Source organism: Vibrio sp. YT-15, assembly GCF_033337445.1.
Lineage (GTDB): Bacteria > Pseudomonadota > Gammaproteobacteria > Enterobacterales > Vibrionaceae > Vibrio > Vibrio alginolyticus.
On the sequence record NZ_JAWOQR010000007.1, the window covers coordinates 115,343 to 173,013 of the forward strand.

A 57,671-nucleotide genomic window follows, 5' to 3' on the forward strand; every position below is an offset into this window, starting at 1 on the left:
GGTGAGTTTTGGCAGTACGCGCTTGTGGTAGAGCGTAAAAACAGGTTGCTGATGGTCACCATCATGCGCGACCAAAATATCGCTGTCTTCTTTGACGAACTGGCAGAAACGCTCGACAAGGTCGGTGCTAATTTGTGGACTATCGCAAGGTACAAATCCGACCCAGTCAGTTTCAGCATGCATCAAACCCGCGTGAATACCGCCCATAGGCCCAGGGAAATCTTTAAATTGATCACTAAATACGAAACCAAATTTGCTGTACGCATCTTGGTTTCGGTTGGCATTAATTAAAATGCGTGGAGTTTGTGGAGATAAACGTTCAATAACGTGTTCGATGAGTGGCTTCTGATTTAACTCAATCAGACCTTTATCTTTTCCACCCATACGGCTGGCTTGGCCACCAGCCAAAATGACCCAACTAGTTTGTGTTGGTTGAAGCATATGCATTCTCTTGGGATGTTTCTTTTGGTATGACATACAACAGAGGAGACTCTATCAAAGTCTTGTCTTTAATCCACCACTGTTTTTTACATAAGTCGGTCAGTGCGTTGGCCTGATGACTTGTCACCACGATACTGGAACCACGATCCAAAAGATCTTTCGCCATCACCACCAATCGTTCAATGGATTCTTGGTCTAAAGACGCACTTGGCTCATCCATCAATAAAATCGACGGCTTTAAGATCCAAGCCCTTGCCATGGCAACGCGCTGTTTTTCACCGCCGGACAACACGGAAATATGTTCGTCCGCTAAGGTTTCTAAACCTACCATGCGCAGCGCGTGAATAACTTGAGCTCGCTTATCTTTTTGCGTGTCTTGTTGATATTTCACTCCATAGACTACGTTTTCATATACAGTGCCGTCAAAAAGGTAAGGGGATTGATGGAGATAAATCACATCGACACGACCATTGCGACGCGTCAGTCTTTTCAGCCACGTATCTTTTGGCGCAACAACATCACCAGTAGAGGGTTTGAGCAAGCCAGCAAGGATTTTGAGTAGGGTAGTTTTGCCCACACCATTGTCACCCTTGAGATAAATGGCATCATTTGGGCCGATGGCTAACTCAGGGATGTGGAAAAGCACACGCTCTTTAAAGCGCATGGATAACTGTTCGGCGGTGATTTTTATAGTCATAATTCGCCTCGACATGGGGTTAATGGTGAGTCGTTTGTTTGCTTCATGTTCTATGTTCTATGTTCTGAGGTAGCCTTTGCCTCTCATACTTGATAAGAAGAAGTTTAGAGCCAACGCTAAAGATAGTAATACAATTCCTAATGCAACTCCTTGCGCAAAAGCACCTTTACTGCTTTCCATTGCGATAGCCGTGGGAATATTTCGCGTCACGCCCATAATGTTCCCACCAACCATCATTGAGCAGCCCACCTCGGTCACGATACGTGAAAACCCTGCAATGATAGCCGCAAGTAGAGGAAAGCGGGTTTCCCAAATCATCGTAGCTGCCAAGCGCGGAATGGAGACGCCCAGCGTGATGGCAGTTTCCACTGCACGACGGTCGCTAGATTGTAATGCACCATGCATCATCGATACCAAAACAGGGAAGCAGATCACCATTTGGCCGAAGATCATTGCCTTCTGAGTGAACAGCATTTGCCAGTCTCCCCAAGGGCCAGCACGCGACAGCAACATGTACAGCAACAGGCCAATCACCACGGTAGGGACCGCTTGCAGCGTATTTACGATCGACAACAAAAACCATTTACCGCGAAAGTCGGTATACGCCAGTACAAAGGACATCAAAATAGCCGGCAATACCACTAGGGATATTGCCGTGATAGAAACACTAAAGGAGACCGCAACGATCTCCCATAGGTCTGCATCAAAATTCACCAGTAAGCGAAGCGCTTCCAGTGTTGTATCAGCAAGATTCATATTGCGTTATTTGCTCTCAGCATTCGCAACAAACAGTTGTTTACCGTTTAGGCGGAAACCATTGATAAGTTCCTGTCCGCGAGGGTTTACCAACCAATCGCTGAATGCCTTCGCACCTTGGTAGTTAATCGTTGGGTAACGCTCAGGGTTAACAAGAATAACTTGGTACGGGTTAAACAGTTTTTCATCGCCTTGGAACAGAATTTCTAGATCCAATTTGTTTTGGTAAGCCAGCCATGTGCCGCGATCCGTCATGGTGTAGCCTTGCATTTCAGACGCCATGTTTAGAGTTGGGCCCATACCTTGACCTACGCTACGGTAGCCAACAAAGTTCGGTTCGATTTTAGTTTGAGCCCAGAAGCCCATTTCTTTTTTGTGCGTACCAGAATCATCGCCGCGAGAGATGAACGTTGCGTTTTTGTTTGCGATCTCTTTGAATACATCTAACACGCCTTCGTCATTTTTGATTGTTGCTGGGTCAGCTTTCGGGCCTACAATCACAAAGTCGTTGTACATTAGCTTGCGAGGTAAAACGCCGTAGCCTTTCTCAACAAATGCGCCTTCAGCTTTTGGTGCATGTGTCATCACCAAATCTACGTCACCGTTTTCGCCCATTTTTAAGGCTTTACCCGTACCTGCAGCAATAACATCGACTTTGTAGCCCGTGTCTTTTTCAAATTGTGGAAGTAGGTAATCAAGTAAACCTGAATGGTAAGTACTGGTTGTGGTTGCAAGGCGAACGTGTTCTCCGTCTTGAGCAGAAAACGCAGAGTAACTTACAAGCGTGATTGACGTTGCAGCCAGAGTTAGCGCAATTTTTTTCATTTTTATGTGTTCCTTTCCAATGATTCTTTGGAATCTCTCCAGGTTTTAGAGAGAAGCCTTTTTGGACGAGAGCGATTAGCGTAATACGCAAGTTGTCTCAGGGTGTTGGAATAAGCAAACATCAACATCCTGAGATCACTTAAATGCGCTCCGTATCCACCTTATAGCAAACAAGATGCCAACCTTTTACAAGCTTAAAGTGCTTGGTTTATGCACTAAATCATGGGGTTATTTGCATAAAAGTTTGCGTTGGTACAAAATGTCGCACTTTTTGTAGGGTATCTCTGTTTAAACTTGGTACACTCTGTCCCATCGAAATCCATCTGGGGTAAATATGTCTACTCAATCCCATCTTAGTACAAACCAACAATATAGCGCCTTTTCCGTACTGGTCGTCGATGATGAATTAGGCATGCAAGCCATCTTGAAAAAGGCATTGGGTAAGCTTTTTTCACATGTCGATACTGCTGGTAGCATCGAAGAAGCAGAACAACTGCGTAATTCTCGACATTATGATCTGATCTTACTGGATATTAATCTGCCAGGACGTTCTGGAATTGAGTGGGAAGAAGCGTTTGAAGATGATGACAAACGTGCCGATGTGATTTTTATGACGGGTTATGCGGATTTAGAAATTGCCATTCGAGCGCTACAGCTCGGTGCTTCCGACTTTATCCTCAAACCATTCAACCTTGAGCAGATGTTAAAAGCGGTCAGTCGCTGTATGGATCGCCGTTTGAACGAACGCATGCAGTACGCCATGACACGCGATTACCAGCGTCACAATACCTCAGAGATCATCGGTGGCTCAGAAAAAACGCGTCTGCTTAAGCAACTTATTAACCAATTTGCACCATCACGCGCTTCTGTTTTGGTGGAAGGTGAGTCGGGTACAGGTAAAGAGCTAGTTGCACGAGGTATCCACCAGGCGAGTGGGCGAACGGGCCCGTTTGTGCCAATCAACTGCGGCGCGATTGCACCTGAGCTTTTAGAGAGTGAGTTGTTTGGTCATACATCGGGCGCGTTTACCGGTGCAAAAAAATCGCGTGAAGGTTTGTTCCGTGTTGCTAACGGTGGCACCTTATTTCTTGACGAAATCGGGGAGATGCCACTTGCAATGCAGGCATCATTATTACGTGTGTTAGAGCAGCGTACGATTCGCCCTGTCGGTTCAGAAAGAGAGATCAGTATTGATGTCCGTATCGTAGCGGCAACCAACCGAAACCTGCAAGAAGAGGTCAATCAAGGTAATTTCCGCAGTGACCTCTATTACCGTTTAAACGTTCTGAAAATTGAAGTGTGTCCGCTGCGAGAGCGCAAAACCGACTTATTTGAGTTGGTGCCATTTTTCAGCAACATGCTGACGCGCGAGCTAGGTATGCCCGCGCCCAAATGGGCGCACGAGGACATGGAAGCCATGAGTGAGTACGATTGGCCGGGAAACATTCGTGAGCTGAAAAACTTGATTGAGCGTTGTATCTTGCTTGGCAAACCACCTGCACACTATTGGCGAGAGCTGAATGGCGGGCATTCACTGCCTAATGTATCGATTACTGTTTCTCACTCAGCTGAGTTACCAACCTTTAAAGAAGGCAAAGAATTTACTGGCGAGGGCTATCCAAACAGCTGGACGTTAAAAGAAGTCGAGAAAGCACATATTAAACAAGTCGTTAACTTGCACGAAGGCAACAAATCAGCCGCTGCTCGCGACTTGGGCGTAGCTCGCAAGACCTTAGAACGTAAATACAAAGAATGGGATTCTGAGGATGAGGAATATGCCGACTAACGGCCCACAGCACAAAGGATTGTCAAAATGGACGCACCGTTTTAAAACCATGGTGCGTTATCGTTTGTTATTCTTAACCTCTGCGCCGATTTTCCTCACGTTGTTAGCTCTGATCGGCATTACCATTTATTGGTCTATTCATTACACGTGGCAAAATGCGCTGCTTGATGTCTCGGAGCGTCTTGGTGTTGCAAATAACAGCGTAACGTTGTTACAGCAAAAGCAAGCCAATTACGTGCGGGCGTTTGCCGATTCGTACGATTTCCGTATTCGCATTAATCAAGGAACGCCACAAGGTGACCTGCAAAAGTGGGTCACAGAGCAGAAGAAAAGATATGCTTTAGATTTTCTCTCTTTCCAACGCGTTAATTCCATGGAAAACAAATTCCGCTTTATGGATCTCACCAAGCGCGAATCGTTTTTTGATGTACTCAATAAAGAAGAACTCGAACGCCTCGATCCTGAACTCGCCAAACGAGCAGAAGTGCCTATTCTTGCTGATGGTGACAGGGAGGCGCGTGGGTTAGTCAGTCGAACCGTGATTCCGGTATACAGCCAAGCGAACGATTTGATCGGCTTTCTTGATGGTGGTTTGCTCCTTAACAACAGTACAGTGTTGGTGGATCAAATCCGCGATCTCATTTACTTAAGTGATAATGACCGCCTTCGCCCTGTGGGTACGTTGACTGTGTTTCTCGATGATTTGCGTGTGAGCACCAACGTTCCTTTAGACAGCGATCATAGGCTAGGGCGCGCCATAGGCACTCGCGTGAGCGCAGAAGTGTATAACCAAGTACTTTCGAAGGGTGAACAGTGGGTTGATCGCGCTTATGTGTATGACGCTTGGTATATTACGGCGTATCAACCAATCAAAGACCAATACGACAATGTTATTGGTATGCTTTATACGGGTTACCTCATGTGGCCATTCGTTAAAGCCTACATGACGAACATTGCCGAAATCAGCTTGATTACGGTTATGTTATTGCTGGTTTCCGGCGTGATGGTATATCGCGGTTCTTATGATCTGTTTCGACCGATCGAACGCATTCATAAAGTGGTGAAGCAGGTCCAACAAGGTAAAGAAAAACGGATTGGCCCGTTAGGATTAGATGCCGATCATGAACTTGCGCAGTTAGCCAGACAGTTTGATGATATGTTAGACGCGCTAGAAGAGCGCAAAATTGAACTGAAAAACTCCGCAGCTCAACTTGAATGCAAAGTTCAAGAGCGTACGGCAAGCCTGAGAGAAAAAACCCAAGATCTTGAACTGCATATTCAATTGCTCAACCAAACCCGCGACAAACTCGTTGTTCATGAAAAACTTGCAGCACTGGGAGAACTCACCGCGGGGATTGCTCACGAAATTAATAACCCAACCGCCGTGATTCTTGGCAACGTAGAATTGATCCATTTTGAATTGGGTGACGATGCAAGTCGAGTACAAGAAGAGATTGATGCGATTCACGCGCAAATTGATCGTATCCGCAATATCACACGCAGTTTATTGCAATACAGTCGCCAAGGCGGTGTTCAAGATGAAATCACTTGGCAACATGTCAATCCTATCATTGATGAAAGCATCACCTTGGTTAAAACTGGCACCAAGAAACGCGACGTTGAGTTTGTGACTGACCTACAAGCGCATACGTCCGTTGAGATAAACCGTCACCACTTGCTACAAATCTTAGTTAATTTGCAAATGAACGCCATTCACGCAATGAGCGGTAAAGGAACTTTAACAGTAGTCAGTGAAGACTGGATTGAAGAGGGCGAAGTGAAAGGAGCTGCGATTCATGTTATCGATGAGGGCTGCGGTATTAAACCAGAAAACTTGAGTCGAATCTTCTCGCCATTTTACACAACGAAACGAGAAGGCACAGGGTTAGGGCTATCGGTCTCCCAAAGTATTCTCAGCCAAACGGGTGGTGAGTTAAAAGCAGAGTCTGAATGGGGAAAAGGCAGTAAATTCAGTATTTATTTACCTAAAAAAGCCGAACTGATCCTAGAGGTGACGAATATCGCTTAGTCACTTGTTGTAAGCATTACGGAAGAAAGAGCCAGTTATAATACTGGCTCTTTTTTGTATTCAATGACGCATTTGTGCTTGAGCTTTTTGCTTTGAAGAAGCACTGCGATGGTTTCACTAGCGATGAATTAATAAAAACAACACTTGCAGTATGTAGCATGAACAAGTACCGTTGCCCGGTTTTTCTAAATACACCCCAATTGCTAAGGTAAAGGTTTTGATCTCCACAGCGAATATTACTCAACAATTCGGCGCTAAGCCGCTATTCGAAAACATTTCAGTTAAGTTCGGCGAAGGCAATCGCTATGGCTTAATTGGAGCTAACGGTTGTGGTAAATCAACCTTTATGAAGATCCTCAGCGGCGAGCTTGAGCAAACCAGTGGTAACGTAAGCTACGATCCAAACGAGCGCGTTGCAAAACTGAACCAGGACCAGTTCGCTTACGAAGAATTTACTGTAATCGATACCGTTATCATGGGTCATAAAGAGCTATGGGAAGTGAAGAAAGAGCGTGACCGCATCTACTCACTTGCTGAAATGAGCGAAGAAGACGGCATGAAAGTGGCTGACTTAGAAGTTCAGTTTGCTGAAATGGACGGCTACATGGCAGAAGCCAAAGCGGGCGAGCTTCTTCTTGCTGTAGGTATCCCAATGGAGCAACACTTCGGTCTAATGAGTGAAGTAGCACCAGGTTGGAAACTTCGTGTGCTTCTAGCGCAGGTTCTATTCGCAGACCCAGATGTGATGCTTCTTGACGAACCTACCAACAACTTGGACATGGACACAATCCGTTGGTTGGAAGACACGCTAAACGCGCGTAACTGCACAATGATCATCATTTCGCACGACCGTCACTTCCTAAACTCAGTATGTACACACATGGCTGACTTGGACTACGGTGAACTACGTGTTTACCCAGGTAACTACGACGAGTACATGACGGCGGCTTCTCAAGCTCGCGAACGTCTACTAAACGACAACGCTAAGAAGAAAGCACAAATCGCTGAGCTACAAACTTTCGTTGCGCGTTTCTCTGCAAACGCATCGAAAGCAAAACAAGCGACATCTCGTGCGAAGCAAATCGACAAGATCAAATTGGACGAAGTGAAAGCGTCTAGTCGTCAAAACCCATTCATTCGTTTTGAACAGTCTAAAGAGCTGTTCCGTAACGCTCTGATTGTAGAAAACCTGAGCCAAGGTTTTGAAGAGGACTTGTTCTCAGACTTCAATGCAATTTTTGAAGTGGGAGAGCGCGTTGCGATCATCGGTGAAAATGGTGTGGGTAAAACAACACTTCTAAACACGCTTGCTGGTGTACTTGAACCGCGTGCTGGTGAGTTCAAATGGTCTGAAAATGCAAACATCGGTTACTACGCGCAAGACCACGCGCATGACTTTGCAGAAGATATGAATCTAACGGATTGGATGGGTCAATGGCGTCAAGAAGGTGATGACGAGCAAGTCGTTCGTGGTTTCCTTGGTCGTATGCTGTTTGGTCAAGATGACATTAAGAAGTCAGTAAAAGTACTGTCTGGTGGTGAGCAAGGTCGTATGCTGCTTGGTAAGCTAATGATGCACAAGCCAAACATGCTGCTAATGGACGAACCAACCAACCACATGGACATGGAATCAATTGAATCTTTGAACACCGCGCTTGAGCAATACAAAGGCACGTTGTTCTTCGTCTCTCACGACCGTGTATTCGTAGACTCGTTAGCAACGCGTATTATCGAAATCCGCGATGGTAAAATCACAGACTTTAAAGGCACTTACTCTGAGTTCCTAAAATCTCGTGGCGTTGACGCGTAATTACTCGCAAAGCGTTTAAAAAGCAAAAGCCTCGCTATTTAGCGAGGCTTTTTTGATATTTGGCCTTAATCCTTAAACTGACCGGTTATATACGCATAGAGCCCGACCACGCCAAAGGTAATAATCATAGAAAGCATGATACCGCTGGGCGTAAGCAGAAAATTCCACAATTGGTCATTATTCATAGTCCACATCCTCTGTGAATCCGCATTATTGGTTTTAGTTTACACTGAAAAGGTGTTATTGGTTGCCTTTTACATCAAATTCAACCTTGTCGGCTCCTGTAAACACTTGGAAGCGCAAACCTTTCGCACGCGCAATGGTCGTAATACCAAATTGCTTCGCTAGATCTAACCCCATTTGAGTAACGCCAGAGCGAGAAAGCAGAACAGGAATGCCCATTTGAGCCACTTTAATCACCATCTCTGATGTAAGGCGACCAGTTGTGTAGAAAATTTTATCTTCACCTGTTTCTTCTTTGAGCCACATCTCACCTGCAAGTGTATCCACTGCGTTGTGACGGCCGACATCTTCCACAAATGACAACACTTCATTACCTTTGCAAACCGCACAGCCGTGTACTGCGCCCGCTTTTTTGTAGGTGTCGTTGTAATGAGTTAACGCTTCCAGCGCAGAATAAATTTCTGACTGCTTAAGAGAAACTTGAGGCACTTGATAATTTTCAAGCTGCTTCATCACGTTGCCATACATGGTGCCTTGGCCACAACCTGAGGTGACGGTTTTCTTTTTCAGGGCGCCTTCTAAGTGTTCAGTGTTTTCTTTAGTAATCACCGCTGCGGAATGCGTTTCCCAGTCAATAATAACGGATTCAATCGCGGCTGGATCGGACAGGAAGCTTTGGTTTTTTAAATAACCCAGTACTAGTGCTTCTGGACGCGAACCTAGCGTCATGAGCGTGACCACTTCTTTCCAGTTCAGCATGACCGTAAGAGGACGCTCGCAAGCGATTTGCTTCGCGAGCTTTTCGCCGTACTCGTCGTACACATCGACTTCAATGGTTTGCAGGGGATTTTCACTGGTTTTAATAATATTTGGTTTCAGCACAGTCGTGTCCTAGTGATTAAGAGCGTTAGGTTGCTACGCATTTTAGCTTGTTAAGTGGCTAGCAAATCTCATTCCAAAATAGCGGTTCCCACAGAAATTGCGAGGTTTTATGTCAACAATGCATTAAAACTGCGAGTTCGCAGTAATGACACATCAATACATTTGAGTTTCGTCTAGTTTGGTACTTATAGCCTGAGGGAGTATATAGACTAAGTTATATCAGCTTGGCGCGTTTATTGCTTCGAAGACAATAAAAATGGTCGAAAACGGGGGCAAAATCTCCCGTGTGTTTTCAGACCAAAAATAGAAAGACTGGGTGAGTTATGTCGGATAAGAAAGATTTCGAAAAAAATTACGAAAAGACTGAGGATACATGGCCAATCGGCGTAGAGCTTGTTGAGCATGAGATCAGTACAGGGATTTGGGTGACAACCCAATGGCAGTTGACAGGATTTGCGCTGAATCCGACGGAAGAGACTCCAGATGTTTGTCTGTTGCAATTACATAAAGACGAGCGTACAGACTACCGCTTTAACTTAAGCTCTCAGCAACCTAAACTCTTTTTAGTGATGGATAACGTCGAGTCTGGTGAAAAACCAGCGATACAGTTACTGACGGCTTCACAATCTGTTGCGGCGCAATATATGGATGGTGATAACCTTGTACTATCTAACGATATGCCGTTAGCCGTTCAGGCTTGGATGGAAGCCTTTATTGGTCGTCACGGTGAGTTGTTAGAAGTAAGACGCAAGAAACGCAAAGGAGCAGGCAGAGCAAATGGCAACTAGTTTTTTAAGCCGTTGGTCGAAACGTAAACTAGAAGAATCTTCCCAACATGCTGAAGAGATCACGCCGATAGCAGAGACGGAGCAATCCGAAGATAGTGTCACAGCGCTTTCAAACGCTGACGAAAGCTTAGATGCTTTGAACGTCAATGAGGATAGTCAGGCTCCAGACATTACCGCGAGTGTAGAGACTGAAAAAACCGAAGAAATGTCTGTGGCGCAACTGCTGGTTTCTGAAGCTTCAGAAAGTGTTAAGAAAGCTGCGCTGCGCAAAATGTTCTTGTCCGAAGAATTTAACGTGCGTGACGGCCTAGACGATTACGATGATGATTACAGTAACTTAAAGTCACTTTCTCAAGACGTCGCTGAGACGCTGCGTGATTGGGTTAAAGACAAAGTGGAAGACGAACCAGACGCCGAAACTGCGCAAGGGTCTGAGCTTAACGCTAACGATATCGCATCTGAGGTAGTTGAAGACGCAGAGTCAAACACCGACAAAAGTGGCCAAATTACTCAAGATGAAAGTGAGCTGTATATAAATACAGTGTCTAGTGAAAGTGATACTTTTGCTGAAGAATCACAGCCTAACGAGGTGAGACAAAATATACCACACAAAGAATAGGTACATTTTGACTAAACACTCAATGAGCCGGCTGAGACAAAATGTCTCAACCGGTTTTTTTATCCCTACTATTTGTCAGTAAAATTGATAACCTATTGATTTTTAGTTGATATTTTATTGGCATGACACTTGCTATTTGTTGCTCAATACCAATCTGGTTGAAGTTAGTACGGACGCACTGCGTAGTATTCATCGCCTATAGACGGCGGAATAAGAATTCTCATTGATAAGTTAATCAGCAGAATCTCCGGCGCTAACTACACTAAGAGATGGAAAAGACTATCCATGTTCATAAATGGAATTGAGCAATGCTGAAACAATTATTAGAACAAGCAACTTCCAATAACGGTAAAGCGAGGCTGTACGCTTTCGAAAATACCGTAGAGTTGACCAATCTTATTCCACCAACCGTAAGCTATGAAAGCGGCGGTAATACTTTGATTGTGGGCCCAACAGCAATCATCGAAAGTGCGGCAGCGCAATTGTCGCAAATGAACAGCCTAACGCTGCTTTCTACCGATGGCGAAAAGGGCACAAATCCCGAGCTTTATTACGCCAATTCGGTTCAGGTTTCAGGGTTCTTAGGTACGTTTGAAGTTCTGATTGAAAATCATGGTTTGACCAACAACCTTGCCAAGGTCGCGACCAATAGCGATTGTTTCGATATCGTACTCGATCTTTGCCTTAACAGCTGCATGTCGGAAGAAGTCCCAGTACCGGGCTACTACCCAGTAGGTCGTGGCTATCCGAAACTGGCTGAAGCGTTGGAAGAGATTCCAACCTTAATGGGGACGTTCGATAAACCGAAATTCTTCCGTTTAGATACCGATTTATGTGCACACAGCTCTCGTGGCGTAAAAGGTTGCGAACGGTGTGTGGATGCTTGTCCGGCAGGGGCACTATCGAGTGAAGGCAGCGACAGAACGGGCCATCGCATCGAGATCAACCCATACCTATGTCAAGGTGTGGGTACTTGTGCTACAGCGTGTCCGACAGAAGCGATTCATTACGCACTGCCAAACCCTGAAGATACGCAAAAGTTTATTGAACGTACGCTCGCCAACTATGAGCAAGCGGGTGGTTTGGATCCTATCGTATTGATTTGTAGTTCTCGCCACGAGAGCTACAACGTGATGGCACTAAAAGCACTGCCAGATAATGTGATTCCAATTGTGGTGGAAGAACTGCCTTCGGTTGGTATTGATACTTGGTTCGCCGCGCTTGTGAATGGTGCTACTCAGGTGCTGTTTGCGGCTTCACGTTTTATGCCTCAAACCATTATTCGTGTGCTTAATAGCGAAGTAGGTATTGCTCAAGAGCTGCTCGGTCAGCTTGGTATCGCCAAAGAAACCATCGACATTCTGTATCTAGAGTCACTACGTGAAGGTGCTCCGACACTTTGTACTGAGTCTTTTGATTTGGCATTAGGTGATTTGCAAGGTAACAAACGTCAGCGTCTATTTACGGCCTTGGATGCGTTGTCCGCATCACGTATTCCAGTTGAGAACATTGTTGAACTTCCAGCGAACGCACCTTACGGCACAGTCTCTTGTGAAAGTAAAGGTTGTACGTTGTGTATGAGCTGTGTGGCGGTGTGTCCAACACGTGCATTGCATACGGACGGTCGATCTCCGTCGCTTAAATTCGTCGAGCAAGACTGCATTCAATGTGGGCTGTGCGAGAAAGCGTGTCCAGAGAAAGTGCTGACGCTTACTCCTCGTATGAACTGGGTGAAAGAAGAACGCCAGAAAGCGGTTGTGATTCATGAAGAAAAGGCAGCCGAGTGCATTCGTTGTCACAAGCCCTTTGCTCCGCAATCGATGATCGACATGCTACAAAACAAGTTACGCGGTCACTCTCATTTCTCTGATGAAGCGGCGATCAATCGTATCGCGATGTGTGAAGACTGCCGTGTGATCGACATGTTTAAGTCGATGGCAGAAGACCCAATGAAACAATTGAAATACTAGGAGCTCGCAGTGGACACACAACAAGAACAAACACTGAGAACAGACATTTATCTCGTTCTATCTGCACTTTTTCGTAGTGCGCCTAGTGATGAAATGCTGGCGTTCCTGAAATCGCTAGAAATTGAACCGTCTGAGAGCGCGATGCAAAAAGCTTGGCTCGCACTGCAACAAGCCGCGAACGAAGCGCAGCGAGAAGCGTTAGAAGAAGAATATCAAGATCTGTTTATTGGCATTGGACGTGGTGAAGTTGTGCCATTCGGATCTTGGCATCGCACTGGCTCGATGATGGAAAAACCGTTAGCGGAAATTCGTCGCGATTTGGATCTTTTAGGCATCGAACGAGAAGAGAACGTGAAAGAGCCTGAAGACCATATTTCTGCACTGTGCGAAGTGATGGCAATGCTGACAGGTGAAGAGGAAGAACTTCAACAAGCGGTGTTTAACAAACACATTGCTCCTTGGTTCCAATCTTTTACGCGCCAACTAGAGAGCGCCGAAAGCGTGAACTTCTACAAGCCAGCTGCACAGCTTTGCGATGCATTTTTAACGTTAGAGCAAGTCCGCTTTAGCGTGAACACCAAAAGCAGTAAGAACAAATTAAAAATTGATGTGAAAAACGTCACTGATTACGAGTAATCGAGCAGTACTTGGTCATATCGATAGAGAGGCATGAGTCTCCAAAGATCTACCGTAAGGTAAGGAAGCAATGATGAAAGATAATAAAGAAATAAACACAAGCCGTAGGGATCTCCTAAAAGGCTTCACAACCGCTGCCGTTGCCGGTGCTGTTGTTGCGGGAACCACGAAAGTGGCCGTTGCTTCAGAAACGGTTGAGCCTTCTGAAAACGACGTGAAGAAGAAAGGGTATCGTGAAACTCAACACATTCGCGATTACTACGACACACTTTAGGAGATAACGGATGAAACTTGTCAAACGCTCCGACAGTGTGAGCAAAGAAACGAACCAGCTTGGCGTATCTCGTCGTGCATTCATGAAAAACACTTCGCTTGCCGCTGGTGGCGCAGTGGTTGGTGCTAGTCTATTCGCACCGGGAATGATGAAAAAAGCGCAAGCAAAATCAGTCGATCCAGAAGCGAAAACAGAAATAAAACGTACTATCTGTTCTCACTGTTCAGTGGGTTGTGGTATTTACGCAGAAGTTCAAAATGGTGTTTGGACGGGTCAAGAGCCTGCGTTCGACCACCCATTTAACGCCGGTGGTCACTGTGCAAAAGGCGCAGCACTGCGTGAACATGGTCACGGTGAGCGTCGTCTAAAATACCCAATGAAGCTTGAAAACGGGAAGTGGAAAAAGCTTTCTTGGGATCAAGCGATCGAAGAAATCGGTAACAAGGTGATGGACATCCGTAAAGAGTCCGGCCCTGATTCGGTTTACTTCTTGGGAAGCGCAAAGCACAGCAACGAACAAGCGTACTTGTTCCGCAAAATGGCATCACTTTGGGGTACGAACAACGTTGACCACCAAGCGCGTATTTGTCACTCAACAACCGTGGCGGGTGTAGCGAACACTTGGGGTTACGGTGCGATGACCAACTCTTTCAATGACATGCACAACTGTAAGTCGATGCTATTCATTGGTTCAAACCCAGCTGAAGCACACCCAGTAGCGATGCAGCACATTCTGATCGCAAAAGAGAAGAACAACTGTAAGATCGTCGTAGCGGATCCTCGCCGTACGCGTACTGCTGCGAAATCAGATCACTACGTTTCTCTTCGTCCAGGTTCTGACGTAGCATTTATTTGGGGTGTGTTGTGGCACATCTTCGAAAACCAATGGGAAGATAAAGAGTTCATCCGTCAACGTGTATTCGGTATGGATGAGATCCGTGCTGAAGTGGCGAAGTGGACGCCAGCAGAAGTAGAGCGCGTAACAGGCGTAAGCGAAGAAGACGTTTACCAAACAGCAAAACTGCTTTCTGAAAATCGCCCGGGCTGTATTGTTTGGTGTATGGGTGGTACTCAGCATACTACTGGTAACAACAACACACGCGCTTACTGTGTGCTTGAGCTAGCGCTTGGTAACATTGGTAAATCAGGCGGCGGTGCAAACATCTTCCGTGGTCACGATAACGTACAAGGCGCAACCGACCTTGGCGTACTTTCTGACACGCTACCTGGCTACTACGGCCTTTCTGAAGGCGCTTGGCGTCATTGGTCAAAAGTGTGGGAAATCGATTACGAATGGATCAAAGGTCGTTTCGATGACAACGCTTACAGCGGTCAGAAACCAATGCACAGTGCAGGTATTCCTGTATCTCGTTGGGTTGATGGTGTACTGGAAAACAAAGACAACATTCGTCAACGCGAAAACATCCGTGCAATGTTCTACTGGGGACACGCAGTGAACTCTCAAACACGTGGTGTTGAGATGAAAAAAGCGATGCAGAAGTTGGACATGATGGTGATTGTGGACCCATACCCAACGGTTGCTGCGGTAATGAACGACCGTACCGACGGCGTTTACCTGCTTCCTGCAACAACACAGTTTGAAACACACGGCAGCGTTACCGCATCTAACCGCTCTCTACAATGGCGTGATCAGGTGATTGAACCTTTGTTTGAATCAAAACCAGACCACGAAATCATGTACCTGCTTTCGAAGAAACTGGGCTATTCCGATCTTCTGTTCAAAAACATCCGTGTTGAAAATAACCAGCCGGTGATTGAAGACCTAACGCGTGAATTCAACAAAGGCATGTGGACGATTGGTTACACAGGCCAAAGCCCAGAGCGTTTGAAAGCGCACCAACAAAACTGGCATACGTTCCACAAAACCACATTGGAAGCGGAAGGTGGCCCTGTCAACGGTGAAACCTACGGTCTACCTTGGCCATGTTGGGGTACACCGGAAATGAAACACCCAGGCACGCACATTCTGTACGATACGTCTAAGACGGTTGCAGAAGGTGGCGGTAACTTCCGTACGCGCTTTGGTGTGGAATTTGAAGGCAAGAGCCTACTTGCTGAAGACAGTTACTCGAAAGGCTGTGAGATCAAAGACGGTTACCCAGAGTTCACTGACAAGTTATTGAAACAACTTGGTTGGTGGGACGATCTAACTGCTGAAGAGAAAGTGGCAGCAGAGGGTAAAAACTGGAAGACTGACCTTTCTGGCGGTATTCAGCGTGTCGCGATAAAGCACGGTTGTATTCCATTTGGTAACGCGAAAGCGCGTGCGATTGTTTGGACGTTCCCAGACCGTGTGCCACTGCATCGTGAACCACTTTACACACCACGTCGTGACCTTGTAACGGATTACCCGACTTGGGAAGACAAAGATGCCATCTTCCGTGTACCTACGTTGTATAAATCCATTCAAGAACAAGACAAATCGGGCGAGTACCCAATCGTTCTGACTTCTGGCCGTCTGGTTGAATACGAAGGTGGTGGTGAAGAGACGCGTTCAAACCCTTGGCTTGCCGAGCTTCAACAAGAAATGTTTGTTGAAGTGAACCCGAAAGACGCGAACGATCTTGGCTTCAGAGATGGTGATGATGTTTGGGTTGAAGGTGCAGAGAAGGGACGAATCAAGGTGAAAGCAATGGTAACGCGTCGTGTGAAACCTGGTTTGGCGTTCATTCCGTTCCACTTTGGCGGTAAGTTCGAAGGTGAAGACCTACGTCCTAAATATCCAGAAGGTACACAGCCTTACGTTGTTGGCGAATCGGCTAACACGGCAACCACTTACGGTTACGACCCGGTTACCTTGATGCAGGAAACCAAAGTAACCCTATGTAACATTCGTAAAGCGTAAGGAGTCTGACAATGGCACGAATGAAATTTCTATGTGACACCAAGCGCTGTATCGAGTGTAACGGCTGTGTTACTGCATGTAAGAACGAAAACGACGATGCGCTTGAATGGGGCATTCAACGTCGCCGCGTGGTAACACTAAACGACGGTGAAGCTGGTGAAAACTCTATCTCTGTTGCTTGTATGCACTGTACCGATGCGCCTTGTATGGCAGTTTGTCCAGCTGATTGTTTCGAACATACCGAAGACGGCATCGTTCTTCACAATAAAGATCTGTGTATCGGTTGTGGTTACTGTTTGTTTGCTTGTCCGTTTGGCGCGCCTCAGTTCCCTAAACAAGAGGCATTTGGTGAACGTGGCAAAATGGATAAATGTACTTTCTGCGCAGGCGGCCCAGAAACAGAGCCTGGCTCTGAGGAAGAACGTCAAAAATACGGTGCGAACCGTATCGCAGAAGGCAAGTTACCGATGTGTGCATCGCTTTGTTCAACCAAAGCGCTGCTTGCGGGTGACGCAGAGAAAGTCTCTGACATTTTCCGTCAACGTGTGGTAGAACGCGGCGCGAAAAACGCAGGTTGGACAGACGGAAACGATCTTTCTTACGATGCGACGAAAAGCTAAGTAAGGAGAGTCACATGTTAAACACGCTTAAACGTGCATCTCTAGCAATGCTGTCAATGATGACGGCATTGCTGCTGACTTTCGCAATGCCTGCTTCAGCAGAGGAGCAATCTTCTAAAGTTATTCAACAGGAGATCACGCAACTCGCCGGGGCAGACTATTGGCGCGAAGTCAGAGAGGGGCAAGAAGGCTACACCACGTCCCAATCGCCAGAACATGGCGTATTGATCAGTAAACCTGGTGAGACTTGGTACATTCTAAAAGAGAAATGGATGTCTCCTGCTGGTGCTGTCGCGATTTTCGGCAGTATCGCGATGGTTATCATGGTTTACGTATTCGTTGGTCCTTTGATGCTTAGCAAGCCGCGTACTGGTAAAAAGATGAAGCGTTGGTCTCGTTTAGACCGCGCGCTTCACTGGAGTATGGCGTTTACATTCTTAACGTTGGCATTCAGTGGTTTGATGCTGGTTTACGGTAAGCACTTCTTAAAACCGTACGTTCCTACTGAGTTCTGGGGCTTTATCGTCATGTTGGCGAAGCAGTACCACAATTACATGGGACCATTGTTCTTCATTTTGCTGATGCTCGTGCTCTTTAAATGGTGGCGCAAGTCGATTCCAAACATGACTGATGTTCGTTGGTTCATGAAAATGGGCGGTATGGTTGGTAAACACAAAGGCACACATCCGTCAGCTGGTTTCTCAAACGGTGGCGAGAAGGCAATCTATTGGTTGTTGATCTTCTTTGGTGCTATCGCGGCAGTGAGTGGCTTAGTTCTGGACTTTCCTATCTTTGGCCAAACTCGCCGTGACATGGAGCTTTCTAACTTAGTTCATGCGATTTCGGCACTGATTCTAATCTGTGGCTTTATCTTCCACATCTATATTGGTCTATTCGGTATGGAAGGTGCGTTAGAAGGCATGGTGACTGGTGAAGTTGACGAGACATGGGCGAAAGAACACCACGATCTTTGGTATGAGGAAGTGAAGTCCAAAGAAGCAATGGGCGAAACAGATACGGCACAAACGGAAGTAAAAGGAGCGAAAGCGAATGAACAAACCTCATAACGGGATTTGGGTTGCGTACATCCTGAGCTGTCTGACCCCGTTTACGTTTCTGATCTCAGGCGTTATCGCAATTATCTATGCGGGTTACCGATTAGATAAGGGAGAAGACAGCGACGTAGTGATTTCTCATTACTACGGTTTAATTCGCACCTTCTTTCTCTACCTGACGTTTTTTGTTGTGTTGATCGTCACCGTCGCGACTTCTAACGGTGTACTCGTTGGCGTGAGTGATTATTGGTTGCATAGTACTTTGCTTGAAACCATTGCTTACTTTATTCCTTGGGTAGGGATGGTGTTTGCTGCATTAGCCATCTTGGTGTGGTTTATGCGAATGTTTCAAGGGATGCAGCAACTGCTCAATAACCAACCACACAGACCATCGACAGGTCCAAACCTTTAATCAGTATTCTTTAAGCAAAACCGCCGTAATAGGCGGTTTTTTTGTTGCTGTTTTGTCTCAAATATGAAGCGTTGAGTCGCAGTGGTGATACTTGATGCAACTTATTGAGTGAATTTACGTAACTGGGCAGAAAATCATAGTTAAGTAAGAAACATGTAAAAAAATCGCGTCACGATGAGACATTAGTCTCACTCACGCTATTGTTCATTTACTCAGGATTCATCGTCCCGTTAAAGTACGCTGCGCTCAGAGATTCAAAGAGTTGCATACGTGAAAATTGCCATCAATACATTCAGTCTACGCATACAGAGGAATCTCTATCGGAGGATGTTTGATTAAGGCATCTTGCTCTCACAAATAAAAAGAGCGAAACGAGCATTAAATGATGCGGCAAGGTAAGAAAAGGACAAACACGTTACGGCTATGATCCCTCAATTCGTCATTCCTATCACGAATCGCTTTGGCGAAAGTTATCACTTCTCTGGTCAGTTACTTACTAGCGGCGAACCTAAAACATTCGTGACCAAACAAGAGGCAATAGAGTTTCTTGAGAGCTTTGGTGAGCTTGACCTTCGCTCTGTCGAGTACTTGTTCTATACGATTGGTCAATTCAAGCCAAACATACCTGACGGTGAGCTTACTTCCCAACACTATAATTCAACGTTTGCCAATGCTTTGGTGAACGGTGACTTGCGTGTCGCTCGAATTGTACCTACCGGCGAAAACTACGCACTCTCGTCAGCGGTTACGCCTCCACCGACTCAAAATACCGTCAATGCAAAACCATCGAAGGGAAAGGGGAAGTCGAATAAAAAGAGTGGCAGAAGTGCCGCATCCGCCAAGCCTCAGCAACAAAGCAGCGAAAAACATGAGAAAGCCGGTGATCCTGTATCACTTGTGACGGGTGAAGAAATTCTCGAACTCTATGATATCGAGCTACAACAAGGTACTACTTGGCAGCGTACTTACCGCTCTTCGCAGTCGGATGTAAATCATGGAATGGGCTTTGGTTGGCGACATGCATTTCAGTTTGAATTACGCGAGAAGACGGACGAGAAAGACAACGTTATCGCTTGGGAGTTTGTTGACGATAAGGCAGATATCACAGAATTTGAGCCAGTAGATATTGGAGCAACAAGTTACCAGATATACGCTGGTGCGAGCTGTTATTTCCTGAGCTCAACAACTCGGATTGTAACGCTCGCTAGTGGGCATCAATATCGGTTTGAGCAAAAAGATGATCGTTGGCTAGCTAAACAAGTTAGAAATGGCACGTTTTCAACGTTTCAATTGCAGTATTCTCGAAACCATCGATTGATCGAGATCGCATATAACAAGCGTCCGGTTCTTGAATGTCAATATGATAAGCAAGGACGCCTTGTAGAACTGCTTAATGCAAAGTCCCAAAAAGTTCTGGCAACTTATACCTATGATGAGCACGATGATTTGGTCAGTGCAACTAATCATTTGGGCCTAAAGGAACAGTATCAATACCTCGGCCATTTAATTATTAAGCGTGTACGACCAACTGGCTTTACTCATTATTTTGAATGGGATGGCGAAGGTGCAAAAGCGAAGTGCATCAGAAACGTTGGGGACGCAGGAATTTATGACTATCGCTTCCATTATCAGGGAAATCATTCTTCTTATTCTGACTCGTTAGATCATCAATGGTCTTTCTTGCATGACGAGCAGGGTAACTTACTCGAGAAAATAAGCCCCACAGGTAAAACTTGGCGATGGCAATATGATGAACTAGGACGAAAAGCACAAGCTATCTATCCTGATCAGTCAACGGTCAATTATCAATATAATCAGCATGGTCAATTAGTCTCTAAGTTTCATTCCTCTGGAAAAGAAATTCAATATGGTTATGACGGCTTAGGTAAGTTAGTTAAAACGGTTTCACCTGATGGGGATATCGAGAAGGCTTACTACAATAGCCTCGGTCAAAGAGTTTGGGATACCGATCAGTTCGGCTGTGTCACGGAATATGATTACGATAAACACGGTCAAGTCGTCAAAAAAGAGTCTGAAGATGGTAAGAAAAGTCAATGGTGGTGGGATGAACAACAAAGACTTATCGCGAATGAAATAGACGGTACATTACTTCGTTACAGCTACAACGAAGAAGATCTGGTGAATGGCGTTGCTTATCCCGATGGGTGTATTGCTCAACTCGCTTATGATCAATTTGGCAGGCGTACATCAGTTCGTTATTTTAACGACGAAGACAAAGTCGGTTATAGCGAAGAATATTCTTACGATGAGCACAGCCGTGTTGCTCAGATTCGAACGCCAGCAGGCATTACCTCGTATCAATGGGGAGCACTCGCGCAACAAGAAGCAGTCATCTTTCCCGATGGCAGCCATATTTCTTACGAATACGATCAACAACGTAACCTGACTAAATTAGTTCGGAGTGACGACTTAGAATTCGAATTTATGTATGACGATGAAGGCCAGCTATCAGGAACTGTTGGGTTTGATAATCTACAAAGCCAATTTGATTATGACGATATGGGGCGGATCCATCGTAAGCAAGTCGCCGATAGGACTGTGCTGTATCGCTATGACGCTGCGGGTTATCTCAAGCATGTCAAAGCAGGAAATGGTAGCAGTATTGTAGAGAACCACTTCAACTATACGCTTGGTGGTCGACTTACTTTCGCATCCAATCGCCATCAAACATTGCAATACCAATACTCTTCATTCGGGCATTTAACAAAGCGCATTCAAGGTCAGTTTGAGATAGCGCAGGAGTTTAACAGAGTTGGCCAACGCGTATCTCAGGTACTGCCAGATAATACGGAGCTGAACTTCTCTTACGATCGATATGGGCGTTTTTCAGCGATTCGGTTTGGAAACCTAGATTTACCTCAAATCAAATTTCATTACGATGAAATGGGACGAGTTTCCCAAATTGAAACGGCACATTTTAATGAGCGCATCATTTATGATGGTGTTGGTCGTTTGGTCGAACAACATTGGCCTGATAGAGAGAAAAAGTACGTTTACAATGCGCAAAACCGTATTTCATCAATCATTGATAATACGGCAGGAGCAACACACTATCAGTACGATGCCTTAGGGCAACTGAAACGAGTCAATGCTTCCGGAGAAGTGACTAAGTTTGAATACGATAGTTTTGGCAATCCTACTTTGCCATCTTCAGAGGTATTCGCTGATCGTATTGAAGTGCACGATAATGTCCGGTTCAAATATGACGCGCAAGGAAATCAGACAAAACGTGAGGGGCAAGGACACGTTCAGACTCGCGTATTTGATGCGTTAAATCAGCTCATTGAAGTTCACACCGACGATGGCATCAGTCAATATGAATATGATGCATTAGGGCGCAGGACGAAGAAAATTACACAACAAGGCGTTACGGAGTTCTTGTGGGAAGGGGAACGTTTAATTGGTGAACGCTCTTCATGTGCTTTCCGCTGGTACCTATATCAACCAGAAACCTACACGCCAGTGGCACTGCTAGAAAATGACGTTATTTATTGGTACCAGTGCGATCAAGTTGGTAAACCAGAGCGACTGATCGATTGCGAGGGGAATGTTGTATGGAGTGCCAGCTACGATGCTCATGGCTTTGCTCATGTACATATTGAAAAAGTAGTAAATCCACTGCGTTTTCAAGGGCAGTACTTCGATCAAGAAACCGACTTACACTACAACCTCGCTCGGTATTACGATCCTAAGCTAGGACGCTTTATCCAACAAGATCCGATATCTATTGCTGGTGGTATTAATCATTACCAATATGCAGTCAACCCTATCCAGTGGATTGACCCAACAGGTTTCCTTTGTGAAGAAGGGCTAAAACGCTTGGGTCAAATGTTGGCAGAGTATCAGGCGCAAAGCGATGTCCCCCAAGAGGTTTGCGATCAGATTTTAGAAGCAGCAAAAGAGTCATCCGTCGGAGAAGATGGCGTTCGCTCGCAAGTCAAAATCCGAAAACCCAAAGGTAAAAATCATATTCGATATGAATACGATTTAGACCATATTGATTGCGAAAGAAACGAGATTACTTTTTATCGTCATATCAATCATTCAGATGGCAGCCGACACGAAGTGCAGTATGTTGTTGGGATTGAGGAGTTTGTCAATGCGCATGTTTTTGACTCAGAGAAAGTTGGCGGGGAAGAAGGTTGCACGATCTTTACTGAAGATCTTGTGCTAAATAAAGCAGAGTATAAAGAAAACTCTGAACTCAATACGAGTGATTATGAGCTAACAGAAAGAAACAAAGCAAAAATTGATGAATGCTTGAAAGAGCGTCAAGAGGCAATGGGCGCTCGATCTGGCGAAGAGGGATATAACGCTCAAATTGGTAATATTAACCAACAGTCTGCAAAAATAGGTGAGTTGGCCGCGGATGACTTTGTCCGGAGTAAACGTCCTAATGCTAAGCTGCTTCATCCCAAAGATATTGGAACCTCAATTTCGAAGCCGGGCGATTTTGATATGGTTTACGAGGTGGAAGAGCCGCCACCAGGTGAAATTATAATTGTTGAGGCCAAAGGAGGGAGCAGCCCGCTGGGCAGCCGCAAGATTGGAAATATGGCATATCAGCAAGGGACAACGGAATACACTGCAGAAATCACCAGGCTAATGTCGAAAAATAAAGAAGGAACGACTGAAAAAATAGCAGCAAGAAAAATTCAACATGCAGCTTCGTTCGGCATACCTATTCGATATATACATACTCAAACAAGCATCCCTGAAAGTGGAAATGCCTCAGACGTAATAGTAGATGCGGCAGAGTTTAAAATTGATTCCAAAGGACTAATTTAAAATGCAAAGTAAAGTTGTAGAACGCAAAGCAAATCCTGAGTTGAGTGAAAGTGGAGTTTCTTCTGAGAAAGAATTCATCAATAAGATATTAGATCAGCGCAAAGAAGGTCTTAAAATCAGGCGAGAAAACTTGGTTAGTTTTGGTGATTTTGCCATTGACCAGGTTCGCTGGTATACATGGTTTCAAACTTCACATGAAGACGAACAAATTTGTACATTACGTCTTTACGAAACTTCATTGATGGGTGCTTGTTATCATAGACTTGCTATGAATCCCAATGATGAACTAACTATAAAGATTCTCGACTATCCTGAAGTAAAGTGGGACGGGGAGGGTATTTTAAAAACGGGGTGCATAAATCCTAATAGATGGATTGATATGTATTTCATATCGACAATTGTGCGTGACAGGCCAAGTTTAGACGCATTGGCGAACTTTCCAACTTCTTTGATGAGACAGAGCTCTACCAAAGCGGGTGAGCTGTCTTATATGTTAGTAGACGTAATTCAGTCGTTCCATCAACGTACAGCAGACTACCCTGATAAACTGGTGGCCGCGATGGACGCGGCAGTTGCTCAGGGTGATGATTGGGCGTTAGAAATCGCCATGGGTATTTTGGAAACTTTTGCTGCCCTGACAACTGACATCGGTTATGACTTTGAAGAGGTACTCATTAAGAACCTACAGTTCCAAGAGCAATACCAAATGAGGCTCGATAAGCCAGAGGACTTGATTTCTATAGAAACTTTCATATCTTTCCCTCTTCTTGGCATGGCCTGTATGTGGTACGACAAAGGCAACCGTTTATCAGTTGAAACTGGTTGGCTTCCTCCTTATCTCGTCGAGGGGCGTTGGCTAGAAGAAGTAAAAGCAGGGAAGATCACTCGATAAACTCCTTTAGTTAGCCATTCAGTATAAAAGCCACCTCTCATGAGGTGGCTTTTATGTTTATGGTGGGGAGTTTGCTGCTTGTTGAGCTATATGGTGCGCATTATGTTGGTGCGCTAAAACCACATTGGTGCATTTATTAGCGTGTTAAGCACCATTCAAGAATGCATAATTTTATTAAAGTTCATACAAAACAATAAATTAAAGTGTAAGTGTTAGAAATGTAAATTATGGAATGAGAATTGCTCTGTTAGACGCTCTATAAACTAAGTTCACCAAATTGGTGATGAGCCTAACTTTGATGCACAGGATAAGTGCGCTACAGATCAACGGAGACAATCATAATGAGTGTAACTGCCAATCAGGTACACGGCGCTGTACAAACTCTCACGCAAAGTTCCGACACACTTTTCTTACTACTTGGCGCAATCATGGTCTTTTTGATGCATGCTGGTTTTGCTTTTCTTGAAGTAGGAACCGTGCGCCAAAAGAACCAAGTTAATGCTTTAGTTAAAATCTTGGCCGATTTCGGTATTTCCGCCATTGCGTATTTTTTCATTGGATACTGGGTCGCTTATGGCGGCACCTTCTTTGCTGATGCAGAGACATTATCTCAAGGCAATGGTTACGAGTTGGTGAGGTTCTTTTTCTTGCTGACCTTCGCTGCAGCGATTCCTGCTATTGTTTCTGGTGGTATCGCAGAGCGAGCTCGTTTTTATCCGATTCTAATCGCAACATTTTTCACTGTCGGTATTGTATACCCACTATTTGAAGGAATGATCTGGAACGGAAACTTTGGCGTTCAATCTTGGTTTGAAAATACCTTTGGTTATGGCTTCCACGATTTTGCAGGTTCAGTCGTTGTACATGGTGTTGGCGGCTGGATAGCGCTGGTTGCCGTTGTGTTTTTGGGCATGAGAAAAGGCAGAGTTCGAGCAGGAAAGCATACCAACTTTGCACCTTCGAATATTCCGTTTTTGGCTTTGGGAGCTTGGATCTTATGTGTGGGGTGGTTTGGCTTCAACGTCATGTCAGCTCAAACTGTGTCAGGCATAAGTGGCTTGGTGGCTATGAACTCATTGATGGCAATGGTCGGAGGCATTGTCGCGTCACTGTTGGCTGGTAAAAATGACCCTGGCTTTATTCATAACGGGCCACTAGCTGGCTTGGTTGCTGTATGTGCGGGCTCAGACTTAATGCATCCTATCGGTGCTTTAGTGACAGGTGCGATTGCTGGCGTGCTATTTGTTTATCTTTTTACCCACCTACAAAACAAAACCAGGATTGATGATGTGCTAGGTGTCTGGCCTTTACACGGTGTATGTGGCGCTTGGGGTGGTATTGCTGCGGGGATCTTTGGCCAAATCTCGTTGGGTGGGCTAGGGGGCGTGAGCATTATCGTTCAGCTTCTAGGAACGCTTTTGGGCATTTCCATCGCTGTGCTTGGGGCACTTGCAGTCTACGGCGCGATTAATACCAGTATGGGACTAAGGCTTTCAGAAGAAGACGAATTCAATGGCGCTGACCTAGCCATTCATAAAATATCTTCGACCAACGAGGATTGAGACCAATATGGGAGCGGCATAAAGCCGCTCTTTTAGCAATTGCCTTTCTTGGCTTGGCCAGGAGGACAGAAATTACCATTACCTCGATGGTCATCATCATTGGTGCTGACTCTTACCTTTACATCATCGACTTCGCCTTCAACATTGGTAAGTTGACAGCCTGCCAAAGTCATAAGCAATATAAACGCTAGAGATACTTGTCTCATTGCTGTTCCTCTTAAATTGTAATTCTAATAGTGACCATTACGACTATGGTCTAATCCATATTACTACTGTTGCTATTCTTTCAGTGTTAAGCTAATGAAAAAACAGCAAGGATGAGTTATGAATTTCCCTTATAGAAATATTGTAGTACTTACTGGTGCAGGTATCTCGGCCGAATCTGGTATTCAAACATTTCGTGCGCAAGATGGCCTATGGGAGAATCACCGTATCGAAGATGTAGCAACGCCTGAAGGGTTTGCTCGCGATCCGGACCTTGTTCAAGATTTTTACAACCAACGCCGCAAGAAACTTCAAGATAATGCGATAAAGCCTAATGCAGCGCATGAAGCATTGGGTCGTTTAGAGGCTGAGTTAGAAGGTAAAGTGACGGTCATCACTCAAAATATAGACAACCTTCACGAAAGAGGCGGCAGTCAGAATGTGATTCACATGCATGGTGAGTTGCTCAAGGCCCGCTGCAGTGAATCTAACCAAGTAGTAGATCACAATGAGGACATTAAGACCGGCGAGCTTTGTCACTGTTGTCAGATCCCTTCACAAATGCGACCACATATTGTTTGGTTTGGTGAAATGCCACTACGAATGGGGGATATCTACGCAGCATTAGAAGAAGCAGATTTATTTATTTCTATCGGGACTTCTGGCGTCGTATATCCCGCAGCAGGTTTTGTTCATGATGCAAAAATGCATGGCGCGCACACCATCGAAATTAACCTCGAGCCTAGTGCGGTAGAAAGTGAATTTGAGGAAAAACGCTACGGAAAAGCAAGCGTCGAGGTTCCAAAATTAGTTGACGAGATACTGGCTCTAGAAGGAAAAGAAAGAGCGTAATAATTCTCACAGAGGAGAGCTTTTGTCTTGTCATTAAGAACAAAAAAAGCGGCTCATGAGCCGCTTTTTCATATCTTTAAAACTAACGAATTAGTTGTTCACTTTTAGCTTTTGGAAGTACTCATCGTACATTACGCTCGCTTCGCCAACTTCATCTTGCCAAGTACCGCTGTCCATCACTTCTTGTGGTGGGAAGATGCTTGGATCGTTAGCAAATTCTTTCGGTAGCAGTTCGTGTGCCGTTTTCACTGGAGTAGGGTAACCAATCTCTAGTGCGATCTTAGCTGCGTTTTCTGGGCGCAGTAAGAAGTCAATCATCTTATGAGCCGCATCAACGTTCTTCGCGCCAGCTGGAATTGCCAGGCTGTCCATCCAGAAGATCGTTCCTTTTTCTGGCCAGATGATGTCGATGTTCGCGCCTTCTTGACGAGCCATGTAAGCAGAACCATTCCAAAGCATACCAAGTGAAACTTCACCCGCTAGGTAAGGGTTTGCAGGAAAGTCTGAGTTAAATACTAATACGTTTGGCATTAGCTTTTTCAGTTCTTCGTAAGCGGCTTTGATTTCTTCTGGGTTAGTCGTGTTTGGTGAGTAACCAAGCTTAGTCAATGCAATGTGGAATACTTCGCGAGAATCATCCATCAGCATTAGTTGACCTTCCCACTTACTATCCCAAAAATCATCCCACTTAGTAACCGATGATTTGTCTAGCATGTCAGCATTGATACCAATACCGGTCGCACCCCAAATGTATGGGATAGAGTAGTTGTTGTTCGGATCGAACGGTTTGTTTAGGAAGTTAGTATCAAGATCGGCAAAATGAGATAATTTCTCTTTGTCGATCTGTTGTAGCATGCCTTCTTTACGCATTTTAGAGACGAAATAGGTAGACGGTACTACCAAGTCGTAACCAGAACCTTGAGTTTTTAGTTTTGCGTACATACTCTCGTTAGATTCGTATGTAGAGTAAATAACTTTGATTCCGGTTTCTTTTGTAAAGTCTTCAAGAACTTCGTTTGGAATGTATTCCGACCAGTTGTAGAAATACAGTTCTTGATCAGCAGCCATTGCAGGGGTAGCGATGAGCGTCGCTGCACATAGAGCGCTTGCGTAGAATTTACTTTTCATTTGTTTTCCGTTTTGTTTCGCGATTGGACAAGTCAATACTAGCTGGAGTTATCAAGTTGAGCCAAATCGCAGTAAGCACAAATATGTTCATTTAGCTTGAATATCGTTGTCTCCTTGTTATGAGACGATAAATCTATGATACCAAGACAAATAAACCTAGCAACGCGCGATTATATCAGCCTAAGACAAAAATAGGCAGCGTATTGCTGCCTATTTTCCTATGGTTGATGACTTGTTACACAAGCTAGATTATTGTCCCGCTTTCAGCTTGAGGAAGTAATCTTCGTATTTAACGGTTAGATCACCAACCGCATCTTGCCATTCAACGCGGTCAAGGTCTTCTTGAGAAGGGAATAGTGGGGCAACGTCTTTAAACTTAGCATTCGATTCCTCCACCGCCGTTAGGTACCCAGTATCACGAGAGATTTGCTCTGCGATTTCTGGGCGCAGTAGGAAGTCGATCATCTTGTGAGCGGCTTCTACGTTCTTCGCACCGGAAGAGATAGCGAAGTTATCAACCCAGCCGATACCACCTTCTTTAGGAAAAACGAGTTTAAGGTTCAGGCCTTCATTTTGTGCGGCTGCAGCGCTACCGTTCCAAAGCATACCAACGCCCACTTCACCAGACATGTAAGGTGCGCCAGGGTTGTCAGAGTTAAAAACTAAAACGTTAGGTATCAACTTTTGTAGCTCAGCGTACGCTTCATCGATTTGCTTAGGGTCTTTTGAGTTACCTGAGTAGCCAAGTTTACGTAGAGCGATATGGAATACTTCACGAGTGTCGTCCATCAACATTACTTGACCTTCAAGCTCAGGCTTCCATAGGTCAGCCCAGCTTTGGAAGTCTTTTGGGTCGTACATGTCTGCGTTAACCGCTAGGCCTGTAATCGCAACAACGTGTGGAATAGAGTAGTCGTTATTTGGATCGTAAGGCTTGTCTAGGTAGTTTTTATCTAGGTTGCCGAAGTTTTTCAGCTTAGTCTTATCGATCTTTTGTAGCATGCCCTCGTCACGCATCTTCGCCACGAAGTACGTTGAAGGTACTACTAGGTCATAACCTTGGTTATGAGTTTTTAGCTTTGCATACAAAGTTTCGTTCGACTCGTAAGTCGAGTAGATCACTTTGATGCCAGTTTCTTTAGTAAATTGCTCTAGGATATTACTGTTGATGTAAGGACCCCAGTTCATAAATACTAGTTCTTTATCATCCGCTGCCGCTGTACCAGAGAACAGAGAAAGCGCACATGCACTACCAGCTAATAGAGTAGCCCATTTTTTCATTGACGTTAGCTCCAAACCAAACGTTGTCCAATTTTGGACGATAGATAGAAAAACAGAATGGCATGTAACCATTCTGTTTCGTGATGTTAACAGGTGCGGATTCTACTTCACTTTTTCTCTTGCTAGCAACTGAGAAATTACTACCAAGACCAAAGAAACAATCAACATCACCGTTGCTAGGGCGTTCACTTCCGGTGAAATGCCCACCTTAACCATGGAGTAAATCTTCAATGGCAAGATTTCGTATGTTGGACCCGTTACAAACGAGCTGATGATCACATCGTCCAAAGACAGGGTAAAGCTCAATAACCAACCTGCGGCAACCGCTGGTTTAGCGAGAGGAAGGATGATCTGTTTCAAGATAACCCACTCGCTTGCACCAAGGTCTTTTGCTGCTTCCAACATTTTCACATCAAAGCCATTTAAGCGGCTGTATACAGTTACCACAACGAATGGTAGACAAAAGGTGATGTGAGCAATCAATAGTGTAAAGAAGCCAAGCTGTGCGCCCAATACCAGGAACAGAGCAAGTAATGAAATCGCCATAACAATATCTGGAGACATCATCACGACAAACAGCATGCCGTTTACCGCACCTTTACCTTTGAACGAGTAACGGAATAGGGCAACGGCCGTTAAGCTACCAATGATGGTTGCTGCTGTCGCTGAGAATACCGCTACGTTCAATGAATGCCATGCAGCTTGCATTAGGCTATCGTTGTTTACTAAGGTTTCGTACCATTTCGTAGTGAAACCACCCCATTTCATACCAAATTTGTTGGCATTAAATGAGTTAACAATTAAGACGATGATTGGCAGATACAAAAATGCATACACCAACGCCATAAAGCTAAATCTAACTGTGCGTCCCATTAGTCTAGCTCCACTTTCTTATTCAATAGTTTGCCTGCTCTGTAGTAAGCGTAAAGCATCACAGCCATTGCGAAGGTGAGGGCGATACTGGTCGCAGCACCAAATGGCCAGTCACGAGCGTTCAATACTTGGCTCTTAATAACGTTACCAATCAGTAGGTTCTTCGCACCACCAAGAAGGTCAGAGATGTAGAACATACCTAGTGCTGGTAGCAGAACCAACAAACAACCACCGATAATGCCAGGCATTGTAAGAGGTAGAATCACTTTCGTAATGGTTTGGAACTTGTTCGCACCAAGATCTTTCGCCGCCTCGATATAGGTGTTGTCCAACTTCTCGATTGCCGAGTAAAGCGGCAGAATCATAAATGGAAGCAGGATGTACACAAGACCAATCATTACTGCTGTTTCGGTGTACATAATACGTAATGGCTTATCGATGATTTCCATCGCCATTAATGATTTGTTCAAAATACCTTGTGTACCCAGAACAATCTTCAGGCCGTAAGTACGGATAAGAGAGTTTGTCCAAAACGGTACGATAACTAAGAACAACATGAATGGGCGCCATTTCTCTGGCATTTTCGCTATGATGTAAGCAAATGGGTAACCAATTACTAAACACAACAACGTCGCCACAATCGCCATGTAGAACGAGTGCATCAGCACTTTCGCATACAAGGGGTCGAGTAGACGTAAGTAGTTGTCGAAAGTAAATGTCATTTCGATTAAGTTTGCTTCATCACGCGTTAAGAAGCTCGTACCGATAATCATCACATTTGGTACCAACACGAAAAGTGTTAACCAACCGACGATTAAGGTAATGATCGCGTTTTGAAGATTAATCTTCTTGCTTATCATTGAGGACTACCTCCCAGCTCTCAACCCAAGTGATAGCGACTTTCTGGCCAAGTGAGTGGTCCACATCAGGATCATCTTCGTTAAAGAATTCGCTAACCATTACACGCATGCCCGAATCCAATTGGATAACTGAATCAAGCGTCATACCTTTATAGGTACGCTCTGTTACGTGACCTACGATGCCTTTTTCTTCAGACTCTTTGATCTCTTCGATACGTAAGTCTTCTGGGCGAAGTAGTACTTGCAGTTTTTCACCTGCTTGCGCTTCCTGATCGTAGTAAACAACAGATTCGACACCTTCGATTTCTGCACGGATACGTTTCTCGTCGATACGCTCTAGCATGGTTGCGTTGAATACGTTGATCTCTCCGATAAAGCGAGCAACAAATAGGTTCTTCGGCTCTTCGTAAATCTCACGTGGAGAACCATCCTGCTCGATAACACCATCGCGCATTACAATAATGCGGTCAGACATCGATAGGGCTTCTTCCTGATCGTGCGTAACGAAGATAAAGGTAATACCAAGTTGACGCTGAAGCTGTTTAAGCTCGATTTGCATTTGCTTACGCAGTTTGTAATCAAGTGCCGATAGAGATTCATCTAGCAGCAGTACTTTTGGTTTGTTAACAACCGCACGCGCAATAGCGATACGTTGTTGCTGACCACCAGAAAGCTGATGAGGCTTACGCTGTGCCATTTTTTCTAGGCGCACCATGCGTAGCGCTTCCATTACTCGTGGTTCAATGTCCGCAGTAGGCGTTTTCTGCATACGAAGGCCAAAAGCGACATTCTCATATACGGTCATGTGTGGAAACAATGCGTAACTTTGAAATACCGTGTTGACGTGCCTTTGCTCTGCAGGAACCTGTGTTACATCCTGGTCATCCAAAATAATTTGACCGTTATCTGCCGTTTCAAAACCTGCAATCATGCGTAAAACTGTTGTCTTACCACAACCAGAAGGCCCGAGAATCGTCAGAAATTCACCATGATTAACATCCAGATTTAAATTACCGATGATTTCCTTACCATCGAAACTTTTACTAATACCAGATAAACGAATAACTGGCTTTCCTGCTTGCGGTTTTGCGTTCAACGTCTGTATTTCCCCCACGTTCAAGCCGGGATTATCCCAGCTGATGTGACACTAACCATTCACTTTTGAGGCGCGCATCATAATCACCAAAAGTGTGAAATTAAAGCATTTTCTTATCTTGAAACAGAAATAATTTTGCAGGAAAAAGCCATCATTCCTTACCATACTGTTTTTATGAGATTAATTGGCATCTAGACACAGTTTGATAGCACTAAACTTTGTTCAACAATTGTTTCAATTTCATGACTTTGAAAGTGGTTAATTATCAACCATACAGTTGAGATTGCAAGGATTGTAGGTGAGTTGTGATGTTAGATGTGGAAAGATTTCTTTATAATGACGATTACATTAATTGACTGGAATTCCAGTCAAAATTTTACAAGTTAGTCTTGGATAAACTATGAACGACGATTTTGAGAAAGATTTCAATCTTGGGGGGAGTGTAGAGCGAGCTTTGTCTGGCAACTACGAGCTTAAAGCTGGCGCGGTTTTTAACGAAGCTTGGCGAGCAACCATCCAGCACTTTTTATCATTTTCTCCTGCCATTATTGTATTGCTTTTTGTCCAGTTAGGTATTTTCTATATTGCATTAAAACTGCAGTTGGGCGATTTGAGCGTTATTCTTGATGCATTTGAGAACCCAGAGTCGTTCACAAACGATATTGTGTCTTCTATTTATGTCGCGAATTTCAGTTATGAGGTGATTAGCGCACCAATTTATGCGGGGATCAGCTTGATGGCTATGAGCCATGTCGCCGGCCTGAAGACTAAGTTGCGCCATGTTGGAAAGGGGTTGCAGTTCACCATTCCTGTTATTCTAGCAACGCTCATGAGCTTAATGCTACAAGGTGTGGTTGGTATGATTTTTCCTTTACTGTCGCTGTATCTTTCCTTGGCATTTAGTCACTCTATTTTGTTGATTTGTGAGAAAAGGGTGCCACCAATGCAAGCGTTGCTGTTATCACTTCGCGCAATCAACAAGAAGATTTTTGTGGTCGCGGGGCTTTACTTAGGCGTGATGTTAATGTTTATTATTGCAGCAATGTTCTACGGTATTGGCTTGATTTTTGTGCTGCCATTCTTCTTCCATTTGAAAGGCATACTCTACCGCGAAATGTTTGGAATTAAGCTTAAGATCGTTACAACACAGAAAAACGATAATGATCACGATGGTAACTCACAGGTGTTTGATGCCTAATTCTTTGAAATCAATAAGTTTACGAGTGGCGGCAACCTGTATAGCCGCCACTTTTATTTCTATAGGCCCATATTTACACTACGAGAAACAGTTTAAATATGTGGAAAATCCTGACGTACTCTCTGGCAAGATTAAGCATGTCGACTTATCACACTTGCCATACATCGGTGATATCCCAGACTTCAATTCAATAAAAGATACGAAAGAGAAAAAAGCTGCTTTTTTTGATTTTTTAAGGCCTAAAATTGCTCTTGAGAATCAACGAATTCGTCATGAGCGGGCCTTTCTTACCTCTTTAAAGGTGGGACAAGTGACGCAAGAACAACAAGAGTATGCTCAGCGGTTATCATCTCTGTATTCGTTGCCCTTGAGTAACGATAAGATTGATCAAGCATGGCTAGACGAGATGCTTGTGCGAGTGAACGTCTTACCTGAAGCCTTGGTTCTAACTCAAGCGGCAAATGAATCTGCGTGGGGCACTTCTCGTTTTGCTACTCAAGCAAACAACTTGTTCGGCCAATGGTGTTATAAAAAGGGCTGTGGAATTGTTCCAGCGCAACGTGGCGCTAACAAAGTTCATGAAGTTGAAAAATTCGATTCTGTACAACAGTCTGTTCATGGCTACTTTATGAATGTTAATCGAAACCCAGCGTATGCAGACCTGCGTGAAATCAGAACATCTCTGGCTGAAAAGAACAAGGGCTTGTTAACGGTTGCAACCGCGTCAGAGTTAACGCATGGGTTGCTAGCCTATTCTGAACGTGGCATCGCCTATGTACACGATCTTCGCGCTATGATTCGTCATAACAACGCCTACTGGACGCAATAAAATAACGGATAAAATGAAAAAGTTAAGCCTAAGTCTATTGGGAAGTGCGGCGCTAATTCTTGTATCGCCGATAACCCAAGCTCAAGAGTACATGTTCACGTACTCAAAGTTATACACTCAACTAAAAAACAACAATAAAGAAGGGCATGACGATGTGAAAGTTGGTGTCTTTTTTGTGGACGCAAAAACTAAACAAATTTGTACGATAGAAAAAGCTTGGATGGAAAAAGAAGAGCACTATGAAGAGTTTGTTATCCCTGCTTCACAAGAGTTGCCTTTACCTGTTGATAAAAACTTAAAGTCAGCGAATCCGTTGGTTTTTATCGATACCCCAAAAGATACACGTTGCGATTACTCACTTGTCGTGATGACCAAAGAACCATTACAGGGTAACGTTTCTTACGAGCAACTTAAGCCTCTTCTACCTCAAATGCAGACGATGCTGGAAGATTTAGGCGGTATGTTTGCGGGTTGGTTTACACCGGAAGTTCAAGGTGTGACGATGGAGTTTGCAAATCAACTGAATGATAAAGTGATTTTCTCAAACGGAACCGAAAAGCCAATTGTCAATGGCAAGATACAAGTCGCACTAAGTGAAATAGGGCAAGGTGGCACAATGATACTACCAGAACCGACGATGCGAGTGTTACCTTATCTACCTAACGCAAAGAAATGAACACTGAACGTTTAGAAAGGGCTGCAATCGCAGCTCTTTTTTAATTTTGACCGTAACTAAAGTATCTTTCACACTCTTTTCTTAAAGACTCAATAAGACAAGCATTTAATCCTGCGTAAAAAGCTCGTATAATCCACGCCCCAAAGAAACCCATGTTAGGAAGTCCTAGTCGATTTATCGGCGATGTGAGAGCCCGCAATGAACCAAATAGATACAAGAAAAGAAACCCTAGAATTCAACAAGCTTCAGAAACGCCTAAGAAGACATGTTGGAAATGCCATTACTGATTACAACATGATCGAAGAAGGCGATGTTGTGATGGCATGTATTAGCGGTGGTAAAGATTCATTCGCGATGCTTGATATCCTGCTGAATCTTCAAAAAGCCGCACCGATCAAATTTGAAGTGGTTGCGGTAAACCTAGACCAAAAACAACCGGGCTTCCCTGAGCACATTCTGCCAGAGTATTTCGAAACACTGAATATCCCTTACTATATTGTCGATAAGGACACTTATTCCGTCGTAAAAGAGAAGGTACCAGAAGGCAAAACCACTTGTGGTCTGTGTTCACGCCTGCGACGTGGTACGCTGTATTCATTTGCAGAGAAGATTGGTGCAACTAAGCTTGCGCTAGGTCATCACATGGATGACATCGTCGAAACAATGTTCTTGAATATGTTCCACGGCTCTCGCCTTAAAGCGATGCCACCAAAGCTACGCTCTGATGATGGTCGTAACGTGGTCATTCGTCCATTGACTTACTGTCGTGAAAAAGATCTGATCAAATACGCTGAGCACAAGGATTTCCCAATTATTCCGTGTAACCTTTGTGGCTCTCAAGAGAACCTTCAGCGTCAATCTATAAAAGCAATGTTGATTGAATGGGATAAGAAGACGCCAGGGCGTGTGGAAGCGATTTTTAAATCAATTCAAAACGTAAGCCCAAGCCAACTAGCAGACCGCGAATTGTTCGACTTTGTTAACTTACCGCTAGATCGTGAAGGTAACCGCGAAGAGTATGAATTTAATGAGGCTGTCGTTTCTTCGACGAATATTGATGAATCAATGTTCATCGATGTTACGAACATCTAACTCGTAAAAAAGGAGGTCAATTAGACCTCCTTTTTTGTACCCAACGCTTTAACTGTTCCCAAACAAAAATCCCCCTGTATTCGGGGGATTTATTAGCGCTTATTTGAAAGCGCTCAATACATAGCAATACTAAAGAGAGATTAGGTTGCTGTATTTGGGTCGAGAGGGCTAATGTAGCCTTTTGGTTTTAGAGCCAACACGTCGCAATTTATTTTATCAATTACGTGCTCCGCTGTATTACCAATAAAGACAGCAGAAAGCCCTGTTCGCCCTGTGGTACCTAAAATAACCATTGCTGCGTTCAAGCGCTCTGCAGCTGCCGGAATGACATCTTCAGGTAAACCTTGCTCAACTATCGTTTGTTCTTCATCAAGACCATGTTTTTGGCGTAGTGCTTTCATAGCCGTTAAATGATGACCTCGCACTGCATCGGTATAAGTCGTTGGGTCAAATTCAGGAAGTTCAATCGTAATATTCGCCGGTGTAACGGGATAGGCGTTAACAAGATATGGCTTGGCCTCAAGCCGAGTGGTGATTTCTTTTAATCGCTCGACCATCGTATCGTTGAGATCAATATGAGTCGGGTTTTCTGAGCCCACATGTACTGAGGCAAGGATACTTGCTTGTTCCGGCCAAGCAGCATTCTTAATAAGAAGCACTGGAATAGGGCATTTTCGCAACAAGTGCCAATCTGTCGGTGTGAAAATGACAGACTCTAAAACATCATGCTTACGTGTGCCTTTGATGACTAGGTCATGATTGCCTGCATAGACTTCAGCAATAATCGCCTCATAAGGGCGGTTGTGCCAGACAACACAAACATCAAAGTCGAAGCCATCGTTTAGGTATGGTTGAGCAATTTTACGCATCCACTGCTCACGCTGATGAATGACACCTCGACGCATAGCATCTCTTTCATCCACTGATAGCATTGACGTCATGTCATACGAGAAATCGTAAATGGATAAAAAGAAAGTGATTCGGCTTCTAGATACACTTTTCTGAGCTAATTGAACAGCTCTTGCAAGTGCGGGCTGCTCATCATTATTGATGTCAGCTACAACAAGGATCTTACTGTATATACTCATAACTAAGCCCACTTCTATTGCAAAACCAGATACTGAATGTAAATTAAATCAGTATTTTGGAGTACTCACCGTACATTTTTACTGTAGCTTAGTTTGGAGAACTTTTTGAGGACTTTCGAAAGGAATTTATGAGAAATATGATGTAGCTCATTTTCGAGCTACATCAATAATTAGGGTGTATTATTCTTTAGTTACACCAGCAAGTTCCATCAATGCATCGTGGTCTAAGATAGTGATATATTTACCTTTTACGCTTAGGATCTCAGATTTCTGGAAACGACCTAACAAACGACTGATCGTTTCGACTGTAAGACCAAGGTAGTTGCCAATATCACCACGAGTCATAGTTAAACGAAACTCTCTAGGGCTGAAGCCACGCTGAGAAAAACGCGTTGATAGGTTGTAAAGGAAAGCAGCTAGTCGCTCTTCTGCATTCTTTTTAGAAAGAAGCAAAATCATTTCCTGATCACCTTTAATTTCGTTACTCATCAAACGCATGATTTGCTGGCGAAGTTTAGGCATCTTACCCGATAGATCGTCTAAAATTTCGTATGGGATTTCACATACCATCGACGTTTCGAGTGCTTGAGCAAAGCTAGGGTGGGAGTCACCAGTGATAGCATCGAAACCGACTAAGTCTCCAGCTAAGTGAAACGCTGTGATTTGCTCATCACCTTGCTCTGTGATCGTATAGCTCTTGATGGTACCAGAGCGGATAGCGTATAGCGATTTTAGCTCATCACCGGCCTTAAAAAGCTCTTGTCCTTTTTGAATAGGCTTCTTACGTTCGATGATTTGGTCAAGCTGGTCAAGTTCTGCCTCATTTAGAGTGAACGGGATACACAGTTGACTAATGCTACAATCTTGGCAATGAATGGCGCAACCGCCTGATTGGATACGCTTTGTTGCAGGTTTTTCAGAAATCATAACAACCTTTCACTATTTGATATACATCAATATTTTAGCATCGCTTAATCCTAAAGGGTAGCAAAAATGTCACCTCAATAGAGTTTAACGTTATATGAAACCGAGTAACGCTAAGGCTCCTACAGCGGTATACGTACCATAGCCAATAAGGATTAATGCTGAAATATTTCTAAATATTAATGATTTTTGTAATTTCTGAAAATGATTGGCACCGTATCCAATAATAAGCATTGCAGGTAGCGTTCCGAGCCCAAACGCAAGCATAATTAGGCCGCCGTTCATCGCACTACCAGAAACCGCCGACCAAGTAAGGGCTGAATAAACTAAGCCACATGGTAACCAACCCCAAATAAAGCCAAATGGCAACGCGTGAAGAGGATGCTTTAGTGGCAACAGATTCTTCCCTGCCGGCGAGATAAAGCGCCAGATATACTGCCCTAGCTTTTCTATTAAAAGTAAGCCTTGCCACCATTTAGCAATATACAGCGCGACCAGGATCATGAATAACGCAGCAATCAGCCTTAACCAAACAAGAGAGTGCGTTAACCCACTAAGCTCAGATAAACCTGATATAGCACCACCCACTAATGCACCTATTAAGGTATAACTGATCAATCGTCCGAGGTTGTAGAAGAGGGGGATAAGAGGGGTAGTTTTATTTTTAGCAGAAGAGCCCATGGTAAGCAGAGACGCGATACCACCACACATACCCATACAATGACCGGCTCCTACTAAGCCGATCATCAACGCACCGATAAAATCAGGAGTCATAAAGGTCGCTACTTTTTATCACTATTAGATTGGTCTTCTTCGTCGAGAAGAATGTTGTGCCCTTGCCGTTCAAGATCTTCAAACTGATCGCTTCTTACCGCCCAAAGAAAAACGGCGACAGCAACACAAACGAGAACGATAGCGATGGGAATCAATATATAAAGACTTTCCATGTTTGCTTTCTCTACTTATTTCTCTTTGAGCAGGCGCAAAGAGTTAGATACAACGATAATTGAGCTTGCAGACATGCCAACTACTGCAATGTAGGGAGCCACTAAACCTGCGACCGCCAAAGGCAAAATTAACAGGTTGTAACCCAAAGACCAAGCCAAGTTTTCTCGAATAATCTTTCTTGTACGCAGTGCAAGCAAACGTGCCTCTAGTAGCTTTTCGAGATTATCCCCAAGTAACGTCATATCTGCAGAAGCTTTAGCGACATCTGTACCACCGCCCATTGCGACAGAAAGGTGAGCTCCGGCGAGAGTCGGCGCGTCATTGATTCCATCACCAACCATCATAGTGATACTGTTTTCGTCCAAGCTCTTAAGGTATGCAAGCTTATCTTCTGGCTTTGCTGACGCGACGATGTGATCGATACCAATTTCATTCGCCACTGGTTGGGCGTTTGAGAGAGAATCACCAGTTAGCAGGGTTGTCTTAATTCCAGCGTCAGCAAAACGTTGAATAAAGGCTTTGCTTTCTTTTCGGATAGGGTCGCGGTAGTAAAAGCTAGCGACATGCTTGCCATCAACCGACAGATAGACCGCCTGGCTTTCACCACTTTCTTTGCCTTGAACAAAAGCAGCACTACCTATCTTAACGATTTTGCCATTCCACATACCCTCAATCCCTGAACCAATCACGTTTTGCACGTCAGACACGATAAAGTCATCATTGGTGTAAGTTGCAAAAGAACGAGCGATAGGGTGGTTTGCATGAGCCTCTAAAGCTGCAGCTAGTGATAGACAATCTTTCTGTGGGAGATCACTAAGTACCTTTGTTTCACAGATCTCAATATCACCTTTCGTTAGAGTGCCTGTTTTATCTACAACTAAGTGATTGATCTTACATAATGTCTCAAACACATGGCCTTTACGAAGCAAAATGCCAAAATTACCCATTCTAGAGGTAGCACAAGTGAGAGCGGTCGGAGTGGCCAGAGATAGCGCACATGGACACGTAGCGACTAACACAGACAGCATGATCCAAAACGCATCATCTGGTTTTGTTTGATGCCAGTAAAACCAAGTACCAGCAGAGATAATAAGAACCACACCAACAAAGTAACGGGCGACAATGTCTGCAATTTCCGCAATTTTAGGTTTGGAGTGTTGAGCTTCATCTTGTAAACGCACGATATTAGAAATCATTGAATCGGCCTTTGAGCTTACTACCTCGAGTTCAAATGATTCGTCTCCGTTTAGCGTTCCCGCATAGACGACATCACCTTCTCGTTTCACAACGTGCACTGACTCACCCGTTAGCATGGATTCATCAATATGAATACGGCCTGAAATAACTTTACCGTCAGCGGGGATATGTTCACCAGGTAGAACGCGAATACGATCGCCAACTTTTAGCGTCTTCACGGGTATCTGATCACCGTCCAGCGTTGTAGCTATTGCAGGAATCAACTTAAGAAGGTTACCACTCGCTGCAGCAGCTTTGCGACGAGCGCGCATCTCTAAGAATCGACCTACTAACAAAAAGAAGGTAAACATCGAGATAGATTCAAAGAAGACTTCGCCTTGTTCAGTTACTGTTGCAACTAAACTTGCAACATAGGCAAAGATCAACGCGATAGAAACCGGGACATCCATACCAAGGGTTCGGCCTTTGATACTGCGCCATGCGTTTAAGTAAAATGGAAGAGCGGAATAAAGCAAAACAGGAGTAGCAAAAATCAAACTTACCCAACGAAAGTAACTTTTAAACTCTGGCTCTAAATCACCAAAGACTTCGAGATACAGTGCAACGGCGAGCATCATGACCTGCATGGTTGCTAAACCTGCAATACCTAGCCGATATAGATATTGCTTCATCATTCGATGGTAAGAGGCTTCTTGCTTATCTGCTTCAAAAGGTGCAGCTTTGTAACCAAGTTTATGAATAACGGAAAGGAGCTCGCTTAACCGTACCTGAGTTTTATCCCAGGCTAGTAACGCTCGATTGGTGGTTGTATTAACACGGATAGATACCAACCCGGCCGTATTAGAAACTTGCTTTTCGATTAACCACGCACAAGCGGCACATGAAACGCCTTCCAAAGAAAGGGTTACTTCAGAAACATTTTCGCGATTTCGTACGAATTCAGATTGTACATCCGCATTGTCATAATGAATTAAAGCTTGGAGTTGCTCTGGTACTAGGTCTGCCTTTTCTGCAGGCGCAGTGCGGTATTGGTAATATGATACAAGACCACTATCGACAATAGTCTGCGCCACAGTTTCGCAGCCCGGACAACACATGTCGCGAATTTCACCCAATATTTCTACTTTGAAATCCGTGTTGGCTGGTACATCTTCACCGCAGTGATAACAGGATTTACACATATGCTTACTTCATTAACGGTGTTGAAGAGGCAGGAAACTCAACTTTACCTTGGATCATCCATTGCTTGTCGTGTGGTTGTAGTTCAACAAACCATGGTCCTTGAATAGATTCCTCAGCTTTTAGTCGGTAATTACCAGATGCATCCGCTGTTACAAGCTTTGTGAAGTCACGATCAGGAAGAGTACGATGAGTGAAAGTGGCCGTTAGAGCAGGGTAATGAGGTAGCTTCCCTTTAGCGAAAACAATCACAACATTGTTATTTTCAGAGGAAATCTCAGCGTTAAGACCTAGGTCACGAGCGACATTCATTTTACTAATGTCGATATTAATGCCTTTGCCTTTTTTATAGTAATCCTCGGCGACTAAAGAAACAGAGTTGTTCGAGAAAACGACCACAGTAATCACAGTCCAAACTACGACAGTAAGAGGAAGGATGATTAGGAACCACGGCCAAAATTGTTTATACCAAGGCTTTACCATAAAAAAGTTCTCAACAGCTAAATGAAAAAAATGTAAGGCGTTAAATTTAAAGGAAAGACAGCCCCTATGAAAGGGGCTGTTATTGCTATGTTACGTAATATCTCAGTTACTTACTCTCTGAGTTACTTAAACTCCAGACATATGAGGCAACGAGCTGAACTTTATCTTCACCCAAAATGTCTTTCCACGCAGGCATTACGCCTGAGCGTCCGTTCATTACGGTTTCTGTTACAGCTGCACGAGAGTCACCAAATAACCAGTCTTGGTCTGTAAGGTCAGGCGCACCGACTGCAGGGTTACCCTTACCATCGGTACCATGACAAGCTGCACACACTACGAAGCGTGCTTTACCTGCCGCGGCTTCACGAGCATTTACTTTACGACCAGATAAACTAAGTGTGTAACTTACAACTTCTTGAACACCTTGCTCACCAAGGGCATCTTTCCATGCTGGCATTTGACCAATACGGCCGTGCATGATGGTTGTAACGATCGCTGCTGGCTCGCCACCATATAGCCATGCATCATCAGTCAGGTTAGGGAAGCCTTTCTGACCACGTGCATCAGAGCCATGGCATTGAGAACAGTTTTGCAAAAACAAACGCTGACCAACTTTTAATGCTTCAGGATCTTGCGCAATTTCAGGAATTGGGCGTAGACCACTGTCATTGTGCGCAAGTTTACGGAATGCTTCGCCGAAGTAAGCGTCGGCATCATCCAGTTCTTTTGCATATTGGTTTAGTTGCTTGTTCTCTTGTGCTGCAGCGATGGCTTCTTTTGACTCTTCTAGTGAGCGAACGGTTTGAGCCGAACTCTGCCAGTTTAAAAAGCCCTTGAAGCTACCTAGACCTGGGAATAGGGCAAGGTAAACTGCTGCGAACACAAATGTGCTTACAAACAGGTAAGTCCACCACTTTGGTAGAGGGTTGTTTAGCTCGCGAATACCATCGTACTCGTGGCCCATGTCTTCCCCTTCCTCGACGCCCATTTTATCTTTAGCGCACCAAGTCAGGAGAATCGCACAGCCTACTAGCGTACCGACAGTAATCACGATAATCCAGAGACTCCAGAATGTAGTCATTACTTCTTCACTCCTTGGTTATTAGGGGTCTTTTGTTCTTCGTCAGCAAACACCAAGTTGGCATCTTCTTCAAAGCGTGCTTTACGCTTTTTACTAAATGCCCACCATACGATGCCAATAAAACTAGCGAAGAGTACAACGGTATAAATACTATGAATTGTACCGAAATCCATATGATCCCCTTACTTCATTGCATGACCAAGAGACTGAAGGTAAGCGATGATTGCATCCATCTCTGTTTTACCTTCTACTTCTTTAGCCGAATTCGCGATCTCTTCATCAGTGTATGGAACGCCGAACTGATCACGAAATAGCTCAAGTTTCTTCTGAGTTAGCTTACCGTCTAAAACGTTTTCAGCTAGCCACGGGAAACCTGGCATGTTTGACTCAGGTACAAGCTCACGAGGATCTAACAGGTGAACACGGTGCCATTCGTCAGAATAACGACCACCAACACGAGCTAAATCCGGGCCTGTACGCTTAGAGCCCCAAAGGAATGGGTGTTCCCAAACACTCTCACCAGCAACAGAGTAGTGACCGTAACGTTCAGTCTCTGAGCGGAAAGGACGAACCATCTGGCTGTGACAGACGTTACAACCTTCACGGATGTAGATATCACGGCCTTCCATCTCCAAAGGAGTGTAAGCGCGCAGATTTTCTACAGGTTCAGTCGTTTGCTTTTGGAAAATCAGAGGAGTGATCTCTACAAGAGCACCCCAACTGATAGCAAACACGATAAAAATAGCCAACAAACCGACATTACGTTCTAAGATTTCATGGCGATTATTAGAATTATTACTCATTCTTAAATCTCCTTATGCCGGATGTGGGATAGCTTTTAGGCTTTCTTTAGGTGCACTTACCGTTTTGTACGTGTTGTATGCCATTAGGAACATACCAGATAGGAAGATAAATCCGCCTAGGAAACGTACAAAGTAGAACGGATAAGACGCTTCTACAGATTCAACAAAACTGTAAGTTAGCGTACCGTCAGAGTTAACCGCGCGCCACATAAGACCTTGCATTACACCAGAGATCCACATCGCAACGATGTAAAGAACGGTACCGATTGTTGCTAGCCAGAAATGCACATTAACTAGACCAACAGAGTACATACGCTCTTGGCCAAATAGGCGAGGTACCAAGTGATATACAGAGCCGATAGAAACCATCGCAACCCAACCTAACGCACCAGAGTGAACGTGACCAATGGTCCAGTCTGTGTAGTGAGAAAGTGCGTTAACCGTCTTAATCGACATCATCGGGCCTTCAAAGGTAGACATACCGTAGAACGACAGTGAAACGATTAGGAAACGTAGGATAGGGTCATAACGAAGCTTATGCCATGCACCAGATAACGTCATAATACCGTTGATCATACCACCCCAAGAAGGAGCAAATAGAACCAGCGACATAACCATACCTAGAGACTGAGTCCAGTCTGGTAGCGCTGTATAATGAAGGTGGTGAGGGCCTGCCCAAATATATAGAGAAATAAGTGCCCAGAAGTGAACGATAGATAGACGGTAAGAATAAACAGGACGTTCAGCTTGTTTAGGAACGAAGTAGTACATCATACCTAGGAAACCAGCGGTCAGTAGGAAACCTACCGCATTGTGTCCATACCACCACTGAACCATCGCATCCACTGCGCCCGAGTAAATCGAGTAAGATTTACCAAGTGACACAGGAATAGCCATGCTGTTCACGATGTGAAGTACTGCTACTGTGATAATAAAGGCACCGAAGAACCAGTTTGCCACATAAATATGTGACGTGTTTCGCTTCACTAGTGTGCCGAAGAACACCACCGCATATGATACCCATACTAGCGCAATTGCGATATCAATAGGCCATTCTAGCTCAGCATACTCTTTACCCGATGTTAAACCGAGAGGCAAAGTAATGGCTGCTGCCAGGATGATTGCTTGCCAACCCCAAAAGGTGAAGGCAACGAGTGGGCCACCAAAAAGACGTGTTTGACATGTGCGCTGTACAACATAATAAGACGTTGCGAACAGAGCACTGGTACCAAACGCAAAAATTACCGCATTAGTATGCAGTGGACGTAAGCGACTGTACGTCAACCACGGCGTATCAAAGTTTAGCTGTGGCCAAACTAATTGAGCGGCAATCAAAACACCAACAGCCATACCAACTATGCCCCATAAAATGGTCACAAGGGTAAATTGGCGAACGACTGTATAGTTGTAGTTTTGTTCAAGCTGCTTTACTTGGCTCATTTGCATGCTTCCAATTTCTAATTAACTACACTTTTACTTCCAACACGACTTGCGTCGTAACACCACCCAAGTAAACTCTAGAATTCAAGTGTTATCATCACCTTATTTCCATTGCTGACTTTAATAAAAAGTGGCATTTTCAGCGTGACACTATACTTGAATTAACAATTCAATGACAGGGTAGTAACCTTACTGGACCTCTGGAAATCATTTTTTATTTAAAAAGTTTGAAGTTTGTAACAAGGATATTAGTAATTATGCCTGCACAAAAGTTAACAAAGGCGCGACTTGCACAAATCTTAATCATGCTCAGTGTTTTAATAGGCGCATTTTTCTGGCGTACCTTTACACACGAGAGTGTTAATAGCGTTGACTGTTCACAAAAAGAACGATGCGATGTAACAATTGAAGGAGAAATAATCACGATTAATCGTGACTCAATGGGAATTTCGCTCGAAACGACAGAAAGTAGCACTCTAAAAATTGATCTAAATCAATCTGGTAATTTTATCAATCTCAACGAAAAGCATAAGTCAGTAGAATGGGACATCATGCCTGAATCGAAAAAAATCACCTTTAAAAAAGGTGAAAACATTGTTGTAGTTCAATTATAAATACGATCTATCACGAGATAATCGTAACTTATTAATGAAATTAACACCTTCTTACCTAGAGAAAATTGGTTGGAATGGTATAACAGCAGAGTGATATCCAATTATAAAATCGTATGCATTGCCAATCAGTTTTTACTCATATTAAAGATGAAGACTCAGCGATAAAAACGCTCAGGTCCGAATTGACACAACAGAACTTGTCTTACGTGATGTGTTACTACACGGAAGAATACAATTTCGAGTTGATTCGAGAAGCGTTTCTTGCGCATTTTCCTGGTGTGCCTTTTCATGGCGCCAGTTCATGTCAAGCCGTAATGACAGATCAGGGCTTTCATACAGGACCAGTAATTGCGGCACTTGCTGTTTATGATACAGGTCCTCATGCTTATGGTACTGGTATTTCTAATCACAACTCAGGTGACAGCGTCACCAAGGCTTTGGATATGGCCCTTGAGAACGCAAACCGTGTAGGAGAGGTACCAAACTTAATTCTACTTCATGCTACACCAGGGCAAGAGGAATCAATCATTGCGTCTATAGATGAAAGATTTGGAACTCTAATTCCAATTATTGGTGGTTCGGCCGCTGATAATAACATCGCTGGGAAATGGTCTGTGATAACCGCCCAAGGCTCTCAAACTTCAGGTTTAAGCTTAACTCTCTTTTACTCCTCTCAACCTGTTGATATCGCTTTTAGCGCTGGGCATACACCAACTAATATCAAAGGTGTTGCAACCAAGACCAACGATAGATGCTTACTTGAAATTGATAATGAACCTGCGCTCAATGTTTATAGAAGGTGGACAAATCACCAGGATAACCAAGTAGGTAAAGATAATATGCTGTTTACAAACTCGAGTGCTTATCCATTAGGGCGGATCGCAGGTCATCTCTATGATCGCCCATATTACAAGTTATCCCATCCGATCCGTGAGACGCCAGATGGTGGAATCGAGTTGTTTACACGAATAGAAGAGGGTGACGAGCTCACATTAATGAAAGGAAGTCGTGAGCATCTCGTTGCGCGCGCTGCAAAAGTCGTCAATGCCGCTTTTAACCAAAAATTAGAAGAGTCTCGAAAAATTGGAGTGATAAATATCTTTTGCGCAGGTCCCATGTTGCACTTAATGCAAGACATGAATAGCGTTTGTGAACAAATTAACCAAGAACTAGAACATTTGCCTTTTATTTGCCCTTTTACTTTCGGCGAGCAAGGTAGATTTATTGGTGGTGAGAATGGACATGGAAACCTGATGATTTCATCGGCTATATTCCATAAACCTTATGAAAGATAAATACTTAGACATATATCAACAGGAAGCGCTTCAAGAAGCGTTAGTTGAGCTAAAGCAGGCTAGACAAAGAGAACGACTACTCGCCGATGAAAACAAGGCCATTCTTTCCGCGATATCTGCGATGAGTGAGGCAAAGAATCGGCATGAGATATTTACGGGATTAAACAATGTCCTCAAAAAGTACATCAACTTCGATGATTTTATTGTACTGACTCGTGATGGTGAACGATATCCCTTCAAGACATTGATATCAACTAATAGCGTATTTGATAATGTATCCTGGTTACACGGTAACACCTATCAAAGAGCTCTCAATGGTGAATGCATTCTACTGTTCGAGCCAGATAAACTCGCTGAGTTTGTTAACTTAAACAGCTTTATAAAAAGCCATGTAAACTCGGTCGTTTTAACTGGTATACGTTCAGAAGTAACGCAAACCGTAATCCTACTTATTGGAGCTCAGAAAGGGCACTTTAGCATAGAGAATAAGGAAACCTTGAGGCGGTTTCGTCCCTTAATTGAAAGGGCGGTCATTGATATCGAGACCAAAGAGAAGTTACAACGTATCGTTGAAGTAAGAACAACTCAGCTCGCTAAAGCAAGAGAAGAAGCAGAGCTTGCGAACCGGTCTAAGTCGGAGTTCTTAGCGATGATGAGTCATGAAATAAGAACCCCTTTAAATTCCGTTCTTGGAATGCTAGATATACTGAAGCAATCAACCTTGTCAGAAGAACAAATTGATGCTTTGAGCCAAATGGAGTGCTCTGCAGAGTTACTTCTCGCGATAATCAGTGACATTCTTGATCTTTCTAAAATCGAGTCAGGTCGCTTTCAGCTCAATGAACAATGGATTAACTTAAGAGACACTGTCACTTTTGTTATTTCTCAGCAAAAACAAATAGCTAAGAAGAAAAATCTTAAATTCAAGCTCAACTGTACTGTCACTAATGACAAACAATTTTGGATTGACTCCACGCGGTTATCTCAAATCCTGTTTAATCTAATAGGGAATGCAATAAAGTTTACAGACGAAGGTGAAGTAAAAGTTTCTGTATCTGAGCAAGATGCTGAACTTGTGATCTCAATATCTGACACTGGAATTGGTATATCTAAAGCAAAGCAAGAGCACTTGTTTACGGCATTTCATCAAGGAGACCGTTCCATCACGAGACGCTTTGGTGGTACAGGACTGGGACTCGCAATAACCAAGCATTTAGTTGAAATGATGCGTGGCAAGATTACCGTTAAAAGTGACGAGCATGTTGGTTCAACCTTTACGATTTCGATTCCAGTTTTGACTCGTTGCAATCAAAATCGTCCAGTTAGAATCGAAACCAATCAACCGACAAAAGCAATGGAACTTCTCGTCGTAGAAGATACCGAGTCGAATCAGTTCGTAATAAAGCTTATCTTAAATAAGCTTGGCCATAATGTTCATATCTCAAGCCATGGAGCAGAGGCATTAACATTTTTGGAAGAGAATGAGGATTTAATCGATTTGATTCTCATGGATGTCTCGATGCCAGTGATGGATGGAATTACCGCAACAAGACTTATTCGAGATAAAGGTCTCAGGACCCCAATTATAGCGTTAACTGCACATGCGCTAGAAAGCGATAGAGATAAATGCCTGGATGCCGGTATGGACGGATTCATTTCCAAGCCAGTTAGAAGACAAGATATCTTTGAAGCTATACAGTCATTTCAATAAGTAAAAAGGCGTTAATATAGATCTTAACAATCGATAGATTATTAAGATCTATATTAAGTATTTTATGGTAAATAACGATTATGTTTAATGCTCACAGTAAGGCCCTTAAATTTAAAATCTGCAGGGGAATAGGAGCATTCTCAGACAACATTTAGCGTACAGCAATACACAATTTAACATAACACATATAATGCGTACCAAAGGGTGTGTTCTTCCTTAAACACCTGAGAATCAATATATCTATGATGGTGACGGCCAACTCACTGAATTTGCCATTCAATGGCATCACGATTACTAACTTAAGCACTACCAAACAAAAAAGCCTTTCATACTCGCCTCGTACAACAGCAAAAATCAGCTAAACGCTCTAATCGCTCCGCAACGAAATCTGCCAAAAATCACGAGCTCAGTTCACTCGCTCTTAATCAAGGCGTTCTGAAACATTTATAAGCCTGTGGTTATATGGAGGCGAATGTACTTTTCGGGGTATTTGTAACGATAGCGTTTTCCTTTCTTCAAGTTGGACTTAACGTACCTACACACTTTTTGGTCACCACTACTGGTTACTCTTTTTATTACTGCGTTTTTACTTTTGTGCTCCATTTCTATCATGACGTCACAATAACCTTGATAGTCATCAAACTTATTGTCTACTTTCTTTTGAAGCTTAGTCTTAATCTTTTTAGCCAACAGGTTCGTTTCTGAATCGTCAGCAAAAACTGAAGTACTTGCAAAGATCAGTATCATTAAAGTTACAACGTATCTCATCGTTTTGGTCCGTTTATGTTGTTGATTGTTCGATGATAAGTAATTTTTCTGTAGATACGAAAATGGGACGCCACATTGCGTCCCATTTAACATGATGAAGTAACTGATATGTAATTAAGCGCGCTTCTTGCCTTTGTTTGCTTTGAAGCCCTGATGCGGAAAAACGTTACGAATCCTCTGTTGAACTTTTTTGGGAATGCCTTTGGAAAAGCTTAAGCGCATTCCTGTTCGTTGGCTATACACCTTCATTTCACCAGTAAACGGGTTATGCTCACTAATATCCTGTAAGTTGTGTTTGAAAGAAGGAGGTAGATGCCCTTTTACGTTACTAATATGGCCATTATCGAACTTTACTTTTAACACCGGCCTATCGACTGCGATCAACCAAAAGATCACGATGGCTGCAATTAAGATTACATATAACATTTGGCACTCCCTATCCTAGCTAGATAGCAATTTACTCAAATCCTCTTTAATTGAGGTAACTTTTTGACTCGCTTTTTCACTTCTCGACGCTTCGGAAAGCAAATATTCAATTGCGTCAGATAACGTACAACCAAGTTCATTCGCTCTACTAGAAAGCTTTTCCCAAACTCGGTAATCTAAATCAATGGATTTCTTCTTTGTATGGACTTGCTCTGCATTGAAGTGACGTTTCCGTTTCGCTCGGATAGCCTGCTTGAGTTTATTATCTAACTCTTCTGACATGTGGTTTTCTATCCAAGCCAAGACAAGTGTAGGCTCGTGTTCAAGGCGTTTTAGTTCTGCGACCGCTGCATCTGCTTCGCTTGTATCAATATGTCGGGTAATCGCTTCACCATCTTTCCATTTTTTGATGAGATACTTCCATTTCCACCCACATTCTAGATTCTCAAGCTGCTGATATTTCATTTGTTCCGACCCATAAACATAACCTAGTGACAGCGTAACCCAGATGGTTTACTTGGGCAAATAAAACTCTTAGAAGTATCGATGTTGATCACTCATTTGTCTAAGTATTGTTCATTGAGAGTTGAATGCCGTGAGCAAACCAAATTGGTGCTAGGGTGTTATAGTCCGTTTCGTTATAATGTCGGCAAGATTGAATTACGATGAATTTTAATGAACCAACTTAATTGGCAAGACGTAACACCTTCACTTGAGCAGTACGAAGCACTTTTAAAGTCGGCACCTTCATTACCAAAGAAGTCTTTTACTGAGCTCCAACCGAGAATGTCGGCAACGATATCTCGTTTTTCAAAAATTTCTGGATTGACGCGAGTACTACTCATTAACTGCGTAGATAATTCTGTCTATAGAGAGTTCATCAGTAAAGCTCTTCAGAGCCAGTCTAACGCTGCGATAGTTTTGTCGGAATCACTTGATGCCAAACGCTTATTTGACCGTTACAGTGTCGATTTAAGTGGTGATATTGCCTTCCAACCTGGCTTAATTTCACAGGCAGATAACGGTTACTTAATTGTACCGGCTAATCTAATTTTGGCTAACCCAGGACTTTGGCCAAATATAAAGTCTGCAATTCAACAAAACCTTATCGAGCCACTGAACCTAAGCCCTACTCGTTTACCTACTTCAGTACCGCAAGCTAAAGCTTATGATGTAAAACTGATTGTAACAGGAGAAAGAAGTCAGTTAGCAGAGCTAGAATACATCGATGAAGACTTCTGTTCTGGCTTTGCCATGTATACGGAAGTTGAAGAAGATATTCATCTGTCAGAGCAGAATTTGACAGATTACTTTGGTTTGGTGAACTGGATATGTTCTCAATATCAGCTGCCTCACTTAACCGAATGTGGTTTTAGAAGATTGTTGCTGGCCGGTATGAGATTTACTGAAGATCAACATTATCTGCCTTTAGGAGTAATGTGGCACTCTCAACTTCTAACGCTTGCTAGCCAGTTCAGTGATGGCCGAGCATTAGATTACAAGTCGTTAGATAAAGCGATTGACGACAAGTATTACCGAGAATCTTACCTTCCTCAGCGTGCCGTGTACGATATTCTAGATGGCCAAGTCATCATTGAGACAACTGGGGAACAAGTTGGTCAAATCAATGGCCTAACCGTTATTGATATGGCTGGGCACCCTGTCAGCTATGGTGAGCCTGCACGAATATCTTGTGTAATTCATTTTGGTGATGGCGATGTTTCCGATGTTGAGCGCAAAGCTGAGCTTGGAGGCAATCTACATGCAAAAGGCATGATGATTATGCAAGCTTTCTTGAGCTCTGCTCTGAAACTGGATGAACCACTGCCTTACTCAGCCTCCATCGTATTTGAACAGTCTTATAGTGAAGTTGATGGTGACAGCGCATCTCTTGCAGAACTTTGTTGCTTGGTAAGTGCTTTATCTGAATCTCCAATTAATCAACAAGTTGCGGTTACAGGGGCTGTTGATCAGTTTGGTCGAGTGCAAGCCGTCGGTGGCTTGAACGAAAAAATTGAAGGTTTTTATCAGGTTTGTAAACATCAAGGTTTTACTGGAAATCAAGGTGTTGTGATGCCAAAATCAAACCTTAAACACCTTGCATTACATAAAGATGTAATAGAAAGCATTAAAAATGGTGAGTTCCATATTTGGTCCGTTTCTACCGTAGATGAAGCTATTCCGATTGTAATGAATAAACCTTTTAGAGGTGAAGACGATAGCATTATTGGCAAAATAGCGGAACGTATTGAAAACTTTGAAAGACATGAGCATCCAGAAGGAATTGTGCAGCGCATCAAAAACTGGTTTGTCTAGTACTGATCGGAGTTGTTTAGCGTACACGTGTTCACTAAGATGCAGCTATCAAAAATTGGAGTAATTGATAATGCAAAACAAACGTGATTCTTATAACCGTGACGATCTACTTGCTTCTAGCCAAGGCGAACTGTTTGGGCCTGGTTACCCTCAGCTTCCTGCGCCAAACATGCTAATGATGGATCGTGTTACTAAAATGTCTGAGACTGAAGGCGATTTTGGTAAAGGTTTGATCTTGGCGGAATTGGATATTACTCCAGATTTGTGGTTCTTTGACTGCCACTTCCCTGGCGACCCTGTAATGCCGGGTTGTCTTGGCCTTGATGCGATGTGGCAACTTGTTGGTTTCTTCCTTGGCTGGGTTGGAGGCAAAGGAAAAGGTCGTGCTCTGGGTGTTGGAGAAGTGAAGTTTACAGGTCAGATCCTGCCAACAGCGAAAAAAGTGACGTACGAAATCCACATGAAACGCGTTGTAAACCGTAAACTTGTGATGGGTTTGGCCGACGGTCGAGTATGTGTGGACGGCAAAGAAATCTACGTAGCAAAAGATTTGAAAGTTGGCTTGTTCCAAGACACTTCAAGCTTCTAATCACGATTTTAATCGATTTATTAAGGCTCCTATTTAGGAGCCTTTTTGTTATCGAGTGTTAACCTACTTCCCTATGTCCCTATAATGTAGAAAAGGCTCCGTAGAGCCCTTTCGAATCCTTCTTTTTGTATGTGGAGAGTTTATTTGTAGAGACCAGATTGTCTTTCATCTCTGGCATCACGCCAACCACCTAACCAATACGACCGAGCATCAACTTGTTGATATGGGCAAGCCTCTTGAGACCTTCCATTCAACCCAGCTTTGTAGCCTTGAGATTGAGCTCGTTCTAGGCGATCACGCTTTTGTCTCTTCATAGTTAATTCCTCATACAGGTCCATTTACTAACGTACAGCTGTTATTGTGAAACTTTGATGGAGTTTTTATGACTCCACTTATAAGAATCGATCAAAGTAGGCAATTTCTCAAGGCATAAAAAAAGCAGAGACTCAAATGTGTGAGCCTCTGCTTGATTTAAAAATTACTGACGATTTTTAACTATTTTCTACGGAACCCAAACAATCCAAGCATGGTCAAAGCTAACCAACCAAGACCTGCACCTTGACGCTCTGTCGTCGTTGAGTCAATGCTTCGAGATACGATGTCGTCCTTCGTTGCGTCAGCAATAGGTACTAGTTTGACGGCTACAATTTGCTCTTCAGAGCTACATGTCGCATTGTTTGCTGTTGTGCTATAACCACCTGCACATTTCATAGCAGTACCAGAGATCACACCTGCATCATTGATATCAGTTGCGTCGATAATACGAAACTGATTGTTTTGTTCAGAGTAATCACCGCCATTAGTCAAACTGTCTAGGAACCAAGCTTTTCCATTAAACAATGTTGCAGCACGTTCACTAGTCTCGCCACCTAGGCTATATGGATAGATAAAACCGCGCTTACGACGTGGCTTGCCATCGTCTTCACGAGTCGTTTCTGCATCAAGTTGCCCGACGATCTCATTGTAAGAGTTGATACCGCCCATCTTACCGCCCGCACCGCTAAAGAAAATGCCAGTAGTTGGGTAAAAAGCGCTAATAGAATCCTTACGAACATCATCTACGATAAAGAGACGATTCGGAGCAGAGCCCGTTGGCATTAAGTATCCGCCCGAACGTTTCGCTTCACCAATAGCAACAAAATTAGAGTTAACGTCGGTTAATCGTGAGTTTGTATGAACCGTATCATCACCTTCGCGCTGTCTAGCTCCTACAACAACTTTATTTTTCCAAGTTGCGTTTTCAACGCTACCTTCGGCTTCTAGAGTTCCAACAAAAACAGTCGCATTCAGGTAGTTATCATCACTGTAAGTGTTGTAACCTACGCCATAGACCGTAGTTCCATCAGTGACCAGGTCACGCATGCTCCCTTGAGCTAACCTTTCTCCATCTTTAGATGTGCCACTTGGCCAAGCCAATTCACTGACGGTTCCGCTTTGATCCCAAATCGCTGCTTTTGATGTGTGGTGAGATCCATTGGTATTGCTTGCTGTTCGAGAAACACTGCCAACAGTAAAATTGCCGTCTGTGCTCCAAGCATGGCTTTGCACAACACTTGCGTCACCATCGCCAGTAAGAATATTTGGCTCTACTGGTGCAACTACGGTATTTCGTGTTTCTAATGTAGAAGTATTTTCTGTGCTAACTTTACTCTGATTACCGACAGCTGCACCATCCTCGGTAAGCTGGTTGATAACATTGTTATATTCATTTTTATAAGCAGCAGAATCTTCTTCTATGAACGCTAACGCATTAGAAGTAAAGTCTTTACTACGTTCTTTGTTCCACGGCGTCCAGTTTACTGAAGCCCAAGAGTCACAGGTGGAATAGCGAAGCTGGTTGTAACAGTAACGCTCAAAGTCTTTGAGTTCTTGGATGTAATAAAAGCCAGCGTCTAATCCGAATGGGATTTCTTCACGATAGCTGTTCCCATCCACGGCTTGTGTCGCTGAAATCGGTGTAGTGCGAGTTTCCATTGCAAGTTTAAACTGCTCTGGCGTGCAGTTTGCTGCTGCATCAAAGCAGCCTAGAGCGAAAGGTGAACCTGTTGAAGGATCTGTACCTGCATTGCCCTGTTGAATTGCAACCCCGTAAGCCGTTTGGTAGTCACCGTTTGAACCATGATCCTGAGGTGAAACCTCAACAACTTGATACAATGCCGCCTGTGCGTTCATTGTGGTACCAACCATCATTGCAATGGCGGTCAATTTGAATTTATTACTACAATTCATTGAATTCTTAACTATCCTGTTGCATTGCTTCGAGTTCTTCCCATCTCTCGAATGCGATTTCCAACTCCTGCTCTAGTGCAGCAAGCTGTTCCAATACCGGCTGAGTTTGCTCTACAGGTTTAGCAAAGAACTCTGGATCGTTCACTTGCTCCTGAAGGCTCTCGATATCCGACTCTAATTGTTCAAGTTTAGCTGGTAGAGCCTCTAATTCTCTTTGCAGCTTATACGATAACTTCTTCGAATTGTTCTTAGGTTGCGTAGTTTTGGGAGTTTCCTCAACCACTTTCTCTTTCTTCGTTGGTTTTTCAACCTGACTGCGCGAAGCAAGAACTTGGTCACGCTGCTGTTTAGCATCATGATAACCACCAACGAACTCTTCGATTATACCGTTACCCTCAAAAATCCAGCTGGTTGTTACTGTGTTGTCTACGAACTCACGGTCGTGACTCACTAACAATAATGTACCCTGATAATTGGCAAGCATTTCTTCTAAAAGTTCCAACGTTTCGATATCCAAATCGTTAGTTGGTTCATCAAGAATAAGTAAGTTGTTTGGTTTCAACAAGATACGGGCTAGCAATAATCGGTTTTTCTCACCACCAGAAAGTGCCTTAACCGGGGTTCTGGCGCGCTTAGGTGCAAATAAGAAGTCTTGAAGATAACTCAGCGCATGACGCTGACGTCCCCCAACCATTACTTCTTGTTTCCCATCCGCTAAGTTATCGATCACTGTCTTTTCTGGATCCAAAATCTCTCGGTACTGATCAAAGTACGCGACTTCTAATTTTGTTCCGCAGTGTAAACGACCAGACTGCGCTTCCAATTGCCCTAGTAGCAATTTAAGTACCGTACTCTTACCGCAGCCATTTGGTCCGATAAGTGCAATACGGTCACCACGCATGATGTTAAAGCTAAAGTCGTCGACAATTGTCTTGCCTTCGTAAGCAAAAGATACATTTTCTGCTTCAAATACAATCTTACCTGAACGAGAAGCATCATCGATGTTTAGGTTAACTTTACCTTGAACTTCACGACGGTCACGACGCTCTTCACGAAGCTTTTTAAGGGCTCGAACACGGCCTTCATTACGAGTACGACGTGCTTTAATGCCTTGACGAATCCACACTTCTTCCTGAGCTAGTTTCTTATCGAACTCAGCATTTTGCATTTCTTCGACGCGAAGCATTTCTTCTTTGTTATTTAAATACTGTTCGTAATTACCAGGGAAAGAAGCTAATTGACCGCGATCTAAGTCGACGATGCGTGTCGCCATCGACTTGATGAATGCACGGTCGTGAGAAATAAAGATGATCGAGCCTTTGAAGTCTTTTAAGAAGTTCTCTAACCATTCGATCGTTGTCACATCGAGATGGTTTGTTGGTTCATCAAGAAGCAATACATCAGGATCACAAACCAGCGCACGAGCTAAAGCAGCTTTACGTTGCCAGCCACCGGATAGATCGGTCAGTTTGGTTTCTGGGCTTAGTTTTAAAGCGCCAAGTACGTTCTTAACACGGTCATCAAAGCGCCAAGCGTTAGAATGATCAAGTTGCTCTTGAACTTTCGCCAAACGGTTAATGTTCTTCTCACTTGGGTCTTGAGCAACAAGATCGAGAAGATCGTGATAGATCTTCAATTGTTCGCCGATTTCAGCCAAACCGCCAGATACGTATTCGTAAACCGTACCCTCTTGATTGCGCGGTGGATCTTGTTCAAGCCGAGAAACTACTACGTCTTGAGTTATTTGAATCTTGCCATCATCCAACAAAATGTCGCCGGCAAGCACTTTCATTAACGTGGACTTACCTGCTCCGTTACGACCAACTAAACAAACGCGTTCGTTTTCTTGAAGAGCGAACTCCGCTTTATCTAGCAATGGGTGGTCACCAAATGCAAGTTGTGCGTTATGAATGGTAAGTAATGCCATTATTATCCAACCAATGTGTGAGTTGTTCTAAGTCAAACGGCCAGTTCAACTCAGAATCTTGATATTTTAAGACGGGTATTGTGACGCCGTAACGAGAAAATAGTACATCATCGAACGCAATATCGATGATATCTGTTTGCTCGGCCAAACCGACTTGGTCTACTAGAGCAAATGCCATCTCACAAAGATGGCATCCCTCCGTGCTATACAATATCAGCACGTATTAATCCTTTTGTTTATACTACGCGTGCGTTACTAGCCAACAGTTATGAATCTGTTTATTACGCGCAAAATCTAATGGTAACGTTTGAGAAGAAATATTCTGAGCCTTCAAACCCAATTCAGCGAGTGATTCTTCATCCATCTTGAAGTGACGTTTGTTATTTGAAAATACGATTGTGCCTTCACTTCTCAGTAAACGTTTGAGGTTCTTCATTAGCTTAATGTGGTCACGTTGTACATCGAATGATGTTTCCATACGCTTAGAGTTAGAGAACGTAGGTGGGTCAATAAAGATCAAGTCGTACTCACCTTTTGCGTTTTCTAGCCATTGCAAACAGTCCGCTTGTTCATATTTATGTTGGCGCCCTACACAGCCATTAAGCTGCATATTGTCTTTCGCCCAGTTCAAGTAGGTGTTTGACATATCGAC

54 protein-coding genes (2 of these 54 running past the window's edge) are annotated in these 57,671 nt (G+C 43.7%); 25 read left to right on the forward strand and 29 right to left on the reverse strand.

All coding sequences use genetic code 11. The features are described from left to right. The 4 genes in view from mobA to R7D93_RS15085 are tightly spaced (at most 57 nt apart) and all read right to left on the reverse strand, a layout consistent with a single transcriptional unit that may run on beyond the window. On the reverse strand, nt 1-441 hold the 5' portion of the coding sequence (gene mobA, locus R7D93_RS15070; protein ID WP_225496878.1) for a molybdenum cofactor guanylyltransferase MobA. It extends 147 nt beyond the left edge of the window; 441 of the gene's 588 nt are visible here — the first part of the coding sequence; its start codon is at nt 439-441; its stop codon lies off the left edge, out of view. Beyond that, on the reverse strand, nt 419-1,138 hold the full coding sequence (locus tag R7D93_RS15075) for an energy-coupling factor ABC transporter ATP-binding protein (protein ID WP_025766658.1): 720 nt from the start codon (nt 1,136-1,138) through the stop codon (nt 419-421). Before R7D93_RS15075 ends, mobA begins: the two co-directional genes overlap by 23 nt. 57 nt (nt 1,139-1,195) lie before the next feature. Beyond that, the gene (locus R7D93_RS15080; protein WP_005389524.1) at nt 1,196-1,894 is read right to left on the reverse strand and encodes an ABC transporter permease; all 699 of its coding nucleotides are present in this window, start codon (nt 1,892-1,894) and stop codon (nt 1,196-1,198) included. A gap of 6 nt (nt 1,895-1,900) precedes the next feature. Next, nucleotides 1,901-2,719, reverse strand: coding sequence for a substrate-binding domain-containing protein (locus R7D93_RS15085; RefSeq protein ID WP_225496880.1), 819 nt, complete (start codon nt 2,717-2,719; stop codon nt 1,901-1,903). Nucleotides 2,720-3,053: 334 nt separating this feature from the next. Between R7D93_RS15085 and R7D93_RS15090 the strand changes: the two genes are divergently transcribed. From R7D93_RS15090 to R7D93_RS15100, 3 genes are all read left to right on the forward strand, one after another. Continuing rightward, nucleotides 3,054-4,505 (forward strand): sigma-54-dependent transcriptional regulator, encoded by a 1,452-nt coding sequence (locus tag R7D93_RS15090; RefSeq protein ID WP_025766656.1) that lies wholly within the window; start codon nt 3,054-3,056, stop codon nt 4,503-4,505. Next, the gene (locus R7D93_RS15095; protein WP_005377562.1) at nt 4,495-6,534 is read left to right on the forward strand and encodes a cache domain-containing protein; all 2,040 of its coding nucleotides are present in this window, start codon (nt 4,495-4,497) and stop codon (nt 6,532-6,534) included. The genes R7D93_RS15090 and R7D93_RS15095 overlap by 11 nt, the downstream gene beginning before the upstream one ends. Before the next feature lie 217 nt (nt 6,535-6,751). Continuing rightward, nucleotides 6,752-8,344 carry an ABC-F family ATPase gene (locus R7D93_RS15100; RefSeq protein WP_025766654.1) on the forward strand — a complete coding sequence of 531 codons (1,593 nt, stop codon included), beginning with the start codon at nt 6,752-6,754 and terminating at the stop codon, nt 8,342-8,344. Nucleotides 8,345-8,584: 240 nt separating this feature from the next. On the opposite strand, the gene R7D93_RS15105 is transcribed toward R7D93_RS15100, so the two are convergent. Beyond that, the gene (locus tag R7D93_RS15105) at nt 8,585-9,409 is read right to left on the reverse strand and encodes a formate dehydrogenase accessory sulfurtransferase FdhD (RefSeq protein ID WP_054574149.1); all 825 of its coding nucleotides are present in this window, start codon (nt 9,407-9,409) and stop codon (nt 8,585-8,587) included. 323 nt (nt 9,410-9,732) lie between these two features. On the opposite strand from R7D93_RS15105, the gene R7D93_RS15110 reads away from it, so the two are divergent. The 12 genes from R7D93_RS15110 (at nt 9,733) to R7D93_RS15165 (ending at nt 25,912) form a co-directional block, all read left to right on the forward strand. Beyond that, the gene (locus R7D93_RS15110) at nt 9,733-10,197 is read left to right on the forward strand and encodes a DUF3305 domain-containing protein (RefSeq protein ID WP_005389514.1); all 465 of its coding nucleotides are present in this window, start codon (nt 9,733-9,735) and stop codon (nt 10,195-10,197) included. Further along, a complete protein-coding gene (locus R7D93_RS15115; protein ID WP_064368418.1) occupies nt 10,187-10,816 on the forward strand; it encodes a DUF3306 domain-containing protein in 630 nt (209 codons plus the stop codon). Before R7D93_RS15110 ends, R7D93_RS15115 begins: the two co-directional genes overlap by 11 nt. Nucleotides 10,817-11,124: 308 nt before the next feature. Beyond that, a complete protein-coding gene (locus R7D93_RS15120; RefSeq protein WP_213868730.1) occupies nt 11,125-12,786 on the forward strand; it encodes a 4Fe-4S dicluster domain-containing protein in 1,662 nt (553 codons plus the stop codon). Nucleotides 12,787-12,795: 9 nt separating this feature from the next. Then, nucleotides 12,796-13,422 carry a molecular chaperone gene (locus tag R7D93_RS15125; RefSeq protein ID WP_017820684.1) on the forward strand — a complete coding sequence of 209 codons (627 nt, stop codon included), beginning with the start codon at nt 12,796-12,798 and terminating at the stop codon, nt 13,420-13,422. 73 nt (nt 13,423-13,495) lie between these two features. Next, on the forward strand, nt 13,496-13,696 hold the full coding sequence (locus R7D93_RS15130; RefSeq protein WP_005377542.1) for a twin-arginine translocation signal domain-containing protein: 201 nt from the start codon (nt 13,496-13,498) through the stop codon (nt 13,694-13,696). Nucleotides 13,697-13,706: 10 nt separating this feature from the next. Further along, complete coding sequence (locus tag R7D93_RS15135) at nt 13,707-16,562, forward strand: formate dehydrogenase subunit alpha (RefSeq protein WP_021033875.1); 2,856 nt, start codon at nt 13,707-13,709, stop codon at nt 16,560-16,562. 11 nt (nt 16,563-16,573) lie between these two features. Further along, on the forward strand, nt 16,574-17,182 hold the full coding sequence (gene fdh3B / locus R7D93_RS15140) for a formate dehydrogenase FDH3 subunit beta (protein ID WP_005377536.1): 609 nt from the start codon (nt 16,574-16,576) through the stop codon (nt 17,180-17,182). 14 nt (nt 17,183-17,196) lie between these two features. Continuing rightward, nucleotides 17,197-18,249, forward strand: coding sequence for a formate dehydrogenase subunit gamma (locus R7D93_RS15145; protein ID WP_225496882.1), 1,053 nt, complete (start codon nt 17,197-17,199; stop codon nt 18,247-18,249). Continuing rightward, nucleotides 18,233-18,649 carry a membrane protein gene (locus R7D93_RS15150; RefSeq protein ID WP_005377532.1) on the forward strand — a complete coding sequence of 139 codons (417 nt, stop codon included), beginning with the start codon at nt 18,233-18,235 and terminating at the stop codon, nt 18,647-18,649. Before R7D93_RS15145 ends, R7D93_RS15150 begins: the two co-directional genes overlap by 17 nt. Before the next feature lie 423 nt (nt 18,650-19,072). Beyond that, nucleotides 19,073-23,458 (forward strand): RHS repeat-associated core domain-containing protein, encoded by a 4,386-nt coding sequence (locus R7D93_RS15155; protein ID WP_225496884.1) that lies wholly within the window; start codon nt 19,073-19,075, stop codon nt 23,456-23,458. Nucleotide 23,459: 1 nt separating this feature from the next. Next, nucleotides 23,460-24,350 (forward strand): immunity 49 family protein, encoded by an 891-nt coding sequence (locus R7D93_RS15160; RefSeq protein ID WP_025766647.1) that lies wholly within the window; start codon nt 23,460-23,462, stop codon nt 24,348-24,350. A gap of 341 nt (nt 24,351-24,691) precedes the next feature. Further along, complete coding sequence (locus tag R7D93_RS15165) at nt 24,692-25,912, forward strand: ammonium transporter (protein ID WP_225496886.1); 1,221 nt, start codon at nt 24,692-24,694, stop codon at nt 25,910-25,912. A 32-nt stretch (nt 25,913-25,944) separates the two neighbouring features. Here R7D93_RS15165 and R7D93_RS15170 read toward each other — a convergent pair whose 3' ends face one another. Further along, entirely contained in the window at nt 25,945-26,118 is a 174-nt protein-coding gene (locus R7D93_RS15170) for a hypothetical protein (protein ID WP_165401620.1), read from the reverse strand. A 118-nt stretch (nt 26,119-26,236) separates the two neighbouring features. Between R7D93_RS15170 and cobB the strand changes: the two genes are divergently transcribed. After that, nucleotides 26,237-26,968: a Sir2 family NAD+-dependent deacetylase gene (cobB, locus tag R7D93_RS15175; RefSeq protein ID WP_213868727.1), complete on the forward strand. Its 732-nt coding sequence runs from the start codon at nt 26,237-26,239 to the stop codon at nt 26,966-26,968. 90 nt (nt 26,969-27,058) lie between these two features. Here cobB and R7D93_RS15180 read toward each other — a convergent pair whose 3' ends face one another. The 5 genes from R7D93_RS15180 to potA all read right to left on the reverse strand — a co-directional run bounded on the left by R7D93_RS15180 (nt 27,059) and on the right by potA (nt 32,206). Next, the gene (locus R7D93_RS15180; RefSeq protein ID WP_213877456.1) at nt 27,059-28,096 is read right to left on the reverse strand and encodes an extracellular solute-binding protein; all 1,038 of its coding nucleotides are present in this window, start codon (nt 28,094-28,096) and stop codon (nt 27,059-27,061) included. 249 nt (nt 28,097-28,345) lie between these two features. Further along, nucleotides 28,346-29,377 carry an extracellular solute-binding protein gene (locus R7D93_RS15185; protein ID WP_225496888.1) on the reverse strand — a complete coding sequence of 344 codons (1,032 nt, stop codon included), beginning with the start codon at nt 29,375-29,377 and terminating at the stop codon, nt 28,346-28,348. Between the two features lie 102 nt (nt 29,378-29,479). Beyond that, nucleotides 29,480-30,250, reverse strand: a complete 771-nt coding sequence (potC, locus tag R7D93_RS15190; protein ID WP_005389180.1) for a spermidine/putrescine ABC transporter permease PotC — start codon at nt 30,248-30,250, stop codon at nt 29,480-29,482. Further along, nucleotides 30,250-31,110 carry a spermidine/putrescine ABC transporter permease PotB gene (gene potB / locus R7D93_RS15195; RefSeq protein WP_005377512.1) on the reverse strand — a complete coding sequence of 287 codons (861 nt, stop codon included), beginning with the start codon at nt 31,108-31,110 and terminating at the stop codon, nt 30,250-30,252. The genes potC and potB overlap by 1 nt, the downstream gene beginning before the upstream one ends. Beyond that, a complete protein-coding gene (potA, locus tag R7D93_RS15200) occupies nt 31,091-32,206 on the reverse strand; it encodes a spermidine/putrescine ABC transporter ATP-binding protein PotA (RefSeq protein WP_017634901.1) in 1,116 nt (371 codons plus the stop codon). Before potA ends, potB begins: the two co-directional genes overlap by 20 nt. A gap of 400 nt (nt 32,207-32,606) precedes the next feature. Here potA and R7D93_RS15205 point away from each other — a divergent pair, with 400 nt between their 5' ends. The 4 genes from R7D93_RS15205 to ttcA all read left to right on the forward strand — a co-directional run bounded on the left by R7D93_RS15205 (nt 32,607) and on the right by ttcA (nt 36,001). Continuing rightward, on the forward strand, nt 32,607-33,404 hold the full coding sequence (locus R7D93_RS15205; protein WP_005389175.1) for a hypothetical protein: 798 nt from the start codon (nt 32,607-32,609) through the stop codon (nt 33,402-33,404). Further along, nucleotides 33,397-34,233: a glucosaminidase domain-containing protein gene (locus R7D93_RS15210; RefSeq protein WP_017634900.1), complete on the forward strand. Its 837-nt coding sequence runs from the start codon at nt 33,397-33,399 to the stop codon at nt 34,231-34,233. The genes R7D93_RS15205 and R7D93_RS15210 overlap by 8 nt, the downstream gene beginning before the upstream one ends. A gap of 13 nt (nt 34,234-34,246) precedes the next feature. Beyond that, nucleotides 34,247-34,909: a DUF2987 domain-containing protein gene (locus R7D93_RS15215; RefSeq protein WP_213869571.1), complete on the forward strand. Its 663-nt coding sequence runs from the start codon at nt 34,247-34,249 to the stop codon at nt 34,907-34,909. 198 nt (nt 34,910-35,107) lie between these two features. Further along, nucleotides 35,108-36,001 carry a tRNA 2-thiocytidine(32) synthetase TtcA gene (ttcA, locus tag R7D93_RS15220; RefSeq protein WP_005377502.1) on the forward strand — a complete coding sequence of 298 codons (894 nt, stop codon included), beginning with the start codon at nt 35,108-35,110 and terminating at the stop codon, nt 35,999-36,001. Nucleotides 36,002-36,141: 140 nt separating this feature from the next. Here the strand turns inward: ttcA and uspE are convergent, their stop codons facing one another. The 10 genes from uspE to ccoN form a co-directional block, all read right to left on the reverse strand. Then, entirely contained in the window at nt 36,142-37,089 is a 948-nt protein-coding gene (gene uspE / locus R7D93_RS15225) for a universal stress protein UspE (RefSeq protein WP_005377500.1), read from the reverse strand. Nucleotides 37,090-37,269: 180 nt separating this feature from the next. Then, entirely contained in the window at nt 37,270-38,016 is a 747-nt protein-coding gene (locus R7D93_RS15230) for an FNR family transcription factor (RefSeq protein ID WP_005377497.1), read from the reverse strand. Between the two features lie 90 nt (nt 38,017-38,106). After that, complete coding sequence (locus tag R7D93_RS15235; protein ID WP_213968829.1) at nt 38,107-38,787, reverse strand: sulfite exporter TauE/SafE family protein; 681 nt, start codon at nt 38,785-38,787, stop codon at nt 38,107-38,109. An 8-nt stretch (nt 38,788-38,795) separates the two neighbouring features. Then, complete coding sequence (gene ccoS, locus R7D93_RS15240) at nt 38,796-38,960, reverse strand: cbb3-type cytochrome oxidase assembly protein CcoS (protein WP_005377493.1); 165 nt, start codon at nt 38,958-38,960, stop codon at nt 38,796-38,798. Between the two features lie 15 nt (nt 38,961-38,975). Then, nucleotides 38,976-41,339, reverse strand: a complete 2,364-nt coding sequence (locus R7D93_RS15245; RefSeq protein WP_213903950.1) for a heavy metal translocating P-type ATPase — start codon at nt 41,337-41,339, stop codon at nt 38,976-38,978. A gap of 4 nt (nt 41,340-41,343) precedes the next feature. Beyond that, nucleotides 41,344-41,820 carry a FixH family protein gene (locus R7D93_RS15250; RefSeq protein WP_005377489.1) on the reverse strand — a complete coding sequence of 159 codons (477 nt, stop codon included), beginning with the start codon at nt 41,818-41,820 and terminating at the stop codon, nt 41,344-41,346. 106 nt (nt 41,821-41,926) lie between these two features. After that, complete coding sequence (ccoP, locus tag R7D93_RS15255) at nt 41,927-42,901, reverse strand: cytochrome-c oxidase, cbb3-type subunit III (RefSeq protein WP_005377487.1); 975 nt, start codon at nt 42,899-42,901, stop codon at nt 41,927-41,929. Next, nucleotides 42,901-43,074: a cbb3-type cytochrome oxidase subunit 3 gene (locus R7D93_RS15260; protein WP_005377485.1), complete on the reverse strand. Its 174-nt coding sequence runs from the start codon at nt 43,072-43,074 to the stop codon at nt 42,901-42,903. Before R7D93_RS15260 ends, ccoP begins: the two co-directional genes overlap by 1 nt. Before the next feature lie 9 nt (nt 43,075-43,083). Beyond that, the gene (ccoO, locus tag R7D93_RS15265) at nt 43,084-43,704 is read right to left on the reverse strand and encodes a cytochrome-c oxidase, cbb3-type subunit II (RefSeq protein WP_005377475.1); all 621 of its coding nucleotides are present in this window, start codon (nt 43,702-43,704) and stop codon (nt 43,084-43,086) included. Nucleotides 43,705-43,716: 12 nt separating this feature from the next. After that, nucleotides 43,717-45,144, reverse strand: a complete 1,428-nt coding sequence (ccoN, locus tag R7D93_RS15270) for a cytochrome-c oxidase, cbb3-type subunit I (RefSeq protein WP_005396488.1) — start codon at nt 45,142-45,144, stop codon at nt 43,717-43,719. A gap of 257 nt (nt 45,145-45,401) precedes the next feature. Here ccoN and R7D93_RS15275 point away from each other — a divergent pair, with 257 nt between their 5' ends. From R7D93_RS15275 to R7D93_RS15285, 3 genes are all read left to right on the forward strand, one after another. Continuing rightward, the gene (locus tag R7D93_RS15275; RefSeq protein ID WP_005377473.1) at nt 45,402-45,758 is read left to right on the forward strand and encodes a hypothetical protein; all 357 of its coding nucleotides are present in this window, start codon (nt 45,402-45,404) and stop codon (nt 45,756-45,758) included. A gap of 113 nt (nt 45,759-45,871) precedes the next feature. Continuing rightward, complete coding sequence (locus tag R7D93_RS15280; protein ID WP_017634895.1) at nt 45,872-47,053, forward strand: FIST signal transduction protein; 1,182 nt, start codon at nt 45,872-45,874, stop codon at nt 47,051-47,053. Then, nucleotides 47,043-48,764 carry an ATP-binding protein gene (locus R7D93_RS15285; RefSeq protein WP_213868724.1) on the forward strand — a complete coding sequence of 574 codons (1,722 nt, stop codon included), beginning with the start codon at nt 47,043-47,045 and terminating at the stop codon, nt 48,762-48,764. The genes R7D93_RS15280 and R7D93_RS15285 overlap by 11 nt, the downstream gene beginning before the upstream one ends. Before the next feature lie 444 nt (nt 48,765-49,208). On the opposite strand, the gene R7D93_RS15290 is transcribed toward R7D93_RS15285, so the two are convergent. The 3 genes from R7D93_RS15290 to matP form a co-directional block, all read right to left on the reverse strand. Beyond that, on the reverse strand, nt 49,209-49,532 hold the full coding sequence (locus R7D93_RS15290) for a hypothetical protein (RefSeq protein WP_017634287.1): 324 nt from the start codon (nt 49,530-49,532) through the stop codon (nt 49,209-49,211). Nucleotides 49,533-49,646: 114 nt separating this feature from the next. Beyond that, nucleotides 49,647-49,958 carry a DUF3634 family protein gene (locus tag R7D93_RS15295; protein ID WP_005377468.1) on the reverse strand — a complete coding sequence of 104 codons (312 nt, stop codon included), beginning with the start codon at nt 49,956-49,958 and terminating at the stop codon, nt 49,647-49,649. 15 nt (nt 49,959-49,973) lie between these two features. After that, nucleotides 49,974-50,423, reverse strand: coding sequence for a macrodomain Ter protein MatP (gene matP / locus R7D93_RS15300; RefSeq protein ID WP_005396497.1), 450 nt, complete (start codon nt 50,421-50,423; stop codon nt 49,974-49,976). Between the two features lie 210 nt (nt 50,424-50,633). Here matP and R7D93_RS15305 point away from each other — a divergent pair, with 210 nt between their 5' ends. Next, nucleotides 50,634-52,274 (forward strand): Lon protease family protein, encoded by a 1,641-nt coding sequence (locus R7D93_RS15305; protein WP_213908345.1) that lies wholly within the window; start codon nt 50,634-50,636, stop codon nt 52,272-52,274. A gap of 70 nt (nt 52,275-52,344) precedes the next feature. Further along, on the forward strand, nt 52,345-52,863 hold the full coding sequence (fabA, locus tag R7D93_RS15310; protein ID WP_005390081.1) for a bifunctional 3-hydroxydecanoyl-ACP dehydratase/trans-2-decenoyl-ACP isomerase: 519 nt from the start codon (nt 52,345-52,347) through the stop codon (nt 52,861-52,863). Between the two features lie 140 nt (nt 52,864-53,003). Here the strand turns inward: fabA and rmf are convergent, their stop codons facing one another. From rmf to rlmKL, 5 genes are all read right to left on the reverse strand, one after another. Further along, a complete protein-coding gene (gene rmf / locus R7D93_RS15315; RefSeq protein ID WP_005377453.1) occupies nt 53,004-53,177 on the reverse strand; it encodes a ribosome modulation factor in 174 nt (57 codons plus the stop codon). 181 nt (nt 53,178-53,358) lie between these two features. Further along, nucleotides 53,359-55,092: a DUF3466 family protein gene (locus tag R7D93_RS15320; RefSeq protein ID WP_025766617.1), complete on the reverse strand. Its 1,734-nt coding sequence runs from the start codon at nt 55,090-55,092 to the stop codon at nt 53,359-53,361. Nucleotides 55,093-55,099: 7 nt separating this feature from the next. Next, entirely contained in the window at nt 55,100-57,019 is a 1,920-nt protein-coding gene (locus R7D93_RS15325; protein ID WP_213877452.1) for an ABC transporter ATP-binding protein, read from the reverse strand. After that, the gene (locus R7D93_RS15330) at nt 56,997-57,239 is read right to left on the reverse strand and encodes a glutaredoxin family protein (RefSeq protein ID WP_017821808.1); all 243 of its coding nucleotides are present in this window, start codon (nt 57,237-57,239) and stop codon (nt 56,997-56,999) included. Before R7D93_RS15330 ends, R7D93_RS15325 begins: the two co-directional genes overlap by 23 nt. Before the next feature lie 21 nt (nt 57,240-57,260). Continuing rightward, nucleotides 57,261-57,671 carry the 3' end of a bifunctional 23S rRNA (guanine(2069)-N(7))-methyltransferase RlmK/23S rRNA (guanine(2445)-N(2))-methyltransferase RlmL gene (gene rlmKL / locus R7D93_RS15335; RefSeq protein ID WP_053350765.1) on the reverse strand. 1,710 nt of this gene lie beyond the right edge of the window, so the window shows 411 of its 2,121 coding nt (coding positions 1,711-2,121); the start codon falls outside the window, past its right edge; it ends in the stop codon at nt 57,261-57,263.

What these genes read in the sequence shown, in the direction of transcription:
- R7D93_RS15075 (WP_025766658.1), bottom strand. Translation starts at nt 1,138, where the DNA reads ATGACTATAAAAATCACCGCCGAACAGTTATCCATGCGCTTTAAAGAG.
- R7D93_RS15080 (WP_005389524.1), bottom strand. Translation starts at nt 1,894, where the DNA reads ATGAATCTTGCTGATACAACACTGGAAGCGCTTCGCTTACTGGTGAAT.
- R7D93_RS15085 (WP_225496880.1), bottom strand. Translation starts at nt 2,719, where the DNA reads ATGAAAAAAATTGCGCTAACTCTGGCTGCAACGTCAATCACGCTTGTA.
- R7D93_RS15090 (WP_025766656.1), top strand. Translation starts at nt 3,054, where the DNA reads ATGTCTACTCAATCCCATCTTAGTACAAACCAACAATATAGCGCCTTT.
- R7D93_RS15095 (WP_005377562.1), top strand. Translation starts at nt 4,495, where the DNA reads ATGCCGACTAACGGCCCACAGCACAAAGGATTGTCAAAATGGACGCAC.
- R7D93_RS15110 (WP_005389514.1), top strand. Translation starts at nt 9,733, where the DNA reads ATGTCGGATAAGAAAGATTTCGAAAAAAATTACGAAAAGACTGAGGAT.
- R7D93_RS15115 (WP_064368418.1), top strand. Translation starts at nt 10,187, where the DNA reads ATGGCAACTAGTTTTTTAAGCCGTTGGTCGAAACGTAAACTAGAAGAA.
- R7D93_RS15120 (WP_213868730.1), top strand. Translation starts at nt 11,125, where the DNA reads ATGCTGAAACAATTATTAGAACAAGCAACTTCCAATAACGGTAAAGCG.
- R7D93_RS15130 (WP_005377542.1), top strand. Translation starts at nt 13,496, where the DNA reads ATGAAAGATAATAAAGAAATAAACACAAGCCGTAGGGATCTCCTAAAA.
- R7D93_RS15135 (WP_021033875.1), top strand. Translation starts at nt 13,707, where the DNA reads ATGAAACTTGTCAAACGCTCCGACAGTGTGAGCAAAGAAACGAACCAG.
- fdh3B (WP_005377536.1), top strand. Translation starts at nt 16,574, where the DNA reads ATGGCACGAATGAAATTTCTATGTGACACCAAGCGCTGTATCGAGTGT.
- R7D93_RS15145 (WP_225496882.1), top strand. Translation starts at nt 17,197, where the DNA reads ATGTTAAACACGCTTAAACGTGCATCTCTAGCAATGCTGTCAATGATG.
- R7D93_RS15150 (WP_005377532.1), top strand. Translation starts at nt 18,233, where the DNA reads ATGAACAAACCTCATAACGGGATTTGGGTTGCGTACATCCTGAGCTGT.
- R7D93_RS15155 (WP_225496884.1), top strand. Translation starts at nt 19,073, where the DNA reads ATGATCCCTCAATTCGTCATTCCTATCACGAATCGCTTTGGCGAAAGT.
- R7D93_RS15160 (WP_025766647.1), top strand. Translation starts at nt 23,460, where the DNA reads ATGCAAAGTAAAGTTGTAGAACGCAAAGCAAATCCTGAGTTGAGTGAA.
- R7D93_RS15165 (WP_225496886.1), top strand. Translation starts at nt 24,692, where the DNA reads ATGAGTGTAACTGCCAATCAGGTACACGGCGCTGTACAAACTCTCACG.
- R7D93_RS15170 (WP_165401620.1), bottom strand. Translation starts at nt 26,118, where the DNA reads ATGAGACAAGTATCTCTAGCGTTTATATTGCTTATGACTTTGGCAGGC.
- cobB (WP_213868727.1), top strand. Translation starts at nt 26,237, where the DNA reads ATGAATTTCCCTTATAGAAATATTGTAGTACTTACTGGTGCAGGTATC.
- R7D93_RS15180 (WP_213877456.1), bottom strand. Translation starts at nt 28,096, where the DNA reads ATGAAAAGTAAATTCTACGCAAGCGCTCTATGTGCAGCGACGCTCATC.
- R7D93_RS15185 (WP_225496888.1), bottom strand. Translation starts at nt 29,377, where the DNA reads ATGAAAAAATGGGCTACTCTATTAGCTGGTAGTGCATGTGCGCTTTCT.
- potC (WP_005389180.1), bottom strand. Translation starts at nt 30,250, where the DNA reads ATGGGACGCACAGTTAGATTTAGCTTTATGGCGTTGGTGTATGCATTT.
- potB (WP_005377512.1), bottom strand. Translation starts at nt 31,110, where the DNA reads ATGATAAGCAAGAAGATTAATCTTCAAAACGCGATCATTACCTTAATC.
- R7D93_RS15205 (WP_005389175.1), top strand. Translation starts at nt 32,607, where the DNA reads ATGAACGACGATTTTGAGAAAGATTTCAATCTTGGGGGGAGTGTAGAG.
- R7D93_RS15210 (WP_017634900.1), top strand. Translation starts at nt 33,397, where the DNA reads ATGCCTAATTCTTTGAAATCAATAAGTTTACGAGTGGCGGCAACCTGT.
- R7D93_RS15215 (WP_213869571.1), top strand. Translation starts at nt 34,247, where the DNA reads ATGAAAAAGTTAAGCCTAAGTCTATTGGGAAGTGCGGCGCTAATTCTT.
- ttcA (WP_005377502.1), top strand. Translation starts at nt 35,108, where the DNA reads ATGAACCAAATAGATACAAGAAAAGAAACCCTAGAATTCAACAAGCTT.
- uspE (WP_005377500.1), bottom strand. Translation starts at nt 37,089, where the DNA reads ATGAGTATATACAGTAAGATCCTTGTTGTAGCTGACATCAATAATGAT.
- R7D93_RS15230 (WP_005377497.1), bottom strand. Translation starts at nt 38,016, where the DNA reads ATGATTTCTGAAAAACCTGCAACAAAGCGTATCCAATCAGGCGGTTGC.
- R7D93_RS15235 (WP_213968829.1), bottom strand. Translation starts at nt 38,787, where the DNA reads ATGACTCCTGATTTTATCGGTGCGTTGATGATCGGCTTAGTAGGAGCC.
- ccoS (WP_005377493.1), bottom strand. Translation starts at nt 38,960, where the DNA reads ATGGAAAGTCTTTATATATTGATTCCCATCGCTATCGTTCTCGTTTGT.
- R7D93_RS15245 (WP_213903950.1), bottom strand. Translation starts at nt 41,339, where the DNA reads ATGTGTAAATCCTGTTATCACTGCGGTGAAGATGTACCAGCCAACACG.
- R7D93_RS15250 (WP_005377489.1), bottom strand. Translation starts at nt 41,820, where the DNA reads ATGGTAAAGCCTTGGTATAAACAATTTTGGCCGTGGTTCCTAATCATC.
- ccoP (WP_005377487.1), bottom strand. Translation starts at nt 42,901, where the DNA reads ATGACTACATTCTGGAGTCTCTGGATTATCGTGATTACTGTCGGTACG.
- R7D93_RS15260 (WP_005377485.1), bottom strand. Translation starts at nt 43,074, where the DNA reads ATGGATTTCGGTACAATTCATAGTATTTATACCGTTGTACTCTTCGCT.
- ccoO (WP_005377475.1), bottom strand. Translation starts at nt 43,704, where the DNA reads ATGAGTAATAATTCTAATAATCGCCATGAAATCTTAGAACGTAATGTC.
- ccoN (WP_005396488.1), bottom strand. Translation starts at nt 45,144, where the DNA reads ATGAGCCAAGTAAAGCAGCTTGAACAAAACTACAACTATACAGTCGTT.
- R7D93_RS15275 (WP_005377473.1), top strand. Translation starts at nt 45,402, where the DNA reads ATGCCTGCACAAAAGTTAACAAAGGCGCGACTTGCACAAATCTTAATC.
- R7D93_RS15280 (WP_017634895.1), top strand. Translation starts at nt 45,872, where the DNA reads ATGCATTGCCAATCAGTTTTTACTCATATTAAAGATGAAGACTCAGCG.
- R7D93_RS15285 (WP_213868724.1), top strand. Translation starts at nt 47,043, where the DNA reads ATGAAAGATAAATACTTAGACATATATCAACAGGAAGCGCTTCAAGAA.
- R7D93_RS15290 (WP_017634287.1), bottom strand. Translation starts at nt 49,532, where the DNA reads ATGAGATACGTTGTAACTTTAATGATACTGATCTTTGCAAGTACTTCA.
- R7D93_RS15295 (WP_005377468.1), bottom strand. Translation starts at nt 49,958, where the DNA reads ATGTTATATGTAATCTTAATTGCAGCCATCGTGATCTTTTGGTTGATC.
- matP (WP_005396497.1), bottom strand. Translation starts at nt 50,423, where the DNA reads ATGAAATATCAGCAGCTTGAGAATCTAGAATGTGGGTGGAAATGGAAG.
- R7D93_RS15305 (WP_213908345.1), top strand. Translation starts at nt 50,634, where the DNA reads ATGAACCAACTTAATTGGCAAGACGTAACACCTTCACTTGAGCAGTAC.
- fabA (WP_005390081.1), top strand. Translation starts at nt 52,345, where the DNA reads ATGCAAAACAAACGTGATTCTTATAACCGTGACGATCTACTTGCTTCT.
- rmf (WP_005377453.1), bottom strand. Translation starts at nt 53,177, where the DNA reads ATGAAGAGACAAAAGCGTGATCGCCTAGAACGAGCTCAATCTCAAGGC.
- R7D93_RS15320 (WP_025766617.1), bottom strand. Translation starts at nt 55,092, where the DNA reads ATGAATTGTAGTAATAAATTCAAATTGACCGCCATTGCAATGATGGTT.
- R7D93_RS15325 (WP_213877452.1), bottom strand. Translation starts at nt 57,019, where the DNA reads ATGGCATTACTTACCATTCATAACGCACAACTTGCATTTGGTGACCAC.